The sequence below is a fragment of the Lysinibacillus sp. OF-1 genome (assembly GCF_028356935.1).
GTDB classification, from domain to species: Bacteria; Bacillota; Bacilli; order Bacillales_A; family Planococcaceae; genus Lysinibacillus; species Lysinibacillus fusiformis_D.
The window spans coordinates 3,690,298-3,747,968 of sequence record NZ_CP102798.1 but is presented as its reverse complement, the minus strand read 5'-3'; the positions used below and the strand labels follow the sequence as shown (position 1 = coordinate 3,747,968).

53 protein-coding genes and 1 riboswitch (2 of these 54 only partly in view) are annotated in these 57,671 nt (G+C 37.9%); of the genes, 43 read left to right on the top strand and 10 right to left on the bottom strand.

All coding sequences use genetic code 11. The features are described from left to right. The 3 genes from NV349_RS18405 to ald form a co-directional block, all read left to right on the top strand. Positions 1–355, top strand: the 3' portion of a protein-coding gene (locus NV349_RS18405; protein ID WP_036122895.1) for a TetR/AcrR family transcriptional regulator. 254 nt of this gene lie to the left of the window's left edge; only the last 355 of its 609 coding nucleotides appear in the window; its start codon lies beyond the left edge, outside the window; it ends in the stop codon at positions 353–355. 158 nt (positions 356–513) lie between these two features. Further along, positions 514–1,800, top strand: a complete 1,287-nt coding sequence (gene kynU, locus NV349_RS18400) for a kynureninase (protein ID WP_271910832.1) — start codon at positions 514–516, stop codon at positions 1,798–1,800. A gap of 15 nt (positions 1,801–1,815) precedes the next feature. Next, the gene (gene ald / locus NV349_RS18395; protein ID WP_271910830.1) at positions 1,816–2,943 is read left to right on the top strand and encodes an alanine dehydrogenase; all 1,128 of its coding nucleotides are present in this window, start codon (positions 1,816–1,818) and stop codon (positions 2,941–2,943) included. A gap of 314 nt (positions 2,944–3,257) precedes the next feature. Here the strand turns inward: ald and NV349_RS18390 are convergent, their stop codons facing one another. Beyond that, on the bottom strand, positions 3,258–4,694 hold the full coding sequence (locus NV349_RS18390) for an amino acid permease (RefSeq protein ID WP_036122875.1): 1,437 nt from the start codon (positions 4,692–4,694) through the stop codon (positions 3,258–3,260). Positions 4,695–5,408: 714 nt separating this feature from the next. On the opposite strand from NV349_RS18390, the gene NV349_RS18385 reads away from it, so the two are divergent. After that, positions 5,409–5,906, top strand: coding sequence for a GNAT family N-acetyltransferase (locus NV349_RS18385; RefSeq protein WP_036122871.1), 498 nt, complete (start codon positions 5,409–5,411; stop codon positions 5,904–5,906). A gap of 47 nt (positions 5,907–5,953) precedes the next feature. On the opposite strand, the gene NV349_RS18380 is transcribed toward NV349_RS18385, so the two are convergent. Together NV349_RS18380 and NV349_RS18375 are read right to left on the bottom strand one after the other, a co-directional pair. Further along, positions 5,954–6,235, bottom strand: a complete 282-nt coding sequence (locus NV349_RS18380; protein WP_231745100.1) for a hypothetical protein — start codon at positions 6,233–6,235, stop codon at positions 5,954–5,956. A gap of 117 nt (positions 6,236–6,352) precedes the next feature. Continuing rightward, complete coding sequence (locus NV349_RS18375) at positions 6,353–6,508, bottom strand: YvrJ family protein (RefSeq protein ID WP_080717074.1); 156 nt, start codon at positions 6,506–6,508, stop codon at positions 6,353–6,355. A gap of 173 nt (positions 6,509–6,681) precedes the next feature. Here NV349_RS18375 and NV349_RS18370 point away from each other — a divergent pair, with 173 nt between their 5' ends. Further along, positions 6,682–7,233, top strand: a complete 552-nt coding sequence (locus tag NV349_RS18370) for a sigma-70 family RNA polymerase sigma factor (RefSeq protein ID WP_036122868.1) — start codon at positions 6,682–6,684, stop codon at positions 7,231–7,233. A 3-nt stretch (positions 7,234–7,236) separates the two neighbouring features. After that, the gene (locus NV349_RS18365) at positions 7,237–7,428 is read left to right on the top strand and encodes a hypothetical protein (RefSeq protein WP_058844808.1); all 192 of its coding nucleotides are present in this window, start codon (positions 7,237–7,239) and stop codon (positions 7,426–7,428) included. Between the two features lie 55 nt (positions 7,429–7,483). Here the strand turns inward: NV349_RS18365 and NV349_RS18360 are convergent, their stop codons facing one another. After that, positions 7,484–8,383 (bottom strand): 3-hydroxyacyl-CoA dehydrogenase, encoded by a 900-nt coding sequence (locus NV349_RS18360; protein ID WP_089934116.1) that lies wholly within the window; start codon positions 8,381–8,383, stop codon positions 7,484–7,486. A 221-nt stretch (positions 8,384–8,604) separates the two neighbouring features. Beyond that, on the bottom strand, positions 8,605–9,501 hold the full coding sequence (locus NV349_RS18355; RefSeq protein WP_271910826.1) for a copper oxidase: 897 nt from the start codon (positions 9,499–9,501) through the stop codon (positions 8,605–8,607). A gap of 342 nt (positions 9,502–9,843) precedes the next feature. On the opposite strand from NV349_RS18355, the gene NV349_RS18350 reads away from it, so the two are divergent. After that, positions 9,844–10,905 (top strand): S-layer homology domain-containing protein, encoded by a 1,062-nt coding sequence (locus NV349_RS18350; protein ID WP_036122855.1) that lies wholly within the window; start codon positions 9,844–9,846, stop codon positions 10,903–10,905. Between the two features lie 38 nt (positions 10,906–10,943). On the opposite strand, the gene NV349_RS18345 is transcribed toward NV349_RS18350, so the two are convergent. After that, on the bottom strand, positions 10,944–11,630 hold the full coding sequence (locus tag NV349_RS18345; RefSeq protein WP_230593770.1) for a ZIP family metal transporter: 687 nt from the start codon (positions 11,628–11,630) through the stop codon (positions 10,944–10,946). Between the two features lie 234 nt (positions 11,631–11,864). Between NV349_RS18345 and NV349_RS18340 the strand changes: the two genes are divergently transcribed. Both NV349_RS18340 and NV349_RS18335 read left to right on the top strand, forming a co-directional pair. Further along, on the top strand, positions 11,865–13,553 hold the full coding sequence (locus NV349_RS18340) for an FAD-dependent oxidoreductase (RefSeq protein ID WP_271910824.1): 1,689 nt from the start codon (positions 11,865–11,867) through the stop codon (positions 13,551–13,553). Between the two features lie 136 nt (positions 13,554–13,689). Beyond that, positions 13,690–15,300 (top strand): GNAT family N-acetyltransferase, encoded by a 1,611-nt coding sequence (locus NV349_RS18335; RefSeq protein WP_271910823.1) that lies wholly within the window; start codon positions 13,690–13,692, stop codon positions 15,298–15,300. Between the two features lie 38 nt (positions 15,301–15,338). Here the strand turns inward: NV349_RS18335 and NV349_RS18330 are convergent, their stop codons facing one another. Beyond that, positions 15,339–15,962: a 3-ketosteroid-delta-1-dehydrogenase gene (locus NV349_RS18330; protein ID WP_271910822.1), complete on the bottom strand. Its 624-nt coding sequence runs from the start codon at positions 15,960–15,962 to the stop codon at positions 15,339–15,341. 212 nt (positions 15,963–16,174) lie between these two features. Here NV349_RS18330 and NV349_RS18325 point away from each other — a divergent pair, with 212 nt between their 5' ends. From NV349_RS18325 to NV349_RS18285, 9 genes are all read left to right on the top strand, one after another. After that, positions 16,175–17,776, top strand: a complete 1,602-nt coding sequence (locus tag NV349_RS18325) for a Na/Pi cotransporter family protein (protein ID WP_271913621.1) — start codon at positions 16,175–16,177, stop codon at positions 17,774–17,776. A 33-nt stretch (positions 17,777–17,809) separates the two neighbouring features. Further along, positions 17,810–18,259, top strand: a complete 450-nt coding sequence (locus NV349_RS18320; RefSeq protein WP_271910821.1) for an SACOL1771 family peroxiredoxin — start codon at positions 17,810–17,812, stop codon at positions 18,257–18,259. 141 nt (positions 18,260–18,400) lie between these two features. Continuing rightward, positions 18,401–19,036 (top strand): sugar transferase, encoded by a 636-nt coding sequence (locus NV349_RS18315; RefSeq protein ID WP_036119603.1) that lies wholly within the window; start codon positions 18,401–18,403, stop codon positions 19,034–19,036. Positions 19,037–19,047: 11 nt separating this feature from the next. After that, positions 19,048–20,178: a glycosyltransferase family 4 protein gene (locus tag NV349_RS18310; RefSeq protein WP_170829883.1), complete on the top strand. Its 1,131-nt coding sequence runs from the start codon at positions 19,048–19,050 to the stop codon at positions 20,176–20,178. A 1-nt stretch (position 20,179) separates the two neighbouring features. Then, positions 20,180–21,853 (top strand): GNAT family N-acetyltransferase, encoded by a 1,674-nt coding sequence (locus NV349_RS18305; RefSeq protein WP_271910820.1) that lies wholly within the window; start codon positions 20,180–20,182, stop codon positions 21,851–21,853. After that, the gene (locus NV349_RS18300; protein ID WP_271910819.1) at positions 21,834–22,580 is read left to right on the top strand and encodes a hypothetical protein; all 747 of its coding nucleotides are present in this window, start codon (positions 21,834–21,836) and stop codon (positions 22,578–22,580) included. Before NV349_RS18305 ends, NV349_RS18300 begins: the two co-directional genes overlap by 20 nt. Positions 22,581–22,584: 4 nt before the next feature. Then, positions 22,585–23,577: a polysaccharide deacetylase family protein gene (locus NV349_RS18295; protein WP_036119612.1), complete on the top strand. Its 993-nt coding sequence runs from the start codon at positions 22,585–22,587 to the stop codon at positions 23,575–23,577. Positions 23,578–23,996: 419 nt separating this feature from the next. Continuing rightward, positions 23,997–24,989: an agmatinase family protein gene (locus tag NV349_RS18290; RefSeq protein ID WP_334312329.1), complete on the top strand. Its 993-nt coding sequence runs from the start codon at positions 23,997–23,999 to the stop codon at positions 24,987–24,989. A 114-nt stretch (positions 24,990–25,103) separates the two neighbouring features. Beyond that, positions 25,104–25,991, top strand: a complete 888-nt coding sequence (locus NV349_RS18285) for a 5'-3' exonuclease (RefSeq protein ID WP_271910815.1) — start codon at positions 25,104–25,106, stop codon at positions 25,989–25,991. 86 nt (positions 25,992–26,077) lie between these two features. Here NV349_RS18285 and NV349_RS18280 read toward each other — a convergent pair whose 3' ends face one another. Together NV349_RS18280 and NV349_RS18275 are read right to left on the bottom strand one after the other, a co-directional pair. Next, the gene (locus NV349_RS18280; RefSeq protein WP_271913619.1) at positions 26,078–26,581 is read right to left on the bottom strand and encodes a C39 family peptidase; all 504 of its coding nucleotides are present in this window, start codon (positions 26,579–26,581) and stop codon (positions 26,078–26,080) included. Positions 26,582–26,640: 59 nt separating this feature from the next. Beyond that, complete coding sequence (locus NV349_RS18275) at positions 26,641–26,955, bottom strand: thioredoxin family protein (RefSeq protein WP_036119622.1); 315 nt, start codon at positions 26,953–26,955, stop codon at positions 26,641–26,643. Between the two features lie 376 nt (positions 26,956–27,331). Here NV349_RS18275 and NV349_RS18270 point away from each other — a divergent pair, with 376 nt between their 5' ends. From NV349_RS18270 to NV349_RS18200, 15 genes are all read left to right on the top strand, one after another. Continuing rightward, positions 27,332–29,716 (top strand): 3-hydroxyacyl-CoA dehydrogenase/enoyl-CoA hydratase family protein, encoded by a 2,385-nt coding sequence (locus tag NV349_RS18270; protein ID WP_271910814.1) that lies wholly within the window; start codon positions 27,332–27,334, stop codon positions 29,714–29,716. A gap of 49 nt (positions 29,717–29,765) precedes the next feature. Beyond that, the gene (locus NV349_RS18265) at positions 29,766–30,938 is read left to right on the top strand and encodes an acetyl-CoA C-acetyltransferase (RefSeq protein ID WP_036119628.1); all 1,173 of its coding nucleotides are present in this window, start codon (positions 29,766–29,768) and stop codon (positions 30,936–30,938) included. 126 nt (positions 30,939–31,064) lie between these two features. Beyond that, positions 31,065–32,849, top strand: a complete 1,785-nt coding sequence (locus NV349_RS18260) for an acyl-CoA dehydrogenase FadE (protein ID WP_036119631.1) — start codon at positions 31,065–31,067, stop codon at positions 32,847–32,849. A gap of 231 nt (positions 32,850–33,080) precedes the next feature. Continuing rightward, positions 33,081–33,437, top strand: a complete 357-nt coding sequence (locus NV349_RS18255) for an arsenate reductase family protein (RefSeq protein ID WP_271910813.1) — start codon at positions 33,081–33,083, stop codon at positions 33,435–33,437. A 206-nt stretch (positions 33,438–33,643) separates the two neighbouring features. Beyond that, positions 33,644–34,024: a glycine cleavage system protein GcvH gene (gcvH, locus tag NV349_RS18250; RefSeq protein ID WP_036119635.1), complete on the top strand. Its 381-nt coding sequence runs from the start codon at positions 33,644–33,646 to the stop codon at positions 34,022–34,024. A 90-nt stretch (positions 34,025–34,114) separates the two neighbouring features. Continuing rightward, on the top strand, positions 34,115–34,456 hold the full coding sequence (locus tag NV349_RS18245) for a toprim domain-containing protein (protein WP_036119638.1): 342 nt from the start codon (positions 34,115–34,117) through the stop codon (positions 34,454–34,456). Positions 34,457–34,470: 14 nt separating this feature from the next. Beyond that, the gene (locus tag NV349_RS18240; RefSeq protein WP_271910810.1) at positions 34,471–34,782 is read left to right on the top strand and encodes a thioredoxin family protein; all 312 of its coding nucleotides are present in this window, start codon (positions 34,471–34,473) and stop codon (positions 34,780–34,782) included. A 56-nt stretch (positions 34,783–34,838) separates the two neighbouring features. Then, a riboswitch (SAM riboswitch) is annotated at positions 34,839–34,942 on the top strand. 83 nt (positions 34,943–35,025) lie between these two features. After that, positions 35,026–36,054, top strand: a complete 1,029-nt coding sequence (locus tag NV349_RS18235) for a methionine ABC transporter ATP-binding protein (RefSeq protein WP_036119655.1) — start codon at positions 35,026–35,028, stop codon at positions 36,052–36,054. After that, the gene (locus NV349_RS18230; RefSeq protein WP_036119643.1) at positions 36,044–36,712 is read left to right on the top strand and encodes a methionine ABC transporter permease; all 669 of its coding nucleotides are present in this window, start codon (positions 36,044–36,046) and stop codon (positions 36,710–36,712) included. Before NV349_RS18235 ends, NV349_RS18230 begins: the two co-directional genes overlap by 11 nt. Before the next feature lie 70 nt (positions 36,713–36,782). Beyond that, positions 36,783–37,631 (top strand): MetQ/NlpA family ABC transporter substrate-binding protein, encoded by an 849-nt coding sequence (locus NV349_RS18225; protein ID WP_271910808.1) that lies wholly within the window; start codon positions 36,783–36,785, stop codon positions 37,629–37,631. A gap of 521 nt (positions 37,632–38,152) precedes the next feature. Beyond that, positions 38,153–39,478, top strand: coding sequence for a nucleotide sugar dehydrogenase (locus NV349_RS18220; RefSeq protein ID WP_058844825.1), 1,326 nt, complete (start codon positions 38,153–38,155; stop codon positions 39,476–39,478). Positions 39,479–39,494: 16 nt separating this feature from the next. Continuing rightward, complete coding sequence (locus NV349_RS18215; RefSeq protein ID WP_271910805.1) at positions 39,495–40,925, top strand: polysaccharide deacetylase family protein; 1,431 nt, start codon at positions 39,495–39,497, stop codon at positions 40,923–40,925. Then, a complete protein-coding gene (locus tag NV349_RS18210; RefSeq protein WP_271910803.1) occupies positions 40,922–42,793 on the top strand; it encodes a glycosyltransferase family 2 protein in 1,872 nt (623 codons plus the stop codon). The genes NV349_RS18215 and NV349_RS18210 overlap by 4 nt, the downstream gene beginning before the upstream one ends. After that, entirely contained in the window at positions 42,790–44,541 is a 1,752-nt protein-coding gene (locus NV349_RS18205; RefSeq protein ID WP_271910802.1) for a polysaccharide deacetylase family protein, read from the top strand. Before NV349_RS18210 ends, NV349_RS18205 begins: the two co-directional genes overlap by 4 nt. A gap of 22 nt (positions 44,542–44,563) precedes the next feature. Next, positions 44,564–45,610, top strand: coding sequence for a glycosyl hydrolase family 18 protein (locus tag NV349_RS18200; RefSeq protein ID WP_271910800.1), 1,047 nt, complete (start codon positions 44,564–44,566; stop codon positions 45,608–45,610). Positions 45,611–46,119: 509 nt separating this feature from the next. Here the strand turns inward: NV349_RS18200 and NV349_RS18195 are convergent. Beyond that, entirely contained in the window at positions 46,120–47,022 is a 903-nt protein-coding gene (locus NV349_RS18195; protein ID WP_271910799.1) for a glutamate biosynthesis transcriptional regulator GltC, read from the bottom strand. Between the two features lie 526 nt (positions 47,023–47,548). On the opposite strand from NV349_RS18195, the gene sufC reads away from it, so the two are divergent. From sufC to NV349_RS18145, 10 genes are all read left to right on the top strand, one after another. Then, on the top strand, positions 47,549–48,328 hold the full coding sequence (gene sufC / locus NV349_RS18190) for a Fe-S cluster assembly ATPase SufC (RefSeq protein WP_036119680.1): 780 nt from the start codon (positions 47,549–47,551) through the stop codon (positions 48,326–48,328). Between the two features lie 18 nt (positions 48,329–48,346). Then, positions 48,347–49,654, top strand: coding sequence for a Fe-S cluster assembly protein SufD (sufD, locus tag NV349_RS18185; protein ID WP_036119683.1), 1,308 nt, complete (start codon positions 48,347–48,349; stop codon positions 49,652–49,654). After that, on the top strand, positions 49,654–50,883 hold the full coding sequence (locus NV349_RS18180) for a cysteine desulfurase (protein WP_058844830.1): 1,230 nt from the start codon (positions 49,654–49,656) through the stop codon (positions 50,881–50,883). The genes sufD and NV349_RS18180 overlap by 1 nt, the downstream gene beginning before the upstream one ends. Further along, positions 50,873–51,298: a Fe-S cluster assembly sulfur transfer protein SufU gene (gene sufU / locus NV349_RS18175; RefSeq protein WP_058844831.1), complete on the top strand. Its 426-nt coding sequence runs from the start codon at positions 50,873–50,875 to the stop codon at positions 51,296–51,298. The genes NV349_RS18180 and sufU overlap by 11 nt, the downstream gene beginning before the upstream one ends. A gap of 101 nt (positions 51,299–51,399) precedes the next feature. After that, complete coding sequence (gene sufB / locus NV349_RS18170; RefSeq protein WP_271910798.1) at positions 51,400–52,797, top strand: Fe-S cluster assembly protein SufB; 1,398 nt, start codon at positions 51,400–51,402, stop codon at positions 52,795–52,797. A gap of 259 nt (positions 52,798–53,056) precedes the next feature. Further along, the gene (locus NV349_RS18165; protein ID WP_058844832.1) at positions 53,057–54,052 is read left to right on the top strand and encodes an ABC transporter substrate-binding protein; all 996 of its coding nucleotides are present in this window, start codon (positions 53,057–53,059) and stop codon (positions 54,050–54,052) included. A 177-nt stretch (positions 54,053–54,229) separates the two neighbouring features. Further along, complete coding sequence (locus NV349_RS18160; RefSeq protein WP_058844833.1) at positions 54,230–55,087, top strand: DUF72 domain-containing protein; 858 nt, start codon at positions 54,230–54,232, stop codon at positions 55,085–55,087. Continuing rightward, positions 55,087–55,911, top strand: coding sequence for a sulfite exporter TauE/SafE family protein (locus tag NV349_RS18155; protein WP_058844834.1), 825 nt, complete (start codon positions 55,087–55,089; stop codon positions 55,909–55,911). Before NV349_RS18160 ends, NV349_RS18155 begins: the two co-directional genes overlap by 1 nt. 20 nt (positions 55,912–55,931) lie before the next feature. Further along, positions 55,932–57,299, top strand: a complete 1,368-nt coding sequence (locus NV349_RS18150; protein ID WP_058844835.1) for a bifunctional metallophosphatase/5'-nucleotidase — start codon at positions 55,932–55,934, stop codon at positions 57,297–57,299. Between the two features lie 33 nt (positions 57,300–57,332). Then, on the top strand, positions 57,333–57,671 hold the 5' portion of the coding sequence (locus NV349_RS18145; RefSeq protein ID WP_036119715.1) for an HD-GYP domain-containing protein. The gene runs 771 nt beyond the window's last position; the window shows 339 of its 1,110 coding nt (coding positions 1–339); the start codon lies at positions 57,333–57,335; its stop codon lies beyond the right edge, outside the window.

Sequence of the window (57,671 nt, the reverse complement as noted above, 5' to 3'; positions counted from 1 at the left end):
AAAGGAAGAAGCAAGAGAGCAAATTACATTCCAGGTAAAGGCATTCAATAAGCAAGGTATAGAAAACGAGAAGCTCATGAAGCTGGTTCTTGAGGCAATAGGGAGCTCAGAGGAAATTCGTCAAAAATGGTCTCTTGTTCAGCAACACTTTATTGATCATATTGAGAAAGATATTTTATATGTGCAAAATAATAATATTGCTTACGCCCATCTAAATGCCAAAGATGTTGCAAATATGTGGTATCACATTAATGAGAGTTTCCTTTGGCGTTGCTTGCAAGACCCAAATGTCTCAATCGAGCAAAACGTAGAATTAATGGTACATTTTTATATGAAAGGCCTCTATACTGATTAACCTCCCCCTGTTGGAGGTTTTTTCTGTTTTATGTATTAAAAATCAATTTTAAAACATAAAAATTCTTTTTTGAAAAATATTGACACTGTGTCACTTTTTGATAAGATGAATATAAGGTGGTTAAAGATGACCATCTACCATTATTTTAGAAAGGTGAGGTGTTTAATATGGAGTTTAATCCTACAAGAGAATACGCAGCTTTTTTAGACAAAAATGATGATTTAAAAGGATTTAGAGAACAATTTTATCTTCAGCCAGAGACCATTTATTTTGATGGGAATTCATTAGGGCTTTTATCAAAGAAAGCTGAGGCAAGTCTGTTGACGATTTTAGATTCTTGGAAACAGTACGGCATTGATGGATGGACGCAAGGGGAATATCCTTGGTTTTATTTATCTGAGCAAGTGGGTGCTCAGCTGGCCAAGATTGTAGGCGCGAAACCAGAGGAGGTCATTGCAACAGGTTCTACTACTGTGAATATGCATCAAATGATTGCAACATTTTATAAGCCAACAGGTAATAAAACAAAAATTGTTATTGACGAATTAAATTTCCCAACTGACTTATATGCAGTACAAAGTCAATTAGGTTTGCATTATGAAAATATTGAGGAGCATATTCAATATGTTCGTAGTAAGGACGGGCACTTTTATGCGCATGATGATATTGTATCTGCGATGACAGATGATGTGGCATTGATTATCCTTCCTGGTGTGTTATATCGAAGCGGCCAGATTCTTGATATGGAAGCGCTAACAAAGGAAGCGCATCAGCGTGGTATTCTAATTGGCTTTGATCTTTGTCATTCAGTGGGTTCTATAGAGCACTCACTACATGACTGGGATGTGGACTTTGCCTTCTGGTGTAATTATAAACATTTAAACGGAGGTCCTGGTGCTGTCGCTGGATTATTTGTCAATGAGAAGCATTTTAATACAAAGCCAGGCTTGGCAGGTTGGTTTAGCTCGGCTAAAGAAAAGCAATTTGATATGGAAACAAGCCTTATACAGGCACCAGATGCAGGTGCTTATCAAATGGGCTCACCACATTTATTAAACCTTGCGCCACTGCTAGGTGCGTTGGAACTCTTTAATGAAGCAGGCATTCAACGTATTCGTAAGAAATCAATTCAGCTAACAGAGTATTTCATTGCACTATACTATCAATATTTGGGCGAATATGGTTTCGAAGTTAATTGCCCAGTAATCAATGAGCAACGAGGTGGACATATCTTTTTAACACATACAGAAGCGGCTCGTATTTGTAAGGCATTAAAAGCGAAGGGAGTTATTCCTGATTTTAGAGCACCAAATGGTATTCGTATCGCACCTGTGGCACTTTATAACACCTTTGAAGAGGTGTATGAAGTCGTTCAAATACTAAAAACAATTATGGATGAAAAATTGTATGAGCAATTCAAAAATGAACGGGAAATCGTTGCATAATAAAGGAGTAATGGAATGATTATTGGTGTACCTAAAGAAATAAAAGTAATGGAAAACCGTGTTGCTTTAACGCCTGCAAGTGCAAGTGTTTTAATAGCTGCAGGTCATATAGTACTTGTTGAATCGAACGCAGGTCTTGGCTCGAATTTTACAGATGAGCACTATATGGAAGCTGGTGCAACCATCGTTCCAACGGCGAAGGACGTATGGGCTGCCGAAATGGTCCTAAAGGTAAAAGAGCCAATCGCTTCAGAATATGATTATTTTTACAAAGGACAAATCTTATTTACCTACTTACATTTAGCAGCAGATGAAGCATTAACGAAGGCACTTTTAGAAAAAGAAGTAGTAGCCATTGCTTATGAAACGGTCCAATTAGCCGATGGAAGCCTGCCACTTCTTGCTCCGATGTCAGAAGTGGCTGGTCGAATGGCTGCGCAAATCGGTGCACATTATTTAGAAAAAACAAATGGTGGTAAAGGTATTTTACTAAGCGGTGTGCCAGGTGTGGCAAAAGGTAATGTAACCATTATAGGTGGTGGCGTTGTCGGCTATAATGCAGCAAAAACTGCTGTAGGCTTAGGTGCAAATGTGACGATTTTAGATGTCAATCCCGCTCGACTTCGCCAGCTTGAAGAGATATTTGGGGATCGTATTCAAACGTTGCTATCCAATAGCTTCAACATTGCAGAACAATTGAAAACAGCAGATTTGGTTATTGGTGCAGTACTTATTCCTGGTGCCAAGGCGCCCCGACTTGTGACAGAGAAGATGGTGAAAGCCATGCAGCCAGCCTCTGTTATCGTAGATGTGGCCATTGATCAAGGCGGAATTGTGGAAACAGCAGACCGTGTAACAACACATGATAATCCAACATACGAAAAACACGGTGTTGTGCATTATGCAGTTGGTAATATGCCAGGTGCAGTGCCGAAAACATCGTCAATGGCTTTAACGAATGTGACATTACCATATGCTATACAAATTGCAGCAAAGGGCTATAAGGAAGCACTATTACAAAACGAATCATTGCGAAAAGGTTTGAATGTTTATCAAGGTATAATTACAATGCGTAAGGTTGCTGAAGCTTTACAGCTACCATGTGAAAGCGCAGAGAACCTATTAAAGGGGCAAATCGTGTAATCGTACTCGAAGAAATGAGATTGTATGTATGTAAAAAGAAATTGAAAAGGTCTGAGTTCAGTATAGTATAGGAACTCAGGCCTTTTATATAGTAGCATCTTTATCTGGCTGTTAGCTATGTGTACAATCAATAGATTTTTTGAACTGAATGGCTTTGCTTTCTAATAGTATTAAGATCAAGTTTACATCTGGTTTTCTAGGAACTATTTTTCCATTTTATTCATCTGAAAAATACCTCCAAGACGGATAGAGAATTTCCTATCCTTTATCAGTCTTGGAGGTATCTTATTAGTTTTAGCGCTTTAACAACTATGCTATATGGTTTCTACTTGCTCTTCCTCAAGATCATTTGTGATGACACGATTTTTTGCTATGTTTATTCGTTTCCAAATATAATAGCAGATGGAAATGAAGATAAGCCAAGGGAAGCCGACAAGTAATGTTGCTTTAAAATCAGGAGAGAACCATGTTGATAATACGACAGAAGCTAATAGAACGGCTCCTAAAATGGTTAAATAAGGATAACCAATCATACGTACAGGTAGTTTTTCTCCATCTATCGGTTTGTATTTTTTACGGAAAAATAGATGCGTAATGAAAATCATAAACCACGCAAACATAGCGCCAAAGCTTGAAATTGAAATCATAAGCGATAAAGCTGATTCTGGCTTGAAAATCGAAAATGCTGTAGCAATGATAATACCGATAACAGATGCGAGCAATGCCCTCGTCGGAACTTGTCTTTTGTTAAGCTTACCCAATTGCTTCGGAGCAAAGCCACCCCGTGAAAGTGAGAACATCATACGAGTAGAAATATAAAGCTGGCTATTCATAGCCGAAAGCGCTGCGATTAGAACAACAAAGTTCATCATGGATGCGCCACCAGGAATATTTAATATTTCCATTACTTTAACGAATGGGCTCTTGTCTGCACCTGCCATTCCCCAAGGGACAATCATCAGCATTAGTACAAGTGTTACAATATAAAATAAAATTAAACGAATCACAGCTGATTTTAATGCAATTGGGACAGCTTTCCTTGGGTTCTCTGCTTCCCCAGCACTTACAGCAATCATTTCAATACTTAGATAACTAAATAATGAAATAAATATACCCATCCACATTCCCCAAAAACCATGTGGGAAAAAGCCGCCATCATTGAAGTAGTTTTGGATGCCAATATTGGAGGAGCTATCTGCCCCGAAAATAACAATACTAGCTAAAATAATAAAGCCGACAATCGCAGTGATTTTAATAACGGAGAACCAATATTCTACAGCGCCAAATAATTTCACTGTGGTAGCGTTTACATAAAGCAGTATAGCAGCAAATAATATAATCCATACAGCATTGGGTACACTTGGGAACCAATACCGCATATAAAGGGCAACAGCGGTCACCTCTGTACCAATTGAACAGATTAATGAGAACCAATAGGAATACCGAATAGCAAATCCTGCCCAGGAATTTACGTATTTTTCAGCATAAGCACCAAATGATCCAGTTGTAGGGTGCGCAACCGTCATTTCTGCGAGACAACCCATTAGTAATAGTGCAATGAGAGCTCCTATAGCGTAACTCACAATAACACTTGGACCAGCTAGACCGATGGCTAAGCTACTGCCGAGAAATAACCCTGTCCCAATGGCACCTCCAATGGCAATCATCGTAATTTGATTTGTCTTTAATCCCTTGTTTAAACCTTGCTCACGTTCCATAATGTCTTCCATACTGTGGTTATGTTTAACCATTCTTTCATCCCCTTTGTGTAAATTTCATCTTTCATAGATCAACTTCTTTCTATCATTTCTAAAAAATCTGGTGAATCTATGCATATACTAAATTAAAAATGACACAGTGTCAATATAATATGTCGTAATTTTCTGAATATATATCTTTTTTTCTCTCTAATGTATGTAATTTGGTTTGTTTATTTTATCAACAACGGATTATAATCACTAAAAGTAAGGTGTTTCATATATAACTATCCTTTATGCTTAATAAAATCATTGCCGTAAATAATTGATACTATATCACTTATTTAGTAGAGGTTATGCTTGATAAGAAAACAAATCTCCTGAAAAATCCCTAGTGTTATACGAAAATGATGTCTTCCATAAATAACCAGCAACTGTATAGCTTGAAAATATGCATTGGGTTTGCTTAGCAAAATCCTTTAGGAATGCTTGCAAAACGATTGTTTCGTTAAGGTTGCTCTATGTCTTGATTACTTAGTACAAAGTGTATTTTTCTTGTACTGCTACTAGTGTTCACCGATAGACTGTTTACCTTTATGTATAAATAGATCAGACGGGAGCGAATGAGTTCGTTGTGCCTACAATGTAAGAGTGTGTTTCGTGATACTGCTAGACATCTATTTTAACCCCCTTCATTTTCCTGAAAAAATACATCAAATGCTATTCGCTATGGTCGATAAAAATGAAAAGTGTTATAGGAGGGGAAGAATGGAAATTAGGCTTTTAACAGCAGCAGATGCTGAGGTATATCGTCATTTGAGATTAGAGGGACTACAAATGAATCCGGAGGCATTTGGTTCTAGCTTTGAAGAGGAAAAGGATATGGGGCTTGCCTTATTTGCAAGTAGACTCGAGGGTCAGGAATCGTTTACATTCGGGGCATTTGAACAGAATGATTTGCTGGGCGTTGCGACATTGGTACAGGAAAATAAAATGAAGCTAAAGCATAAAGCGAACATTTTTGCCGTTTATGTTTCTCCAAAAAAGCGAGGGCTTGGCTTAGGTAAACATTTAATGTTAGCCGTCATTAATCAAGCAAAGGTATTAGCGGTCGTTGAGCAGATCAATTTAACGGTTGTGTCTTCCAATGATTCAGCAAAAGGGCTATATAAATCGCTAGGCTTTCAGGTGTTTGGAACAGAAAAGCGTGCGTTAAAAATAGGACAGCAATATGTTGATGAAGATTATATGGTGCTGTACATCTAGTAAAAAAAGAAATGCCTTTGAAGTCAGCCTTCAAAGGCTATAAATTTTTATGGTGAACTCCAATGGAACAATGAAAATAATGCAATGACTAAAGTAATACCAGCCATAACAAGTATAAGTAAAGTGCTAACAATGGGCACTTTCTTTTTAAGTAGCCATATACTCAACACAATAATAATAATTGATAAGGGGAGTGTTAGCCAAAATCCTAGATTACCTAAGTATTCGATTTGAATGGCGAATGAATCGTAAAAGTAATTATAGGAAATGCCAAGCATGATAAAAAGGGTCATGACAATATTCGGTGACAGCATGTTATTGTGATTCATAAAATCCCCTCCCATCTAAAAAGTATTTGTTCTTACACATATTGTATGAATTTGCACGGTTAAGTCACACGGCAGCATTCCTTTTAAAGAGTGCTGCCGTAAATTTTTTTAGGCTGATTATTGCTCCATTTTATCTAATAATCTCAAGATGACCGCTTCTAAAACCTCTATTTTCTTTTCGAATCGCACAAAGAGATAGATGGTAATGGCAATAGGGAAACCAGAGTTTCCAATTAAGCTAACCCATATTTGAATCGTTTCAGGTGTAATCATGACATCTTCCTCCTTCAATATTGTTGTGCCTTACAATGATTAAAGTGAATTGCTGCACCATAAAATCAATATAAATTAATCTTAAATAGAACATTTGTTCTGTTTTTGGTTTATAATAGAGAGAGGATATTCACTTTATTTAGCAAGAAGACGGATAGATAGGAGTGATAATAATGTGTAATGAGTATCAAAAAATAGAGGCGTTTTTTCGCAGGAATATAGAGCAGATTAAAAATCCAATTATTAGAAGTTTTTTAGCTGATGCTAAAAATCTTTATTTGGTTCAAAATGCCATTTTATATCCAACCGATTGTAATAGGAAAATGGTTGATGAAATTTTTCAAACTCACTATATAAGGGTTCGAAAAATAACATATGTCAGCAGTTTAATTTATTTCTTCAGCTTGGATTTTGATAAAAAAAGGAGAAGATTGCAAAACCGCTTCTTATTAATCGTAGATAATGACCTATTTGAGACTGAGTGTACTAGAGGAGACGTAAGAATTGAGGGAGGATTATTGGATATGGTTGAAAACGAACAGCTCTTTAAAGCTTTAAAAACATTAACGGGCAAGCAACTTCAAATTTTAGAGCTGATTTATGTCAAAGATTGTACGATTAAAGTAATAGCAGAAACATTACACACATCACCTCAAAATATATCCAATCTACATCGAAAGGCATTAAAGAAACTTCAGCAGATGCTTAAAAAAGGGGAGAGATAATCAATGGAAAACAACTACAATGAGGAGACGCTAATAATCATTGAGAACTTCATGCCAAAAATTAAGCAGTGTCTTCATCAAACAAGTTATCAGGACAGAGAGGATCTGGAACAGGAGATCAAATTAAAAATTATTGAAAAAATGGCGACAAAAGAATTTAAGGACACACCTGGATTTTGGGATTTCTTTACATGAAACAAAAGAAAAGAGCAATTTTCCTTTTTAATGGGATAATTGCTCTTTTGAAGCATTAACCTTTTAAGAAGTCTGGTTTAGCAAAGCTTGGGTTTGGATATGTGTAGAAGCCTTCGCCAGTTGCACGACCAAGTTTACCTTTTTCAATGTACTCTGTTTTTAATAGGTTAGCTAATTTTTTCATGTTTTCATCGTCAGTAGCACTTGCTTTCGCTTCCACAATGTTATAGGCTGTGTTAATGCCGACGATGTCTAGGATAGCAAATGGCCCAAGTGGAGCACCAGTACCAATCATCCATGTTTTATCAATCGTTTCTGGATCAGCTACTTCCTTTACAAGCAAAGATTCAGCTGCATCTAAAAATGGCACAAGCAATGAGTTTAAAATATAGCCAGGTTGTTCTTTATATAATGGTAGAGGTACCATGCCGATTGCACGTGCAAATTCTACAACCTCATCAAATACTGTCATATCTGTACCAGGATGTTTCATAATTTCAGCTGTATTGTTTTTCCAAATAGTATTTGCAAAGTGGAGAGCTAAAAATTTCTCAGGGCGTCCAGTTGCCTCAGCAAATTGACTAGGTAATAAAGTAGACGAGTTTGTTGCAAAGATTGTTTTTGCTGGTGCTACTTTGCCTAGATTTGTGTAAAACTCAGTTTTGATGCTCACAACCTCAGGAATTGCTTCAATTACAAGGTCTGCATTCGCAACAGCTTGAGCTAAGTCACTATTAAAAGTAAGACGTGCATAAGCAGCATCTACTTCTTCTTGTGTTGCACCTAGGTCTTGTTGATACAAGGGTTTTAAATTTGTAATGCGATCCTGTGCATTTCTTAGAGCCTCGTCATTAATGTCGTAAACGGTTACATTAAAACCTTTGAAAGCAGATTGGTAAGCAATTTGACTTCCTAATACACCGCTACCTGCAACCGTAATGTTTTGATAATTCATCGAAATTCCTCCTTTGAAATTGTTACATTAATATAATAGTGTGGATAGGTAGATAATCCTTCGTTACAATTCCATACTACTTCTAACCTTCAATAAAAATCAAATGATAGACTCTAATATTATAGAGATATAAAGATTTATGTGATGTTCCTTATCAAGTATGTACCCAATAATAAAGAAATATAACGTTAAAAAGAACAGCTTTTAAGCTGTCCTCCATGTTAAAGATAATTCACTGTAGTAAACATGCCCCCAATACCAGGTGCGCCATTGTTTGTAACATGATGGGGCATATGGCAATGGATGGGCCAGATACCAGGGTTATTAGCCGTAAAGCTTATATCCCATGTTTCACCAGAGGCAACAAGAATGGTGTTTTTAGCAATTTGTGTGTGGCTAGCGATAGGAAAACCATCTGCCCCAACGACATGGAATTGGTGACCGTGTAAATGGATGGGATGGTGATGCATTTGGATGTTGCCAAAACGAATTTTTACAGTATCACCCAAATGTACGGCTAATGGCTTTGTGAAAGGATAGCATTTGCCATTGATCGTGAAGAAATTAAATTCAGGCTTAATAAAGTTTAAAGGATACGTACCTTTTGTAAGCTTCCCCCAGGATAATTGATCGACAGCCCATTCTTGTAATAGGCATAGATAATCCTTGTGCTGAGAAATGTTTTGTAAGCATGGGTCTTCAACGATAAATCCGCCTAAAAGGCCAGCATTATCTTGCACAGCGACATTCACATGCGAATGATACATATATGTTCCGGGAGGGTTTTTAATTGTAAAATGATAATCGAAATAATGCCCTGGCTCGATAAAAGGTGACGGTTCAATGGGAGGAACACCATCCATTGTGTTCGGGACAAGTAAGCCGTGCCAATGTACACTAGTTTTTTCAGGTAGTCGATTAATGACACGAATACATATATGATCCCCCGGATAAACACGAATGGTTGGCCCAGGTGTGGAACCGTTGTAGCCCCACGCCTGAATGAAGATTCCATCGACAAGCTCCCACGTTATTTCTTCTGCAATCAAAGTGAAAAACTTCGTACCATTTACTTGCGTGACATAGGGTAAATCTTTAATACCAGGGGTGATAACCATTAAGAAGCCTCCTGTAAGCATGATTTTCTATTGTATGTTTGTCGTTGTTAAATTTAGGACATGTGAGGCGGATGGTTTCAATAGCATCTATGACTAGAAACACACATAAAAATCATGCTAGTAATTAATATAAGGCGGTAATATTATTAAATTTTTTTAGAAATAATAAAAAATTACCTTGTCGCTTAATTGAATACATGCCGAAATAAAAAGGGAAGTAGTAAAATTTTAGTATGTAATAAATAGGTCTTTCTTATAATTATTGAATTATTTACATATTTTTATAGATTTACTAAGTCCTGTTTTAGTACACTTGGTGTATGAATTGAAGGAGGAAGAACGATGAAAAAAGTAATGTTAGCTGGTGCACTAAGTATTGCATGTTTAACAGGAGGATTTGGTGGACAGGCACAGGCACAGGAAACTGTAAATGTGGCAAATATTATCCATCCAAAGCAGGCTGTTGCAGCTACTAGTCAATTACAGGCAATGTCCTATCAAGATATTTATAAAATGCTATTGCTATCTAAAATAGGCTTTGAGAATGATGAAGTCTCGATTGTTACAACGAAAAATAGTATTACAGTAAAAATTTCGTTAGAGTCGATTCTTCAATCCTACAAGGATGGTACAAACCTATATCCAGAGGGAGAAAAAGAATTTAAAGAAAACTACGAAGAGCTTAAAAAGTTATTCGGTAATGCGATTCAAATAAAAATTACGCAAACTGGCAATGGTTTTAAGAGTGAAGTTTATACAGCAGGGAAATGGGAAGCTGTTAGCACAGAGGATTTAAATGATATGGTTCAAGTATTTGCTCGTGCAGATGTTGAGTTAAAGCCAGGTGGTTATTTTAAGGATGCCATTGGTCATTGGGCTGAGAGCTATATCCAATTGCTATATCAAGCTGATATTATCACGGGTACATCTGCCACAACTTTTAATCCGAATGGACAAGTAACTAGAGGAGAATTAGCGGCCATTATTTTCCGAGCATCTGGCTTAAATGTAAATGAAGATTATGAGGGACCAGCTACTTATACGGACCTGAATGGATTCTGGGGTGCAAAGGAAGTAGCGATTCTAGAAGAGTATGGCTTAATTGATATTTTTAATGGTGAAAAATTTGAGCCGAAAAAGCCTGTTACACGCGAGGAAATGGCATACATTACTGCTAGATATTTAGAAAGTATGGAAGTTAATGTTTCACAAGTGAGCACAACTAATACTTTCACAGATAAAAATCAAATGCGTAAAGAAACAGTAGAAGCTATTGGTCTCTTACAGCATTTAGGAATTTTAAATGGCACGAATGGGAAGTTTAACCCGAAAGGAAATCTGACTCGTGCAGAGGTTTCTAAAATTTTAACGCTTACTTTAATGCTACTAAGTGAAGAAGAATAATGAAAAAGGATGTCTCTAATATTAGAGACACCCTTTTTTTACTCCACAAGTATATGGAAAATATAGCTGAGGAAATAGCCTAAAAAGAGGTAGATAAAAAATGATTTAAATGAGACTTTCTGTAGCTGATGCAAAATAAATTCAGAAATACTAGCCGTGGCAATTAATCCTATCGATATCCCCATTAAGACCCCTTGTGCTTTCTCCGGTAAAGACCAGTATTGTCCAAACCAAATAAAGATACTAAAGAAAATAGAGAAGATAAAGAAATAAATGAAAAGTCTCCATAGCTTTTCCCCCTGAGAAATAAGTGCGGTTGAAAGAGCAAAGCCTTCTGGAACATGATGAAGAATAATAGAGGCTGTGAGCGAAATACTTAAGGCAGCATTTCCAAGTAAGTTTCCAACAGTGAGACTAATAGGGATTGTATGGATAATCATAGCAAGAGTTAGGAGAGAAACCGATGGATTTTGTGTATGTGAAGCATGAAATAGGGTGTCTAGTAGTTGAAAGATGAAATAACCGATAAAAATGCCTAGTATAATACCGAATGATTGATAGATTTGAAATGAAGAAGGGATGATATCTAGCACAAGTATGCCTACTAGAAAGCCCCCACATAATAATGATAATCCCTGTGTCGTATGCTGAAATAGCTTAGAGAAAATCCAGGCAATCGCACCCCCAATGCTCACACTGAAAAATAGAAATCCGCCAAGTATCATTGCACTCACCTGTAAAGTTCCTCCGCCCTATCATAAACTTGAATGTCATTTTTCCAAATATATGCTAATTGGACATGAATATGCTTGCAAGAATGTATCTAGAAAGCGGTGGATAATTTCATAATGTAGGAAAATAGCGAATTCATTCAATTGACTGAATATTAGTTTAATTTTATACTTTTTAATAGAAAGACCAGATTCATCGATTAAGCTCATATAGGGAGGAATGGTTGAATGAAATGGGATGCAAGTTATGATGTAGTTGTAGTAGGATCAGGTGCAGCAGGATTGACAGCAGGTTTAACAGCAAAATTACAAGGATTGAAATCATTAGTGATTGAAAAAACAGATCGCTACGGCGGTGCTTCTGCTATTTCAGGCGGTGCCTTATGGATTCCGAATAATCATGTCATTAAAGGCGCAGGTGTTCCAGATACACATGAGCTTGCACGCCAATATTTAGATTCAACAATCGGTGATCGTGTGCCAGAAGCGTTAAAGGAAGCTTATATTACGAGAGGACCTGAAATGTTACGCTTTTTATACAATAAAACTAAGCATATGCGCTTCCAGTATGCAAAAGGCTACTCGGATTATTATCCTGAAAAACCCGGTGGCTTGTCACAGGGACGTTCCATTGAACCACTGATTTTCGATTTAACGAAAATGGGTTCTTTAGCGAATACTATGCGTCGGGCAACACTATCAACAAAAGGCTTTACGATGAATAGTTACGAGTTTCATAAGGTGAATATGATTACACGAACGTTGCAAGGAAAAACGACTGCACTGAAATTAGGGGCGCGTTTAGTAAAATCAAAGGTGACAAAGAGTGACCCAGTAGCTTTAGGCGAGGCTTTAGTGGCACGTTTGCGGCTCTCTCTTGCGGAGGCAAATGGCGAGCTTTGGCTATCAACTGCCTTTAAAGATTTCATTATGGACAAGGGACGAGTGATTGGCATCGTTGTGGAACGTGATGGGCAAGAGCAGCGCATTGAGGCAAAGAAGGGTGTTGTTCTTTCATCAGGTGGCTTTTCACATAATCAGGCACTCCGCGAAAAGTATTTACCTAGCCCAACGAATGCTGCGTGGACTTCTTCACCAGAAGGGCAGACAGGCGACATCATTGAACCTGGCGTGAAAATTGGCGCTACGTTAGATTTAATGGATAAAGTGTGGGGAGCGCCTTCTGTTATTGATCCGCAAGGGCAACCATTCTTCCTAGTGGCAGATCGCGGTGTACCGAATATGATGGTAGTGGATAGCACAGGGCAACGTTTTGTTAATGAAGCGGCACCCTATCATGAATTTGTAGAGAGGATGTACAAGCATCAAGAAGCAACAGAGCAGGCTGTTCCTTCCTGGATATTGATTGATGCCTCTGCTAAAAGCCGTTATATTTTTACAGGGTTGTTTCCAGGACAAGCCTTCCCGAAAAGTTGGTATGATCATGGCATCGTGAAAAGTGCGGAGACGATTGAAGAGCTTGCCAGAGAAATGGATGTGCCAGCTGAGAGACTAGTAGCGACGGTAGATCGTTTTAATGACTTTGCACGGAACGGTCATGATGATGATTTTTATCGAGGAGATAGCGCCTATGATAATTACTATGGGGACCCGACATTACCAAATCCAAATTTGGCAGAGATAAAGAAAGCCCCGTTCTATGCATTGCGTTTATATCCAGGAGATATTGGTACAAAAGGCGGTTTAGTTGTGGACGAATATGCTCGGGTGATTAAGAAAGATGGTGAACCAATCGAAGGTTTATATGCTTCTGGCAATTGTTCAGCGTCTATTATGGGAGAAACATATCCCGGACCAGGAGCGACCATTGGACCTGGTATGACTTTAAGCTATGTGGCGACAACATATATGGCCAAGGGAGTAGCAAAAGAAGAGGCATCACTTGTAAATGTATAAATTGGACGGAACCCTTCCAGCACGCTGATGAGGAAGGGTTTTTACATTGGGGAAATGTTCTAACACTTTCTTGCTAGGAATATAGTGGCTACTAAATGTATGGCGATGAAAACGGAAAAAGGAGCGATTTAGTACGTTGCTAGCTTATAGACTCATCACGGACATTGAAACATTAGAGCCCTATAGAAGTACTTGGTCAGGAATACTTGAACGAGAGCATAATAATAATCCTTTTATTGAATACGAATGGATCTCAACGTGGTGGACAACACTAGGGGCTCATGACAATGTAGAGATTTATGTAGTCGAAAATGAAGGCATGGCCATTGCTTTTTTTCCGTTCATTCATTCTATGAGGTATGGAATCCATCATTTTAGCTTTATAGGACAAGGATTTGCGACCTATATGGAAGTCATAGCAGAAAAGCGATGGCTAGAGCAGGCAATTGCTTATTTAATAAAGGAGTTTAGCCAAAAATATAAGCGTTATTTGTTAGTATTTCATGGCTTGTTAGAAAGTAAAATTACCTCGCAAGCGCTTGAAAAGTATGCCATAGAATACCAGATGCCTTATTCTATATTTCGAACAGTAACATCCTATATAGATTTTCAATCGATCTCATTGGATGAGTTTTTGAAAAAGCACCGGAAAAAATTCAAAGGCTTGAAGCGTCGTGAACATAAATTAAGGTCACTTGGTCAAGTAGTCTTTCAAAGTGTGAAGCACAATCATATACAGGATATGTTTACGTTATTTACAAGAAGATGGCAAAAGAAAATTGATAAAAGTGGTTTTACAGCAAAGCAAACTCGCTTATTTTATGAACGATTAGCCAAAACGAACAGCAAGGTATTACGAGTAGAAGTAGATCATTTGCAATTTGAAGGGCAGTGGATTGCTTTTACCATTGATCTATGCTGTAGAGAGCGTAACTTCTGTCAGGCAATGGGACATGAGCCTGATTTCAATCTATTTGGTCCTGGTCGCATCATAGAAAAAGAAAATATGTTAAAAGCCCATGACTCTGGCTATCGTTATTATGACTTAGGAAGTGGCTATGAGCCATATAAGTTTGAATGGTATACACATATTGATTTCACAAGGAAGTTTGTCATGAGTACAAAAGGGGTCAAAGAGCGTGTTATTCGAACATGGATGGTATTTCGTGATCGCCTGAAAGGTCTATTAACGAATAATCATCAACTAGTGAAATTGAAGAGAGATCGACTAGGGGAACTGCGTTATTTTGTGAAGAATGCCAGTGCAAAAAATTGGTTAAAGGCTTTAACAAGCAGACTCCAACGAATTCTAGCCATTCATATATTAGACGTTTATATCGCAGAGCAAAATCAAGCAAAAGAATTAGTAAACTTTCAAGAGATAACAATGAAGGATATCATGACGCTGAATGAGCGAGCACATTATGTTGCTAGTTTCTATAAGGGCTATCGGCTGTTTGGGGAAAACAATCAAGTTTTATATAGGAGACACGATAAAATAGCAATTGAAGAAATGCTTGACTATTCTTATGAGCTGCCAGAAAATATGTCCTTTATCAGGGAATATGATAGCCAGCGACTAGCTGACATTGTGGCTGATGTGCAGCGTGAAGGGAGATCGGTTTGTACAATCGCTTCATGGTATGATGGACACAGGCGGCGCAAGCTTCAGTATGCTGGGTTCCATAAGGTAGCCAAAATTCACATTGTGAAGTTGTTCAAATGGCGAAAAATATATCAATTCTAAAAAATAACACCCTCAGCAAAAAAGCTGAGGGTGTTTCATTAAAAATGGATACCAGGTTTATCGATTAGTTTACAGCCTGTACCATATTTTGCTTTTAACGCACCTTTGAAATGAGTGTGCTCAAGTTCAGGGAATGTTTGCTTCCAAAGCTCAAAGACATTATGACTGGATGCTTTGCCATCCTTCGTTAGTCGTGCAATATGGAAGCCGTATTCGTCATTACAACGAGCTAAAGGACGATTTTCACGGACCGTTAAAATGCGACCACTCACAGTCATTTCATATAGCCCTTCATAGCCAGCAATAGCACGGCTTTCTTCTGTTCCTTCAGCTACAGTTTCTTCCTTTTCTATCGCTGGTGCTCCTTTTTCTTCTGTTGCTGCCTGTTGATTAGAAGTTTGCGTTTCCTCATTACCGCTTGCTGCTGGAAGTTGTTCAACAATGACAAAATCTTTATTAGAAGCTTTATCGCTCATTGTCGCCATAACGTTCATAATAGAACCAACATAACGTAAAGGTTTATCTCGACCTTCTTCAAAGACAAAAATATTATATTCGGTTTTATTGATCTTTTTCATAATAATATTGCCTGTTGTAATTGTAAAACCGATAAACTTATTCTTTTTTAGTGCTTGTATTGCTTCTTGCTTTGTTAAAATCATTTGAAAATCTCCTAAATAATTATTTATTCTATTCTACCATAAAAATTATCATCTTGTTTTTCGTAAAATTATGGATTATTTTGTTCGTTAAAGGAAAACATCCCTATTTTCTCAAATTCAATAATGGTACGATGAAGAAATAAAACGTCTCCAAAGAGGAGTCGAGCATCAATAGAGATTATTTAGTAGGGAGTGTTGATAGGTTGATCAATGTGCTAGGGGGCATCGGTTTATTTTTACTTGGGATGACGATGTTAACTAACGGTTTGAAGGAATTGGCAGGAGATGCCTTGAAAAAATGGCTAAATCGTTTTACAGGTGGGACCATTAGCTCGGTATTATCAGGAACATTGATGACGATGCTAGTGCAATCCTCCACTGCCACTACCTTGATTACCATTGGTTTTGTCAGTGCGGGTCTCCTCACGTTTGTCCAATCAATTGGTGTCATTGTTGGCGCCAATATTGGGAGTACAAGTACTGGTTGGATTATTTCACTAATCGGCTTCAAAATTAATATGCAGACAATGTCACTGCCTTTCATTGCCCTTGGTGTGTTTGTGCAATTGCTTGCTCCTCGTGATTACAAAGCAGTTGGTGGGCTAGTTACTGGCTTTGGATTATTATTCTTAGGTATTGATGTCCTGCAGGGAGGAATGGCAGCTGTACAGGATAAAATTCCATTCGATGCATTTAGTGCAAATTCTATTAGTGGAATACTAATTTTAATTGTTTTAGGTCTTATTATGACAGTTATTATGCAGGCTTCTAGTGCCGCAATCGCCGCCACTTTAACAGCTTTATATGCAGGCGCTATTGATTTTGAACAGGCAGCTTATTTAGTTATTGGCCAAAATATTGGTACGACTGCTACAGCATTATTTGCTGCAATTGGTGCATCAACAGCTGCTAAACGAACAGCCGTGACACATGTATTGTTCAACGTAGTAACGGCTATTCTAGTAACATTTGGTGCAACGTTTATGTTCACTCTAACCGAATTTGTCACGAAATCCATCAATGGTAGCTTCGATGAAACATTAGGCATTGCTGTTTTCCATACATTATTTAGTGTCATCGGAGCCATTCTTTTTGTGCCTTTTGTACGCCCTTTCGCAAAGGCTATTGAAAAAATGATTCCTGAAAAAGGAAATCATTTAACACGGAATTTAGATGATAGTGTAGCTAAATTACCAGGGGTAGCTGTAGAAGTATCCTTCAATACGTTACAGGACATTACCAAGGAATTGACGACTGTCATTGTTATCCTTATACAAGGGAAAAAACGAACAGCCGAAATAGACAGTCAATTAGCTCAAATTGATGAGGCGATTGAAAAAACACGTTTATTTATGGATGCTATACAATCTTCTTCGCAAAAGGAACGTTCTAAGCATATAGCACTTTTACATGCTTTAGATCATTTGTACCGTCTATCTAAGGCATTACGTGAGCAGAACCCTAATGCCTTCCAATTACAGGTGACGTTAACTCAAAAATGGTTAGAGGTATTGGAAAAAGTTCTATTGATTATCGATGAGGATGAGCGTTTACCTGAGATTGCAACTCTGCTTGAGGTTACATCCTCCGAAATGGCGGCAGTTCGACGTGACAAACGAAATGCGTACTTCGAGCATACTGTTGAAAATGTGGTAGAGTTAGAGACAGCCGTATCGAAAGTGGAGGCTTTACTGTGGCTTGATCGCCTTATTTATCACTATTGGCGTACAACGGCTCGCCTTGCTGAGTATCAAACCGTAACTAAAAAAGGTCGTCATGTTGAGGCAGAAAAAAACACAGCAATAGTTGAATAAAAGGAATACTCATCTCCAGAAGGAGGATATAGAATGGTTCAGCATCAATTTACAATGGATTTAACATGGGCAGAGGGAAGAGATGGTACAGGGAACATCAAAGCAAGCAATTTGCAAACAGAAATTTCTATTCCTCAGGAAATGAATGGACCTGGCATTGGGACAAATCCTGATGAAATGCTGTTAGGGGCAGCGGCAACGTGTTATTTAATTACATTAGCAGCCCTCCTTGAAAGATCAGAAATTGAGGTGCAGCAATTATCCATGCAAGCGCATGGGTTTGTCAGTGTAGAAAATGGTGTATTTACTTATGAGAAAATTGTGCATAACCCAAGGATTGTTGTCCAAGCATTATCAGAACAACTTGCAAAAAGAGTGGAACGTTTAGCACAAAAGGCGGAACAAACGTGTATGATTAGTAAAGCGTTAAAAGGTAACGTTATGATTGAATGTGATGTTCAAATTTTGGAAGCAAGCATATAATAAGGCAAAAAGAGTTATTCAGCATAGGTCGCTGATATAACTCTTTTTTTTATAAAAGGAGGCACTTTTTTTTAATAGTTCTAGAAATGTTCAAAATGAATATATAGTGATAAGTGCTAAAAAAATGCAAAGGATGATGTATTGCACGTTCAGACAGCTCAGAATCTCACATTCTATGGTCAGTACGGCAAAAGAATATTTGATATAGTTGGAGCATTATTTTTACTTTTCATGACAATCCCTCTTATGCTAATAGTATTCCTCATTTTACTCATGACGACAGGTCGCCCTATTTTCTTTAAACAAATAAGAACTGGCCTCGATCATCACCGCTTTGTGATTTGGAAGCTACGAACCATGTGTATTCAAGCAATTCCAGTGAATATGCCTGCTATTTGTGCTGACGGTATCCCTGATGATTATTATTTTAAAACAGAGCAAGATACACGGATTACAAAAGTGGGTGCTATCCTTCGAAAGCTCAGTATTGATGAAATTCCACAACTTTTAAATGTGTTAAAGGGTGAGATGAGCATTGTCGGACCACGCCCAGAGGTTCCCACCATTACAAATGCGTATAACCCGCTACAGGCCAGGCGTCTGAAGGTAAAACCCGGCTTAACGGGTCTTGCCCAAATTAACGGTAGGTCGAATATTTCACATGGGCAAAAAATTTCTTATGATGTTGAATACGTTGAAAATTATTCCTTTTGGATGGATGTTCAAATTGTGTTGAAGACACTTTATGTCGTAGTAGCAAGAACAGGTGCCTATTAAAGAAATAAGGAGTGGCTAGACTGAAGATTGTTCAGCTTATTACACGAATGGATAAAGTGGGAGGAGCACAAAAGCATGTGGAGGCACTTGCTATCCAGCTCAAACAAGATGGGCATGAAGTCACTGTCGTGACAGGTTCCTATCAGCCCTCATTATGGTGCTTACAAGAACAACAAATTCCAGTGATCACCATCCCTACCTTGCAAAGAAATATTCATGTAACGAAAGACTTTCAAACATTTTGGCAATTAAGAGCAATCTTCAAACGAATACAACCTGATGTTGTAGCCACCCATTCATCTAAGGCAGGTGTAATAGGTCGTGTCGTTGGCAGTTTACTACGTATCCCAACTGTTTTTACTGCACATAGCTGGAGTTTTACAGAAGGTGTTCCCCGCAAGAAAAAGCTACTCTATCATCGGGTGGAAAAATCGGTTCAGCCATTCACAACAAAAATAATTACAGTATCTGAATATGATCGGGAACTAGCCCTCTTGGAAAAGGTTGCGCCCGCTCATAAATTGCTGACCATCCATAATGGAATTGATCGAATTGAGAGAAGCAAGGCAACTGAAAAGACATTCGTGGAGCAGCCAATCATTATCATGGTTGCTCGTTTTGAAGTGCCAAAAAGACAGGATATTTTACTAAAGGCATTAGCAGAGCTCACAGATCTATCTTGGCATCTTCAATTAATTGGGGATGGCTCTTTACGTCCAGCTCTTGAGGGTTTCGTTGTTCAGCATGGTTTAACGAATCGTGTAACCTTTTTAGGCAATCAATTAGACGTTCATTCATATCTAGAGAAGAGCCATGTATTTGTATTGTTGTCAGATTGGGAAGGCTTGCCGATTTCTATCATTGAAGCAATGCGTGTAGGTCTTCCAATTATTGCAACAAATGTAGGTGGTGTGAACGAACTTATTGCAGATAAGGATAATGGATTTTTAGTAGGGCGAGAAGAATATGAATTATTGAAGAAGAGGCTTCGTACATTGTTAATGGATACTATTTTAAGGCAACAAATGGGGAATGCAAGTGAACGTCGTTACTTGCAGGATTTCACGTTTATCCCCATGTATCAAAAAACAGTAACAGTGTATCAACAGGCTGTTTCAGAACTTGTGAAGAAAGGGGATTAAATTGCAATTAATTCGCATTAGAACAGATGATGAGCTTATGTGGTACAAGGAAATTTGGGATGCCATTTTAGAAGCAGAGGACAATGATAACCCGTTTATAGAATTTGCTTGGTTTTATAATTGGTGGCAAATTGTAGGGCGTAAAGAACGAGTTGAGCTTTACGCCATTGAACATGACGGGACAATCATTGCGTTTTTCCCCTTTAAGGTATCTGTTCGATGGGGGATAAGAGTGTATGCCTTTGCAGGTGAAAATATTGCTAACTATACAGGGGTTGTTGCCAAACATCAATGGTTACCACAAGCAACGACCTTCGTATTTGATGAACTGATTAAGAAGCATCGGCATATTGTTTTTTCACTGCATGGCTTATTAGAAAGTAAAGTGTCTACAAAAGTCGTGGAGCAATACTTTGTAGAGCGACAATTACGTACAAGTATTTTCCGTGTTGTGACACCCTATCTCGCCTTTTCAGAAGTAGATTTTCAGCATCATTTCCAGCAACGGCGAAAAATGCATGGTGTTGATCGTCGCGAACGAAAGCTCCGAAATTTAGGCTCCTTAACAAGGCGTGAGCCATCACAGGACGAGCTTTGGCAAATGTTTCGGTTGTTTGATAGACGCTGGGCAAAGAAGCTAGATACAAGTGATTTTACAAAGGGCAAGAAAAGAGATTTTTTTGAGCGTCTTACAATGCTAAAAGGAGAGGCATTACAGGTGGAGGTCGATGCACTTGTTTTTGAAAACCAGTGGATTGCTTTCACCTATGGTCTTGGCTGTCGTGGTCGTTATGTAACTTATGCTCTGGCACATGAGCCAACCTTCAATTTATTTGGTGCTGGTCGTATAGTCAATCAGGAAACCATTCAGCGAACGTTTGCAGCAAACTATAACTTATTTGATATGAGCATTGGCTATGAGCCTTATAAATTTGATTGGCGTTCTAGCATTGATTTTACGAGGCATATGCTTGCTAGCAGTGGTACGAAACGTACAAATCTATTGGCAGGTTTTTTGACGCTAAAGGAACGGCTCAAAGAACACGTAAAGGGCAATCAACGAATTGTGGACTGGAAGCGTAATACACTGGGCTATTTACGTTATTTAGTAAAGTATGGAAAGATAAAAGATTGGCTAGAATATGGACAACAATTCGTAGAAAAATGTATTCGTTTGAAACAAGTGGAGCTGTATGAATTATCCCCATTAGAGGACGTATCGCCACAGCAGCCTGTAGGTAATTTATTTGAAGAAATGTCCATTCAGGAAGCGATGCAGCTTGATCAGGAAGAAGTCATTGCTCTTTATTATAAGGGCTATAAGATCTATAAAGACTCCTTTGCGGAAACGAATAAGCCAGCCTTTGCGTTACATGCCTCCAATTGGCGTGTAGATTCAATGAAAATTGTAGAAGCCTTACCGAAGGAAACCTATTTTTTAGCCTATGATGTTTTCAAACAAATCGATATTATTACAGCGTATTTCCGAAAAATAAAACCAGCACAAACATTGTGGGTAACAGCAAGCTTTTGGCAATGGCGGAAACGTAAACGTTTAGTACAGCTAGGCTATAAACCTATTTCTCGAATGAAACATTATAAAATCGCTCGTTTTGAGCGACAGCGTGTAGAAAAATATACAGAGAGTGGGGGCGATGTTCATTCTGTCCATTAAAAGTAAGCGATGGAATATCGCAATGCAGCATTTTTATTTTTTAGAAAAACCAGCGAATTTTCGAAAATCAATGAAAGTCGTAGGGTATACACATTCATTGGTACCTAGTCGAAAGCTTGTAAAAAGTGAAACGATTCACATTCATTTGCAAGAACATGAGCTATCATTGTATTTAGCGCTTTCTGAAGGCAATCGCAAAATTTTACGACGTGCCCAAAAGGAATCTTATCAAGTCATTTTGTATAAAGAGCCATCCCTGGAGAACTTACGAGCCTTTCAGCAATTTTATAATCATTTTGCAAAAAGAAAAAAGCTTGAAGCGATTGGCAAGTCGCAAATGGAAACTATTATGCTCCTCAACGAACAGGGGGCATTATTATTATCTGAGATCCAAAGTATTTGTGGACAAACATTGTGCTATCGATTAGATATTGTACATGAGAAAAAAGCGATGTCCTATTATGTGGCAACTTGTCATGCATCAGCTATGTCTGCTCATTTAAAACGCCCAATCCGTTATGCTAATCGTTTTTTAATCTGGCATAACCTACTGCATCTAAAAGCACAAGGGTTTGTTTTATATGATATGGGTGAGTTAACGGACAATCGAAATGTACGAGCCTTTAAATTAAGCTTTGGAGGCAAGCTTGTCCATGTTTACTCAGGCTATATTACTCAATCCAAAATACGTGCACTGTTACTAGGTGTGCAAAAATGGAGGAAGTAGTTACATGAATGGTGGGGGTCTCGTTATTTCATTAGATTTTGAGCTGAATTGGGGTGTCCATGATGTATTTCGATATGGACAATATAATAAGAACCTTTATGGTGTACGGAAAGCCCTGCCCAGGATACTAGCGTTATTTGAGCAATATGACATACATGCGACTTGGGCTACAGTCGGATTATTGTTTGCAGAATCAAAGGCAGAAATGGCTCATTATTTACGAGGTATCCCTGTGAAATATGATAACATGCGCTTTGCGGCGCATAGCCAGCTAGCAAAAGTAGGCGAAAATGAACAAGAGGATCTCTTGCATTTTGGGAAATCATTAATTGAGGAGATTAAACGTACACCACATCAGGAAATAGGAAGTCATACCTTTTCTCATTTCTATTGCTTAGAGAATGGTCAAACAGAAGCAGCCTTTTGCGCAGACTTACATGCGACAAAAACGATTAGTGAGGGGTATGTTGCTCCGATGAAATCCATAGTCTTTCCCCGTAATCAAGTAAACAAAGATTATTTAGCAGCATGTTTAGAAGCGGGCTATGTTTGCTACAGAGGTACCGAAAATCATGTTCTGTATGATGCCCAAAAGTTTACGAAAAAGGGGAGACTTTTGGGTGCCAAAAAGTGGCTAGATAGCTATTGGAATCTAACTGGTCATCATATGGCTACACTGGAGGATATGCAAGAGGACCAACTAATTAATATTCGATCAAGTGCCTTTTTAAGACCTTATTGTAGTCCGTTACGTGTATTCGAGGGTTTAAAAGTAAATCGCATAAAGGAAGGCATGCTCGAAGCTGCTCAGGCACAAGCATTTTATCATTTATGGTGGCATCCTCATAATTTTGGCAAACATCTTGATAAAAATTTAGCTATGCTAGAAGAGCTATTAAGTTATTTTCAGACCTTGCGCAGTCAATACGATTTTCAAAGTTACTCCATGTATGAAGTAGCAGAACTTTGTGAAAGCCGTTCTAAACAGCAGAAGTAGAGGATTCGAATGCTTTTATTAAAAGTGGAGAATTTTTGGAAACAGGGTTGGGGGTTCACATCTTCTTTACCACGGTGGCTTGCTCATGAAAGTGGTCCAATAGCTCTCGAGGTGAGAAAGCCGCTTATAAAGAAGAGCAAGCGTTCTAAAATAGTGGTAACTCTCGTGAAAGACACCAACTCAGGACGAAAAACAAATATTTATTCCTATAAAATGGGCAGAGCAAACTGATTTCTAGTTTGCTCTTTTGTTGTATAAGGAGAAAATTTAAAAGAAAAGAGGAAAAAAGAAAAACAGTGACGAAGTTGAATGTACGAATGGTACTATTACTATAGAGGATATATGTTAAGACTTTTTAGGGAGAGCATAAGTTCGTATAGGTCAATTTAACTTGAATAGAAAAGATATAAAGGTGGTAGATGAATATGTTTATACAACCAGAATGCCAATGGAAGCAAGAAAATGGATCAGCGATGCATCAGTGGATAAAGCAGCAGCTAAATCCGAACCCGAATGATGTGGATATTGTCGTATATGGTGCTCTTTTATCGTATGCCAGTGGAGCCTCAACAAAAGCGCAATACCCAACAGCATTTCGGAAAGCTTGGCCAAGCTTTCAATCGTATAATTTAGATGAGCAGATAAATTTACGTGCGCTATCAGTCGTTGATATAGGAGATGTGGCGATTCATGAACAAGATAGAATGCTTTCAGAATCGGCCATCGAGGCGGCAGCGGAAAATTTAAGTATCGCCTTTCAAAAAAGCTTTACTTGTTTGATTGGAGGCGATCATGCCATTACAGCATGCTCACTAAAAGGCATAAAGAATGCTTTTCCACAAGATCGGATTGGCATTATTCAAATTGATACGCATCTAGATGCAAGAAATCAAGAGGAGGTTGGTTTAGCGCAAGATTCGCCAATCCATCAGTTAATGGCAGCAGGGGTTGTGGAGGGGAAACATGTGTATAATGTCGGTCTGCATGGCTTTTTTAATTCTCCTGAAATGATTCATTATGCAAGAGAGCAAGGGATTCATATGATTACGTTAAAGCAAATGCGACGTGATGGTATTCAGCTCACAATCCGCGAAATGCTACGTCAGCTTATGTATGAGGTAGATCGCATTTATGTTTCCGTTGATTTAGATGCTCTTGATATTATGTTTGCGCGCGATGTTCCGGCAGCAACACCAGGTGGTTTAACGGCCTATGAATTGTTTGATATTCTTAAACTAATTGGTGAAAATGAAGGGGTTCGTCATATTGATTTTGTTTACGCCGACCCGAAGGAAGGAGTGCTGCGTCCAGAAACTGTTAAGATTGGAGTGACAGCTTTTTTACAATGGTTAACAGGGATTCAACTGGATCACCGCAATCGCATCTCGAAAAAAGGGAAGGTTATGTTGTAAAGTAAGCGTATTTCCGTGTATTAACAATGCTGATTATTGAAAGTTTGCTATAATGTTTAAGTAGAAAACAATAATAGATACAAACTTTGTATTGTAATAGAGAGGAAATATAGCATGACAACAAAACCAAAACTATTGATTATTGACGGGATGGCACTGTTATTCCGGTCATTTTTCGCTTCCGCTGCAATGGGGCATTTTATTCGTCTGGCAGATGGAACACCGACTAATGGAGCCCAAGGATTTGTGCGACATGTGTTAACGGCACAATCGATCATGAAGCCAACGCATATGGCTGTTTGCTGGGATATGGGGGCACATACATTCCGCAATGATTTATATGATGGCTATAAAGCGAATCGCCCAGCACCACCAGAGGAAATGCTCCCTCAATTTGATATGGCGAAAAATTTATCACAGCAAATTGGCTGGCAAAATTTCGGAGTGAAGGGCATGGAGGCTGATGATTTAATTGGCTCGATGATTACCAAATGGCAGGAACAGGCAGATATTACTGTCATTAGTGGTGATAAAGACTTGCTTCAGCTTTTAAGACCATCTACAGAAATTGCTTTTATGAAAAAAGGCTACACAGAATACGATATTTATACACATGCTCGCTTTAAAGAAGAATATAGTATTGAACCAACACAGTTTGCACAGGTTAAAGCCTTTATGGGTGATACAAGTGATGGCTATCCAGGTGTGAAGGGGATTGGTCCTAAGCAAGCACTAACGTTAATCCAAACATATGGCTCGATTGACAAAATTTTAGCGTCGCTCGGTGAATTAAAGCCAGGGCAACGGACAAAAATTCAAGAGAATTTGAACATGCTGAAATTATCCCATGAGCTTGCAACAATTCAAACGAATGTTCCAATTGATGCCGATTTTACAAGCCTTATGTTACCAAACTATGAACCGCAAATTTTTAAAGAGATAGAAGAGAGTGGCTACACGCTAATTGCAAAGCATGCACGCTCATTATATTCCCTTATTTAATGGATCATCACAGAGTATAGCAATATGCTCTGTTTTTTTATGAGAAATGAGTGGAGAGAGCAAATAAGGACGTTTCATTATTTGCCCTACTGAGGTGTTATTTTAACGAACGATAATACTTTGTCATTGTCTTTGTAGAGAGCCTGCCGAATTTGACTGTCACGTTGTGGCCCACCATTATCATGAAATATTAACGATAACGTATCATTTTTTATGGTATAGCCAATAAGCGGTACCCAATGGTAGGCAAAGGTTGATTTTTTATTCTGCCACTGTAGGCTAAAATAGCGGTCAAAACGCATAGCAACAGGGCGACCTGCGTCAATTTCTTGTAAAGCTTCTTTTAGTGAACAAGTTCGAATATCCCAGGTGGGTTGCAGTTCGCGGAGGTTGTGAATCAGTCGCCATTTAAACAAACCAATTTTTGTGCCACCAAGCTGTCGATAAAGCTTATTAATAGAAGGAGCTGAACTGTTCAAATAGTTTAAAATGACGTAAATCGTAGTGGGCCCACAGGCAGAATTTCGATAGCTTGGTGCAATGGATGCATCATATTGTGATGTTCCATATAAAGCCAATTGTTGGTGCATCATGTTTCCCTTCCAAAAAGAGCTGCATTTCAAGAAGAAATGCAGCTCTTTATTCATTATTATTGTGCAGCTAAAAATTCTGTTACTTGCTGAGGTGTTTTGGCATTGGCACTGTGTAAGTGTGCAAGTTTTTCACCGTTTTGGAAAATCAATAAGCTTGGGATTCCCATAACATCATATTTGTCAGCGATTTCTGGAAGCTCATCACGATTTAGCTCATACCAATCATATTGGTTGTACTCTTCAATGATTGGATCGATGAACATATTCATGCGTGTGCAATCTGGGCACCAGCCAGCGTAAAATTTCACTAGCACCTTTTGGTCACCAGCGATTAGTTCATTAAATTGTTCTGCAGTAGTAATTGTTTTCATCAGTATTCACTCTCCTTGCTTTTCATTCTACACATTTTTCTCTCAACCTGAAAGTTTTCTGTTTGGCTGTTTTGAGCGCTACATATTGTCTGCTTTTAGCTCGTAAAGAACAAAAAAAGATGTATATTGCAAAAATAATTCTTGAAAAAAGATTGCTAAATTAGACAAAATAATCTACACTAAAAACAGAAAAGTAGTTTTATCTTCATTCATTAAGAGTTGTAATGAGAACGGAGATAAACCTTAGTAGTGCTTGGTTGAATGGAGTGATTCTCATCCAACAACAAGACAAAAATCCACTAAGGTACACTTGATATTTTTTTGGCCAAAAAATGAATGGCTATTCATTCAATGGGAGAATAAGGGGGAATTGCTTGTGACTTACAACATTAAAAAAGCAGCTGTTCTAGGTTCTGGGGTGATGGGCTCTGGAATTGCAGCACATTTAGCAAACATCGGTATACCAACATTACTATTGGATATCGCACCGAAGGAACTGACGCAAGAGGAAGAAGCAAAGGGTCTTTCTTTAGCGCATCCAGCTGTAAGAAATCGTATTGTAAACGGAGCTTTGCAAAAGTTATTAAAGCAAAAGCCAGCACCACTTACTTCTAAGAAAAATTTATCACTACTAACGGTTGGCAACTTTGAAGATGATCTAGGGAAACTAAAAGATGTAGATTGGATTATCGAAGTTGTTGTGGAAAATTTACCAATTAAACAAAGTCTCTATGAAAAAATTGATGCTGTTCGTACACCGGGAACAATCATTAGCTCAAACACATCTGGTATTAGTATTGATGCTATGGCAGAGGGACGTTCAGATGATTTTAAAAAGCATTTCCTTGGCACACACTTTTTCAACCCACCTCGCTATTTAAAATTACTAGAGGTGATTCCTGCTAATACAACTGCTCCTGAAGTAGTTAGTTTCATGAAAACATTTGGGGAAGATGTGCTTGGTAAAGGTGTTGTACTGGCGAAGGACACACCAAACTTTATTGCAAACCGCATTGGAACATATGGTTTACTGATCACATTACAGGAAATGTTAAAAGGTGGTTATTCAGTTGGTGAAGTAGACTCTGTAACAGGTCCACTTATTGGTCGTCCAAAATCTGCAACTTTCCGTACACTAGACGTTGTTGGTTTAGATACATTTATTCATGTAGCAAAAAATGTTTACGACCAAACAATAGGTGAGGAACAGCAAGTATTTGCAGTACCTGAGTTTTTACAAAAAATGGTTGAAAACGGCTGGTTAGGTGCAAAATCGGGTCAAGGTTTCTTCTTAAAACAAGGAAAAGAGATACTTGAGATTGATCCAACAACATTATCGTATAGTCCAGCGAAAAAGTTAAAAACAGCTTCTATTGAAATGGCGAAACAAACACGTGGGTTAGCTAATAAAGTGAAGGCATTAACCTATGCAAAGGATCGTACAGGTGAGTTATTGTGGGGGATCTTTGCTCCAACATTAATTTACTCAGCACAGCTACACGGTGAAATTGCAGATGATGTTGTAGCCATTGATAATGCTATGAAATGGGGCTTCGGCTGGCAACAAGGACCATTTGAAATTTGGGATGCTATTGGTGTACAAGAATCTGTAGCAAAAATGGAGGCTGAAGGTCGAGAAGTCCCTGCATTTGTCAAAGAGATGTTAGCGAATGGCTTTGAGACATTTTATTCTGAATTAGATGGCGATGTAGCTTACTATGATGGTTCGCAATATGTGAAAGTTCCAGTCAATGAAAAAGAGATTAACTTAAAACGCTATAAGAAAAAGCATGGTGTTATTAAATCAAACACAGGTGCTAGTTTAATAGATTTAGGTGATGGAGTTGCACTGCTTGAGTTCCATTCACAATCGAACGCAATCGGTTTAGATATTATCCAAATGATTAACTTTGCGGTTGATGAAGTAGAGGCTAACTATAAGGGCTTAGTAATCGGCAATCAAGGGAAAAACTTCTGTGTAGGTGCAAATCTAGGGATGATTTTAGTAGAAGCACAGGATGATAATATTTTTGAGCTAGATTTCGTGATTAAGGCATTCCAAGATGCTATGCAAAAAATCAAATATTCACGTAAGCCTGTTGTGGCAGCACCTTTTGCCATGACATTGGGTGGAGGAGCAGAGGTTTGCTTACCAGCTGCACATATTCAAGCAACGATGGAAACGTATATGGGCTTAGTGGAAGTTGGCGTTGGTTTAATTCCAGGCGGTGGTGGTAATAAAGCGCTTTATCAAAAATTCCTAAAGGGCTTACCGAACGGCGTAGATGTAGACTATCAACATATTGCTAATAAAGTATTTGAAACAATTGCAATGGCGAAGGTTTCAACTTCTGGTGAGGAAGCACGTGAAAATAACTTCTTAAACTTTGCAGATGGTATTTCTGTTAACCCAGACCATCAACTATATGATGCGAAGCAAGCTGCATTAGCGCTTTACGAAGCGGGCTATCAACCACCTGTTCCAACAAAAGTGCCAGTGGTCGGTGCATCAGGCTACGGAACATTACTCATCGGTGCGCAAGGCATGTTTGAGTCAGGCTTTATTAGCGAACATGATTTAAAAATTGCTAAAAAATTAGCTTATGTCATTGCGGGTGGTAAGGTTCCGTACGGTACATTAGTTGACGAACAGTATCTATTGAACTTAGAGCGTGAGGCTTTCCTTAGCCTTGTTGCTGATCCACTTTCTCAGCAAAGAATGCAACACATGCTGTTAAAAGGTAAACCACTTCGTAACTAATTGACAAAATAGATCAATCTTGCACATGAAACAAAGGGGGATTAATACGATGCGTGAAGCCGTTATTGTAGCAGGAGCACGAACTCCAATTGGAAAAGCAAAAAAAGGTTCTTTAGCAACAGTAAGACCAGATGATTTTGGTGCTGTTGTAGTCAAAGAAACATTGAAAAGAGCGGGCTATGAAGGACCGATTGATGATTTAATTTTAGGCTGTGCGATGCCTGAAGCAGAGCAAGGGATGAATGTAGCACGTAGTATTGGGGCACTAGCAGGATTACCAGATACAACTCCTGCGCTAACGATTAATAGATTTTGTTCATCAGGTTTACAGGCAATTGCGTATGCAGCAGAGCGAATTATGCTAGGTCATTCAAAGGTGATTCTAGCTGGCGGTGTCGAGTCTATGAGTATGGTGCCGATGGTGGGGAATACACCACGCTTAAATCCGACATTAGCTGAAACGGCTCCGCAATATTATATGGGTATGGGACATACGGCTGAGGAAGTGGCTCGCCAGTACAATGTTAGTCGTGAAGATCAAGATGCTTTTGCAGTTCGCTCGCATGTTCTTGCTGAAAAGGCGATTAAAGAAGGCAAATTCAATGATGAAATTGTACCAATCGAAGTGGAACAGCATTACGTAGACGATCACAATAAACCACAAGTAAAAAAATTTACATTTAGTATGGATGAAGGTGTACGACCAGGTACATCAGTTGAAGGCTTAGCAAAATTGCGTCCAGCTTTCCATGTAAAGGGCAGTGTAACGGCTGGTAATGCCTCTCAAACTTCTGATGGTGCAGCAGCTGTACTAGTGATGGATCGTGAGGAGGCCGAACAGCAAGGACTGACACCAATGGCAAAATTCCTAGGCTTTGCAGTTGGTGGTGTGCCTCCTGAAGTAATGGGAATTGGTCCGATTGTGGCAGTACCTAAAGCGTTAGAAATTGCAGGTTTATCCATAGATGACATTGATTTATGGGAAATCAATGAAGCATTTGCTTCTCAATCATTACAGGTAGTACGTCATTTAGGCATCGACCAAGAAAAAGTCAATGTCAATGGTGGAGCAATTGCATTAGGTCACCCTCTAGGTGCTACAGGAGCTATTTTAACGTTAAAGCTTATTCATGAATTGAAGCGTCAAGGGAAGAAATATGGCGTGGTGACAATGTGTATTGGCGGCGGCATGGGTGCTGCTGGTGTATTTGAAATTTTATAAAATTTTCTAGATCAGCTTGAGGTGTACGGTTTACGGTTGCCTCCGAACATGTTCACATCAAGCTTTTCTATACATGTTCATTTGGGGATTAAACAATCAAAATAGATATATTGGGAGGAATTTATCATGACTGAAAAAACAACTGATTTCATTAAAGGCGGCGGATTTCTAATTGAAGATGTGGAATTAAATCGTGTATTTACACCAGAAGATTTCACTGACGAGCATAAGATGATTGCTAAAACAACAGAGGAATATGTAGCAAATGAAGTTTTACCAGTAGTTGAAAATTTAGAGCACCATGAATTTGAGCATTCAGTGCGTCTCCTAAAAAGTGCAGGCGAATTAGGTTTGCTTGGAGCAGATGTGCCAGAAGAATATGAAGGGCTTGGACTAGACAAAGTTTCTTCAGCTTTAATTGCTGAGAAAATGTCTGTTGCAGGTGGTTTTTCCATCACACATGGTGCACATGTTGGGATTGGTTCACTACCAATCGTTCTATTTGGTAATGAAGATCAAAAGAAAAAATATTTACCTAAGCTTGCTTCAGGTGAATTAATCGCAGCATATGCATTAACAGAGCCAGGCTCAGGTTCAGATGCTCTAGGGGCAAAAACGACTGCGAAATTAAATGAGGCAGGCACACATTATATTTTAAATGGTGAGAAGCAATGGATTACAAATGCAGGCTTTGCTGACGTATTTGTTGTTTATGCAAAAATTGATGGTGATAAATTCTCTGCCTTTATCGTAGAACGTGCCTACAATGGCGTTTCAGTAGGCCCAGAAGAGAAGAAAATGGGGATTAAATCATCGTCAACTCGTACATTAGTATTAGAAGATGCGGAAGTACCTGTAGAAAATCTATTAGGTGAAATTGGTCGTGGGCATGTCATTGCCTTCAACATTTTAAATATTGGTCGTTATAAGCTTGGTGTGGGCACAATTGGTGGCTCTAAACGTGCATTGGAGTTAGCTATCCAGTATACAAACCAACGTCAGCAATTTAAAACAAAGCTTTCTGATTTCAATCTAACAAAAGAGAAATTGTCAACAATGGCTTCTCAATTGTACGCGTCCGAATCATTAAACTATCGTACTGTTGGTCTATTTGAGGATCGTTTAAGCCAGTTAAGCCTTGAAGAGCAAAAGCAAGGAAAAGTAATTGCAGGTGCTATTGCTGAGTATGCAATTGAATGCTCTATTGCGAAAGTATTTGGGTCGGAAACATTAGATTATATTGCAGATGAAGCCGTACAATTACATGGCGGTTATGGCTTTATGGCTGAATATGAGGTAGAGCGTATTTACCGTGATTCTCGTATTAATCGAATTTTTGAAGGTACAAATGAAATTAACCGCATGATTGTCCCTGGCACATTTATGAAAAAGGCGCTAAAAGGCGAGCTTCCTTTATTACAAGTTGCTCAAAATTTACAGCAAGAGCTGCTAATGTTAATGCCAGAAGACATCGGTACAGAGCCACTAGCACAAGAAAAATATTTAGTGAAAAATGCTAAGAAGATTGCTGTATTAGCTGCAGGCTTAGCAGCACAACGCTTTGGTGCGAAGCTTGATCAGGAGCAAGAGGTATTAGTGAATATTGCCAATATCGCTAACCAATTATTTGCAATGGAGTCAGCTGTCTTACGTACAGAAAAGGCAATTGCTCGTGATGGCGCTGAAAAAGCACAGCAGAAATTGCTATACACGCAAATCTTCTGCCAAGAAGCATTCACAGAAATCGAAAAGGAAGCAAAAGACACAATTCTTGCTTCAGCAGATGGCGATGCAGCACGTATGACATTATCTGCACTTCGTAAATTAACACGCAATAATCCTTATAACTTAATTGCGAAGAAACGTGAAGCTTCTGTTAAACTAATCGAAGCTGAAAAATATATTGTTTAATAGCATACACTTTCACTTAGCTATCTGTAAGAGGATAGCTAGGTTTTTTTATGAGAGATGGATAGAAGCTTGAAACTGACGGATAGAACAGCTAGATTGACGGATAAAATGGAGAAAGTGATGAATAGAACAGCAAAACGGATGGTTAGGCTTACGAAAATGAGAGAAGTTCCACCATTCGAAACAATTATGATGGTATACTACAGAAAAAGACAGTAGAGGAGCATTTTAATGACGATTCAATTTATCCATTATCCGAAATGTACGACATGTAAAAAAGCACAAAAGTGGTTAAATGATCATGAGGTTTCCTATGAAGAGGTACACATTGTAGAGCAATCGCCAACAAAGGATGAAATAAAAGCCATTTGGCAAGCCAGTGGACTGCCTTTGAAGAAATTTTTTAATACATCGGGTATGAAATATCGTGAGCTTGGTTTAAAGGACAAGCTAGCGGAAATGACTGAAGATGAGCAGCTGGGGCTACTTGCTTCTGATGGGATGTTAATCAAACGTCCAATCGTAACGGATGGCCAAAAAGTAACGCTAGGGTTTAAAGAATCAGATTTTGAGCAAACTTGGAAATAGCCGTATTTAAACAGGATCGAACGACTCTTCTAACCGAGATAAAGTCACCGGCAGATGTCACAAATTTTTAACAGAGATGTATTTCAAGTAACTTGAAAAAATTGTGGACTGCAATTAAGCTGGCACGTAATTGAATCTTGTTTTTATAGGAGAAGTATGGCACACTGAAAGTGAATATATTACATATTTATGGAGGGGTTTTTTGCATGAGCACACCTAAAGACTTACGTTATTCTGAAGAACATGAATGGGTAAAAACAGAAGATGGAAAAGTACGTATTGGTATTACTCACTTCGCACAATCTGAATTAGGAGATATCGTTTTCGTTGAGCTTCCACAAGTTGGCGACGAAATCAAAACAGATGATCCATTCGGTAGCGTAGAATCAGTTAAAACTGTTTCTGAATTGTATGCACCAATCTCAGGTACTGTAGTTGAAGTAAATGCAGATTTAGAAGATAGCCCAGAATTCGTTAATGAATCACCATATGAAAAAGCATGGATGATCGTTGTGGAGCCTGCTGATGCATCAGAAGTTGAAAAACTAATGACAGCAGAGCAATACGAAGAAATGATCGCTGAATAAGACAAGCTATAATCGAAAAACGTCGGAAACTACCGGCGTTTTTTGTTATATAATGACTTATAATGGGGATGTCTAAATGGAGGTGGCGTAATGTTCGAGGGAAAATGCTTAATAGTAGAAGGACGCTCAGATAAGCTACAAATTGAGCCAATTTTAAATGAGAATGTTACAATACTATGTACGAATGGTACAATTGGTGTGCATCAATTAGAAGAGCTGCTCGATCCCTATGAGAGCTGTGAGCTATTTACTTTTTTTGATGCAGATACTTCAGGCGATAAGCTACGTGCATTAATGGACAGACATTATCCAGAGGCAGAGCATTTACGTACAATGCCAACCTATAAGGAAGTAGAGACGACACCAAGAAAAGTGTTAGCGATGATATTACTGCGTGCACATTTTTCAATCCATAATGAATATATTTTGTAAGGTTGCGTGAGGAAATGGAAGAATGGTCAAAAGAGCAGTGGGAAACGGCTAAACAGTCTGGACAGAAAGCTGCATTTTATTTATATACACCGATGTGTGGAACGTGTGCAGTGGCATCTAAAATGATGGCCATTATTGAACAATTACTGCCACAGCTACCAATAGGTAAAGCGAATATAAATTTTTTAGAGTATGTTGCTGTTGAGCACCAAATTGAAAGTGTTCCGTGTTTACTTGTTAGTGATGGCGGAAAAGTGACAGATAAGATTTATGCTTTTCAATCCGTACCATTTTTATACGAATTGTTAAAAAAATCAATTGACTGAACTTTACTAGCGTGGTAAAGTATCAAATATATTACTAAAACATTAAATATATCGAACTCTTATAAAGAGTGGCGGAGGGAAGTGCCCTATGAAGCCCGGCAACCATCACAAAGTGAAAAGGTGCCAAATCACTCAAAGATTTTTCTTTGAAAGATGAGAGAACGGTTTAACGTTATTATACGTGACCCCTTCTACTTGTCTGTGAGTGAAGGGGTTTTCTATATGAGAAAAGGAGTATTCGCTATGATCCAGCTTCAAAATATTACGAAGAAGTACAAAACAGCAAATGGCGAATTAACGGCAGTCAAAGACGTCAACCTTACCATTAATAAAGGTGAAATTTTTGGCATTATCGGCTATAGTGGCGCTGGTAAGAGTACCATGATTCGTTTATTAAACGGTTTAGAGAAACCGACAACAGGAACAGTAACGGTGAACAGTCAAGAATTTTCATCGATTAAAGGGCAAAAGCTTAGAGCAGCTAGACAAAAGGTAAGTATGATTTTCCAACATTTCAATTTACTTTGGTCTAGAACAGTTGCCGAAAATATTGCATTTCCTCTAGAAATAGCAGGTGTTTCAAAGGCTCAACGTGAAGCACGAGTGAAGGAATTAATTGCACTTGTTGGTCTAGAGGGACGTGACAGGGCATATCCATCCCAGCTTTCTGGTGGACAAAAGCAGCGTGTAGGGATTGCCCGTGCATTAGCGAATAATCCAGAGGTTTTACTATGTGATGAGGCGACTTCCGCACTCGATCCTGAAACGACGGATGCCATTCTTGATTTACTCGTTGATATCAATGAACGTTTAGGCTTAACAATCGTTTTGATTACCCATGAAATGCATGTCATCCGCAAAATTTGTCATCGTGTAGCGGTCATGGAGGCAGGCGAAATAGTGGAACGTGGTGAGGTATTGCAAGTTTTCCAAGCACCACAAGCGGCTATTACTAAAAAATTCGTATCTCAGATTACGGATACAAAGGAAACACAGGATACGGTGGCACAAATCAAAACAAATTATCCAACTGGACAACTTGTCAAACTGATTTTTGTTGGTGAAAAGACCGAGCAGCCGGTTATCTCACATCTTGTGAAACAATTTGATGTAGAAGTAAGCATTGTTCATGGTAATATTTCGCAAACGAAAAACGGTGCATACGGTACACTGATTGTGCAAATTGATGGCTCGAAAACAAATGTGGCTGAAGCCCTTCGTTATTTAAATACAGTCGAAGTACAAACGGAGGTGATCGCAAATGCTAACTAATCTTTTTCCAAACGTAGACTGGGAAAATATGTGGCAAGCTATGTATGAAACATTGTACATGACGGCAATTTCTACAGTTGTCACATTTATTCTTGGGTTAGTCATTGGGATCGTTCTATTTTTAACAAGCCCTAATCAGCTATGGGCTAATAAAATGGTTAACTTTTTAACGGGTTCAATCGTTAATATTTTCCGCTCCATCCCATTTATCGTGTTAATTATTTTATTAATTCCATTTACGAAATTCTTACTTGGTACGATTCGGGGAGCAAATGCGGCATTACCTGCTCTAATTATCGGTGCAGCCCCGTTCTACGCTCGTATGGTATTGATTGCGTTACGTGAAATAGATAAAGGTGTCATTGAAGCAGCCCGTTCAATGGGGGCAAAAACATCCACAATTATTTGGAAAGTACTGATCCCTGAATCTTTACCAGCACTAATTTCAGGAATTACTGTAACGGCTGTTGCCCTCGTTGGTTATACTGCAATGGCAGGGATTATCGGTGCAGGTGGTCTTGGTAACTTAGCTTTCCTAGACGGCTTCCAACGAAATCGCCAAGATGTGACATTAATGGCAACTATTTTGATCTTAGTAGTTGTATTTATCATTCAATGGATTGGTGATCTCATAACGGTGAAGATCGATAAACGTTAGTAAGACTAAAAGAGGTTAATCCGGTTCTAACCGCTAACATATTTGAAACAAATAAAAGGGAGTGTCATAAATGAAAAAGTTATTAGCAGGATTATTTTTATCTATACTTGTACTAGCATTAGCAGCTTGTGGTACAGATAAAAAAGAAGATGCCAATTCAGCATCTGATCAAACAGATAGTAAAGACAATGTAACATTAAAAGTAGGTGCTTCTAATACACCACACGCAGTTATCCTAGATAAAGCAAAATCAATTTTAGCTAAAGAAGGCATCGACCTTGAAATTGAAACTTATACAGATTATGTTCTTCCAAACCAAGATCTAGATTCAAAAATACTTGATGCAAACTATTTCCAACATATTCCATACTTAGAGCTGCAAATTAAAGATAATGGCTATGATTTCGTGAATGCTGGTGGCGTTCATATTGAACCAATCGGTATTTACTCAAAAAAATATAAAACTTTAGAAGATCTGCCTGAAGGCGCAACAATCTTACTTTCTAACTCAGTATCAGACCACGGTCGTATGCTATCATTACTGGAAGCTAAAGGCTTAATTAAATTAAAAGAAGGTATTGATAAAACGGCAGCAGAAATAAAGGATATTGAAGAAAATCCTAAAAACTTTAAATTCGATGCGAATACTGCACCAGAAATGCTTGTACAAATGTATGAAAATGATGAGGGCGATGCAGTACTTATCAACTCTAACTTTGCGATCGATAATGGTTTAAATCCAATCGAAGATGCTATTTCTCTTGAAGACAAAGAATCTCCATATGTGAATATTATCGCAGTACGTGCAGGCGACGAAACAAGACCAGAAATTAAAAAATTATTAGAAGTATTAACTTCTAAAGAAATCCAAGACTTCATTTTAGAAGAATGGAAAGGTGCAGTAGTACCAGTACAATAATTAAAAGGGTAAGTGAGTGATCTAACTCACTTACTTTTTTATTAGCCCCCTCAAGTATCGCTCATTAATGATACTTGAGGGGGCTATTTTTATTGCAATTATTAAAAAATGTTGATTTACCAATAATTAACATAATTTAGTGTTGATTTTTTTAGAGTTAGAAAGTAATTCTGAAATTATTTGTTAAATAGGATGAACATTATTGCACAAATATTATTAAATTACATAAAATGTAGGTGTTTATGAGTATATTTTATGATTGTTTAGAAATTGTTTAGTTATAATTAGTACTATATAAATGTTGATGAAGTTTTTTTGAGTTAAATTTATTTTTTTAATCTATTTTGACTAGAAAAATCATACGTAAGTATGTAGCGATGAAAGGAGTCTGTACAGTACGATGATGAGAAGTGACAAATTACTTTGCAGAATGCTTGCCATGAATAACTATGGTCAAACGAAGCTGTAACGAAAAGAACGATGACAATGGACTACTAGATTAGATAAAGGAGTAATTTTTTATGACAATTGAAACGACATCATTAAGCAAAGCTTTATCAAAAAAAATCCACACAAAAAAAGCTACAATTGGGGTTATTGGGCTTGGCTATGTAGGGTTACCATTTGCAGTGGAAATGGTTCAAAGTGGGTTTCAGGTAATAGGCTTTGATAAAAACCAAGATAAAATCATGCAGTTACAAAATGGTCATAGTTATATCGCTGATCTACCTAAAGAAAATATACAGCAAATGCTAAAGAGTAATCAATTTGAGCCAACGAATGATTTTTCTAAGCTTTCACAAGTGGATGTCGTTATGATTTGTGTGCCTACACCTACTACTGCAGAAGGAACTCCCGATATTTCATATATAAAAGAAGCAACACATACCATCGGACAATATATCAAGACGAATGGGTTAGTTATTCTTGAAAGCACAACGTATCCTGGGACAACAGAAGAAATTGTCCAGCCTATTTTAGAAAACTATGGTTTTGTGATTGGTCAAAATTTATTTTTAGCCTATTCACCAGAACGTGTGGATCCAGGAAATATCAACTTTTCCGTATCAAATACGCCTAAAGTGGTTGGTGGAATAACCGCAGCATGCTTAGAAGTATCAAAGATCTTTTATGAAACAGTCATTCATACCAATGTTTGTCCTGTTTCAAGCCCAAGAGTGGCTGAGATGGAGAAATTGCTGGAAAATACATTTCGTCAAATTAATATTGCCCTTGTCAACGAGTTAAGTCAGATTTGCTACAAAATGGATATCGATATTTGGGAAGTCATTCATGCAGCTTCTACAAAGCCATATGGTTTTATGCCATTTACACCTGGACCAGGAGTAGGAGGGCATTGTATTCCAGTCGATCCTAAATACTTATTGTGGGCAGGACAACAACACGGGATCTCGGCAACGCTAATTGAAGCGGCAGATAAAGTCAATGATTCCATGCCTCATTTTGTTGTGAACAGATTAGAAAACTACTTACGTCTACAAAGTAAAGAGCTGTGTAAGGCAAACATTGTTGTCATTGGCGTTACTTATAAGCCCAATATAAATGATTCACGTGAATCTCCAGCACTTCGTGTTATTCAACAACTACTAGATAATCAGTGTCAGTTAAAGATTATCGATCCTTTTATTGAAACCTTTTCTGTAGAGCAAGCTCTTGTTAAGACGGACCTACTAACAGTAGAAATAATCCAACAGGCAGACGCAGTATTAATTTTAACGAATCATTCAGATATTGATTACTCTTTAATTGACCAACAGGCTTCTTTAATTTTTGATACACGAAATACCCATTTTCTGTTTAAAAATAAAAATTATTACAAATTATAAGGAGAATTCATGGGAAATGAAACAACTTAAACTATGTGGTCTGCTCATTCTACTGTTGTTAGCAGGCTGTCAATCTACTCCTAAAGAAACGATTCACCCAGTTGATTCTACCATAGACGTCAAAAAATCTGATGGTACTATGAGTGACTTAATCAGTCATGCCAATATAGTTGTGCCAAAGGTTGCCTTAACATTTAATGGCTTCGCAGATAATGAAACGATGGAGTTATTACTGACAAAATTAGATGAATCGAATATGAAAGCAACCTTTTTTCTAGAGGGGATGCGTGTTGCTCAGGAGCCAGAGCTTGTTAAAGAAATATTAAAAAGGGGACATGAGGTGCAAAATGGTACATTGACATTTCCAGATGTATCAACTTTAGATTATGACCAAACGTATGAAGAAATCGTTTTAACCAATCAAATTTTTAAAGAGCATTTAGGTTATACACCACAATTTGTTCGCAGTCGCTCAGGTGATGTTACCGATAATATGCGCTTAGCAGCAGCAGCACTAAATATGAAGGCCGTTATTGGATTATCTATTAATCCACTTGATCGAAAAATGCAAAGTGCTCAGGAATTGACCGACTATATCGGCCAATATATTGATAGGGGCTCTATTATTCATCTCAACACATACATTAACCCTGCTATTATAGATGCCATTCCTTTATTAGCCCAATTAGCGAACGAACGGGAGTATACCTTTACTACTTTAAGTGATTTATTAGATGAGCGCTATTTAACAAAGTCTGTAGAAGAGATAGCTGGTTATGATGCTGTTAGCCCCAATTTAAATTATGAGCAGGTCAAGCCGAATTTATATTATCGGAAAGAGACGACTAAAAAGGAGATTGCCATTACTTTTGATGACTGGGCACATGAAAAAAGAGTAAAAGAAGTGTTGGATATTTTACGTAAATATGAAATCAAAAGCACCTTTTTCTTAATCGGTAGTGGCGTGGAGAAAAATCCACAATTAGCAAAGATGATTGTAGAGGAAGGTCATGAGGTAGCTAGTCACTCCTATTACCATCTAGATGTTACGAAAATGACACCCGAAGATTTACAGGACGATTTAGTAAAAGCACATAGGGCTTTGACCTATGCGCTACAAGAGCCACCTCTACTCTATTTTAGACCAGCACAAGGCATAATGGATGAGCGAACAGCCAAAATCATCACTGCTGCGGGCATTAAAACGATTGCTATGTATGATATAGCTTCTTTTGATTGGAATTTAGAGTATACAGCACAAGACATTTATGATCGAGTGATGTCTAGGGTCGGGCCAGGAAAGGTCATTGTCATGCACATTTTAGATGGAACTAATACGGTAGAAGCACTGCCACTCATCATTGAAAAGCTGCAACAAGATGGTTACAGCTTTAGTAAAATGTCGACGTGGATTGAAGAAGATTCAAATAGGGATGTGAATGAATGATGAAAACGAAAAAAGAGGTTTTAACCATACCACGCTCTGATCGTCGGATTTTATCAAATATTCCTGATCCCGAAAATGTACGGAGCCTTGTCAATCGGCGTGGAGCATCCTACCAGAAAGATAAAATTGATCCTGCCGATGTGAATGAAATTTATCGGCTCCAACAACTAAGCTTGCGCTATGAAACTCATTTTGAGGTGCAAATTAAACGAGCACGACGTCAAGTGAGTTCAGACAAATACTATGCGGAGGATATTTCAGTAACAGGTATCCTTGTTTACACGAATCAGCCCCATCATTTACTCATCGATGAAATTTTAACAATGAATTTTACAATACCAGGTGGAGCGATGCCTGAGGGCTATGAAGCTAAAGTAAAGTTAAAGGCTAAGGTTAAACGTTTTTTTACGAAAGAGATAGATGGACAAATCCGGTATTACGTTGCCTGTGAATTTTTACAGCCTTTGAATGAATATATGACAAAAAAACGTTGGGGCATTTCTATTTTTATGGCCAGTTTATTTTTATTGGTTGTATCACTTATTGTCATGTTAATGCGAGCCGAAAGTGTGATTTACTTTAGGTTTAATAAATTTTTATATTTATATAGTATTATTGCGGCTACGTTTCTACTAAGTAGATATATATTTGGTATTTTCTATAAGAATGTACCAATCAATCCGAAGTTTGAACCAGGTGTATCGATTATTATCCCCGTGTTTAATGAGGAAGAATGGATTCATCGCACAATTTCAAGCTGTATCAATCAATATTATCCAGTAGATAAATTAGAAGTCATTGTTGTGGATGATTGTTCAACAGATCGTACAGAAGAAAAGGCAAAGGACATGATTGACCTTATTCATCAAGAGGGCGAGCGTTTTAGGACAAATGATCGCTTACAGTTTTATAAGCTGCCACAAAATGGAGGGAAACGGGAAGCGTTAGTAGCTGGTGTTCATCAAGCAAAGCATGATTTAGTTGTTTTTGTGGATTCAGATAGCTTTTTAGAGCCACATGCAATCCGCAATTTAGTACAGCCATTTCAAGATCCTAAAATGGGTGGTGTAGCTGGCCGAACTGAGGTTGAAAATAAATTTACGAATGCTCTAACGAAATTACAAACGGTCCGTTATTATATCGCCTTCCGCATTATGAAAGCGGCTGAATCATGGTTTGATACGGTTACTTGCTTATCTGGGCCATTAGCATGTTATCGAAAAGAGCTTATTTTAAAAAATGAAAAGGCCTGGCTCAATCAAAAATTTCTTGGTCAGCCAGCGACATTTGGTGATGATCGCAGTATGACTAACTATATTTTGAAAACGCATCGAACAGGTTATCAGGACAATGCCATTTGCTCAACGATCGTACCCTCTGACACAAAAGTTTTTTTATCACAGCAAATGAGATGGAAACGCTCTTGGCTAAGAGAATCATTACGAGCATTTTTATTTATGTGGAAAAAAGAACCGTTTATGTTCCTTTTCTTCATTATTGGTTTAATTGTGCCGATTGCTGCACCAATTGTCGTTGTTTATAACTTAATTTATGTACCACTGATGTATGGTATTTTTCCAACCACTTTTTTAATTGGCTTACTACTAATGGCCATGCTAATGAGTTTGGCTCATTTATTCTTTAGAAAAAGTAAATTATGGGGATTTGGCTTTATCTTTGTTCTCTATTATGAATTTATTTTGCTTTGGCAGATGCCAGTTGCTTGGGTGACGTTTTGGAAATCTACATGGGGGACAAGGGAGACACCTCAGGACATTCTCGCGAAAGAAAAGAAAATGGAAAAGCAAAAATTACGAAAATCCCGATTTTCGATGTTAAAAATTAGAAAAATGGGTGAGAAGGAATGAATGAGAGAAATATAGAACTCCAGCCAGCAAAAAAAAATCGTCGAAAAATCATCCGTTCAATCGTGCAATTAATCATTGTAGTTTTGTTAGCTGTTATTTTAATAAAAGCTGTATTTTTAACAGAGAAACGAACAGCTGAAACGGTACCATTAAACAATAAAGAGGGCTTTATTGCCCTTTCCTATTTCGGTGTGAGTAGAAATGATTCACCTAAATATGTGTCCAAAAAGAATTTAGAAGAACAATTAACATTGCTAGAAAAGCAAGGTTATCAAACCATTACGCAACAGGATATTTTAGATTTTTATCAAAAAGATAAACCATTGCCAGAAAAAGCATTGTATTTATCGTTTGAGGATGGACGAACAGACTCCAGTATTTTTGCTCAAAATATTATGGAAAAATTAAATTATAAGGCGACGATGTTTACGTATGCTAATAAAATGGATACGCGAGACAATAAATTTTTAAAGCCTAAAGATTTAAAGCTAATGGAACGAAGCGGTTATTGGGAGCTAGGATCTAATGGATATAGGCTAACCTATATTAATATTTTTAATGATAAGGGACAGTCTCTTGGTGTGATTGATGAAAATAATGTACCAAATAAAACAACGATAGAATACTATAACCACTATTTAATGGACTTTATTCGAAATCAATATATGATTCCAAGTGAAACACGATTAGAGATGGAAAAACGCATTCGCAAGGATTACACATTGATGGAGGAAATTTATCAACAGGAGTTTGGCGAAGTGCCGAAAGCCTATGCAATTATGCATGCCAATTCACTGTATAACAATATGGACCCACTTGTTCAGCATGTCAATGATAAGGAAATTAAAGACAAGTTTCGTATGCACTTCAATTTAGAGTTAGGTGCCTATAATGATCGAGAGGCAGATTTGTATAATTTAAATCGCTTGCAAGTCTCCCCCTATTGGTCAACCAATCATGTCATGATGAAAATCCGTCAAGCTAGTAAACAAAATGTTGAATTCAAAATAGGGGATCTTTCATTAGCACAGAAGTGGGATGTAATGAACGGTGCTGCTGAATTTGAAAATAATGAAGTTACGTTAACATCAGCACCATCAAGTGAAGGGAGAATTCTCTTTAAGGAAGCCTTACCCGAAAACTATCAGGCGCATTTTACTTTTAAGGGAAATGTTGTGGGTCAGCAAACCTTCTATATTAATTACGATGAAAAAACGAATAGCTATTTGCGAGTTGCATTAGTAGATAATGAGATTGTGATTAGCGAAAAATTACCAGGAGCAGGAATTGTTGAAAAGCAGCGTTTTCAGTTAAATGAAATAAAATGGAATGAAGAGGAATATGCCTTTAACAAAGCGACCGTTTATTCCTATCAAGATACACAAAATGGGTCACGGATTAATGACAAAGAATACCCAAGAAACTTAACGAAAAAAAGAGTATTTAACATTACCGTGAATAAGGATAAAATAGAAATAGATGTTGATAATGTATTATCCGAGACCGTTCAAATAAATCCATTGTTACAAGGGTCACAAATTGGATTTGGTGCATTGTACAGTAAAAAGGATACTTCACATGAACAGTATGCAGATGATATTTACGATACATTGATAGAGGATATATTAATTACAGACAGTAAAGATCAAACCATATTTACGAACCAATATACGAATTTTGAGAAGGTGAAGCATAAAACCATCACCATGTTTAATCATGTTGTGGATTTCTTTATTGAAACCTTCTAAATCGGGGTGAAATTTGATTCAAGTGAAGAACTTTGTATTGTTTATATGTATAGCACTACTATTTATCACTGCTTGTAGTAATAGTAAAGAGCCACCAGCTGAAGCAAAGGTAGGAATAAAGGACAAGGAGAAGCTTCGATTGTCCATCTGGTTACCAGAATGGCAAAATAAATCTGCGATGGAGGATGTGAAAAATTCTCTAGATGGATTACAAGATATACGGGTTTTCGGTGCTTATTTTAATAGCAAAGATGAACTATTATTAACTGAAAATGCGATTGACATGCTACAACAAACGCAGCAACAATTTAATGATTCCCATCCTGTAATCCTAACGCTTATCAATGATTATGTAACAGATAATGCCCCTTCTGTTCAAAAGGACAGTACGCTTTTGCATAGACTCGTGCAGGATTCTTCTGCGAGGCAAAAGCATATCAATAATATTTTGCAAGTAGTCGATCAATACCAAGTGAGTGGCATTGAGATTGATTATGAAAAGGTAGCACAGAAAGACCTTCGAAACTACATTCTTTTTTTAAAAGAGCTGTACAAAGCTCTTTCAAAAAAGGATGTGATATTACATGTCGTTCTAGAGCCAAGTTTTCCATTTAATATGAAATTGCCAAATGGACCAATCTATACTGTCATGGCCTATAATGTTCATGGCTATCATAGTGGTCCAGGTGCGAAGGCCACTTACTCTTTTCTCAATGATTTAGTGAGAAAAGTGAAGAAGTCCAATCAGGATTTAGCGATTGCCTTTGCTACAGGAGGCTTTGATTGGGTAGCCGAAGGTCAAATTGTTGCTTTAACAGAGCTTGAGGCTGAACAACTATTAGCAGAAACGAATGCAGTGAAGCAGCGTGATAAGGGGAGTGGGGCCGTTTATTTTACGTATGTAGATCATGACAATGTCAGTCATGAGGTTTGGTATGCAGATCAAGAAACACTTGAGAAATGGGTAAACTATATACAAAAAAGAAGCTATCATGACGTGGTGCTATGGCGTGCTGGAGGCTTAGGTGCAAGAACTTTACAATGGATCAGTGAGCAATCAATTGAATAGCATTCATGCAAAAAAATCGCCTTTTCAGGCGATTTTTTTCATAGTATTGAAAGTGAAAGGTGAAAAGGGCTTTTCGTTTTAGGAAACTTGCTTTCCGCTTGTTGTGCAGAATAAAAGCAGTTGCCCCCTGTCACGCTATCCTACGGGAGTCAAGTAGTCTGCCACTCTCATCTGCAAAGTGATAAAGGTTGCACAAATAAAATGATGGTGTTCATTACTCATTTAATCGATGGCTGTTGGGACCAATACTTCTTCACATTGAAAATAATAGCCTATCCTTTCTCTAATAATAGGCTATGTTCCTTAAGTTAGTAAGAAAGACAAAATGCAGTATGGTTGATTAGAGTAGAGCCAGCGTCACTCCTAGGGATTAGCGTCACAGCGGAGACCTGGAGCGAACGCGGTGAGTGAAGCGGCTCATCGGATGCCCCTTGGAAAGGATGCTGGCGGAACGGAAATCAACCTCTCGCCTTGTCAAAAAGTCTTTCTCTGCTATTGACATCGCCTTTTTATTGGAATTGGGAAAGACGAGAAAAGAAATGTTTCACAAAATCTAAAAAGATTGCTTCAGATGGTGCGATTTCTCGATTTACGGGTGAGATAATGCCAACAGTTCTAGGTATTGTGGGTGATTCAATTGGAACCTTGACGGTAAATCGAGCGGCTGAATCATATAAGGAGCTTTCAGGTAATAGACTAACACCTATACCAGCAGCTACTAAACCTTTCAGTGCATCCAAATCCTCACCTTCTGAAATAACATTTGGTAAGAAGCCTGCAGCACGGCAAGCATCCATAGCTACTTTATGTAATATATAGCCATCTGGAAATAAGACAAATAAATCGTTTTTCAACTCTGCTAGCTGAATACTTTCCCTTTTAGCTAATGGGTGATTAGCGGGTAGTAGTGCGGCGATGTTCTCAGTGAACAGAATTATGGACTGAATGGATTCGTCCTTAGGGGGCAATGGTCCCAAAAAGGCTAGGTTTAACTCCCGGTTTTTGACCGCATCAATTAAAAATCGATAAGATCCTTGACGTAGTTGGAATTGTAAATCGGGGTATTCTCGTTTAAAGGCGGATATAACAGTAGGCAGAACATAGCTAGCCAAACTTGTTGGAAAGCCAATTTTAATAGAACCTTTGGCAGGATCCAAATATTCTTCTACTTGCTTTGCCGCAAAATCAATGGCCTTTAAGGCTGTAATGGTATGCTCAAGAAATGTTTTCCCAATGGGAGTTAATTTCACATTTCGACCAACGCGCTCGAACAACGGCGTGCCTAATTCATCTTCAAGGTTTGCGATTTGCCGACTGATGGCAGATTGGGCTACATGAAGATGCTCCGCGGCCTCTGAAATATGCTCCCGTTCAGCAACCTTTACAAAATAGCGTAATTGACGTAACTCCACAAACATTCACCTCTATTAATCTAAAAATAAGATTGATTTTACCTTAATTATATATTATTTAAGATGAAAAATGATTGTAAATGTCAAAATAATAATTAGAATATTATGTTATCTTGAGAGATGGATTTGGTTATTGAAGTCTAGAAGAAACTTTGCTTAAAATATCTTGTTTTTAATTGATTCCATTTTAATGAAATAGGTTATAGTATAGTTATGGTTGTTTATGCAAATTTGTCATAAAACCGCTACAATTAACACTTTCCAAGGGGTTTTCACTATGTAGCTAGATGAAATCTATTCTCAATTAGGGATATTTCATTGAAAATGAAGAAAGTCTATTCTCATTGTCTAGCTGAACTAGTAATAATCTGAAAATGCTTATAAATCCTTTGTTTTTCAATATTTTATTTGAGAAATGGGAAAGTAATTGAAATGGTTTGCATAGAGAACGATTTTCAGTTAAGATTAGAATGATAATAATTAAGGAATGGTTGACCCATTCACTGAACACTATGGAGGTATTTTCATGTCAACTTTAGTTATTAAAGATCTTCACGTTGCGATCGACGGGAAAGAGATTTTAAAAGGCGTAAATCTTACAATTAATACAAATGAAATTCACGCAATCATGGGGCCAAACGGAACTGGTAAATCGACACTAGCTTCTGCAATTATGGGTCATCCTAAATATGAAGTCACTTCAGGTACTGTAGAGCTTGATGGCGAAGATGTACTTGAAATGGAAGTGGACGAGCGTGCTCAAGCTGGTTTATTCCTAGCAATGCAATATCCATCAGAAATTGCTGGTGTAACAAATGCTGATTTCTTACGTTCGGCGATTAATGCACGTCGTGAAGAAGGCGATGAAATTTCATTAATGAAATTTATTCGTGAATTAGATAAAAATATGGATTTCCTAGAAATGCATGAAGATATGGCTCAACGTTATTTAAATGAAGGTTTCTCTGGCGGTGAGAAAAAACGTAATGAGATTCTTCAATTAATGATGATTAAACCAACATTTGCAATTTTAGACGAAATTGACTCTGGACTTGATATTGATGCATTAAAAGTAGTATCAAAAGGCATTAACGCAATGCGCGGTGAAGGCTTTGGCTGCTTAATGATCACACACTATCAACGTCTATTAAACTACATTACTCCAGATCATGTACACGTAATGATGCAAGGACGTGTTGTAAAATCTGGTGGTGCAGAGCTTGCACAACGCTTAGAAGCAGAAGGCTATGATTGGATTAAAAAAGAATTAGGTATCGAAGAAGAAGCAGAAGAACAAGAAGCATAAGAAGGAGGACGAACTAGCATGACAGTGGAACTTAACTTGCCTGTAACAGTACAGGACGTGCGCTCGTTCTCAGAAGCAAATGGTGAACCAACTTGGTTTACAGAACTTCGCGCGGCAGCACTAGACAAAGTAACTGGTTTAGATTTGCCAAAACCAGATAGAACTAATATTACAAAATGGGATTTCATGGAATTCCCGCAATTGGCGGTTCATAGTGAGGCATTCTCTTCATTGGATGCTCTACCTGAAGAAGCAAAAGGGTTAATTGACCTTGAATCACAAGAAAACCTATATATCCAACGTAATAATACACCAGCGTACATTAAGACATCGCAAGAACTTATTGATAAAGGTGTTATTTTTACTGATATTTTCACAGCAGTCCGTGAACATGGTGAACTTGTTCAAAAATACTTTATGACAGAAGCTGTTAAAGTGGAGGAGCATAAGTTAACAGCACTTCATACAGCGCTTGTTAATGGTGGTGTGTTTGTATACGTACCAAAGAACGTAATCATTGAGCAACCACTTCAAGTTGTTTTCCTAAACGACAATGCAGAAGCTTCATTATACAACCACGTTTTAGTAGTAGCGGAAGCTAATTCTGCTGTAACTTATGTAGAAACATATATTTCAACAATTGAAGAGGCAAAAGGTCAAGCAAATATTATTGCAGAAGTCGTTGTCCAAGATAATGCACAAGTAACATATGGTGCAGTAGATGTACTTGCAAAAGGCTTTACGACATACGTAAATCGTCGTGCACGTTTAGCACGTGATGCAAAAGTTGACTGGGCTCTTGGTTTGATGAATGACTCAGATACAATCTCTGAAAACATTACACATTTAATTGGTGACGGTTCTCATGCAGATACAAAAACAGTAGTAGTTGGTCGTGGAGAACAAAAACTTAACTTCACTACGGAGGTTCGTCACTGGGGTAAAAACTCTAACGGGCATATCTTAAAGCATGGTGTAATGAAAGATGCAGCTCAATCAATCTTTAACGGTATTGGCTATATCGAGCATGGTGCGACAAAAGCAGATGCACAACAGGAATCACGTGTATTAATGCTGTCAGAAAAAGCTCGTGGGGATGCAAACCCAATTTTATTAATTGATGAAGATGATGTAACAGCAGGACACGCAGCGTCTGTTGGTCGAGTAGATCCATTACAGCTTTATTATTTAATGAGCCGTGGTATCTCAAAAGCAGAGGCAGAGCGCCTTGTTATCCATGGATTCCTTGCGCCAGTTGTTACGCAATTACCAATTGAGGGCGTTCAAAAGCAACTGACGGAGGTTATTGAAAGGAAAGTTCGCTAATGATGAATAAAGACATTAAAAGCTATTTCCCAATTTTAAATCAGGATGTCAACGGTCATAGACTTGTTTATCTTGATAGTGCTGCAACGTCTCAAAAACCTGTTCAAGTGATTGAAGCTATTAAAGCATATTATGAATTTGATAATTCTAATGTTCACCGTGGCGTGCATACATTAGGAAATCGTGCAACAGATAAATATGAAGGTGCACGTGAAAAAGTTCGTAAGTTTATCAATGCACAATCAACGCAGGAAATTATATTTACACGTGGCACAACAACGGCTTTAAATACGGTGGCGTCAAGTTATGGGCGTGCTAATGTCGTGGAGGGTGATGAAATTGTTATTACCCATATGGAGCACCACTCCAATATTATTCCTTGGCAACAGCTGGCTAAAGAGAAAAATGCAACATTGAAATACATTGAGCTAGAAGCGGATGGTACTATTAGTCTGGAAAAAGTTCGTGCAACAGTCACACCTAAAACAAAAATCGTTTCCGTATCTATGGCGTCAAACGTCCTTGGAACAATAAATCCAATTAAAGAAATTGCTCAAATTGCACATGCTAATGGTGCGGTTATGGTAGCCGATGGTGCACAAGCTGCCCCACATATGAAAATCGATGTGCAAGATTTGGATGTGGATTTCCTCGGATTCTCAGGGCATAAAATGTGCGGACCAACTGGAATAGGTGTACTATATGGTAAAAAGGAACACCTTGAAAAGATGGAGCCAATTGAGTTTGGTGGCGAAATGATTGATTTTGTCGGGCTTTATGATTCAACGTGGAAGGAATTACCGTGGAAATTTGAAGGTGGAACGCCTATTATTGCAGGTGCAATAGGTTTAGGTGCCGCTATTGATTTCTTAACTGACATTGGGCTAGATAATATTGCAGCACATGAGCATAAGCTTGTAGGCTACGCAATGGATCAGCTTGAGACAATTGACGGTTTGAAAATTTTCGGCCCACGTGATCCAATGAAGCGTTGTGGATTGGTGACATTTAACTTAGATGATGTACATCCACATGATGTTGCAACGGTGCTTGACATGAATGGGATTGCTGTTCGTGCAGGACATCATTGTGCACAGCCACTAATGAAATGTCTTCAGCAAGTAGCAACAGCGCGTGCAAGCTTCTATCTGTACAATACAGAGGAGGATATTGACCGTTTAGTTGCAGGGTTACGTTCTGCGAAGGAGTATTTTGGAGATGTCTTTTAATAATTTAGATCAACTATATCGTTCGGTCATTATGGATCACTATAAAAATCCTCGTAATAAAGGATCTTTACAAGAGGATGCTGTAACGATTGATATGAACAATCCAACATGTGGCGACCGCATTCACTTAACATTAAAAGTGACTGACGGTATCGTAGAGGATGCAAAATTTGACGGCGAAGGCTGCTCTATTTCCATGTCCTCTGCATCGATGATGACACAGCTCATCAAAGGGAAAAAGGTTGAAGAAGCAATAGAGCTTTCAGATATTTTTTCTAAGATGATGATGGGGGAAGAGTATAGCGATAAATACGACCTTGAGGATGTAGAAGCACTGCAAGGTGTTTCACAATTTCCTGCACGAATTAAATGTGCGACATTAGCTTGGAAAGCAATGGAAAAAGGCGTGAAATAAATCTTACATCCTTGTTGCTTGGATGAAAGCGACATGGCTTTCATCCAAGACAAGGGTTGAATACCTGGAGAAAATACATCTCAGTGAACGGAGGAGAAACGATGGCTAAAAAAATGCCTGATATCGGCGATTACAAATACGGATTCCATGACAAGGACGTATCAATTTTCCGTTCAAAACGTGGTTTAACTGAAGAAATCGTCCGTGAAATTTCAAATATGAAACAAGAGCCAGAGTGGATGCTTGAGTACCGCTTAAAAGCACTTGAAACATTTTATACAAAACCAATGCCACAATGGGGTGGAGATCTTGGAGATTTAGATTTTGATGAAATTACGTACTATGTAAAACCATCAGAAGCTACACAACGATCATGGGATGAAGTACCTGAGGAAATCAAAGCTACATTTGATAAATTAGGTATTCCAGAAGCAGAACAAAAATATCTTGCTGGTGTATCAGCACAATATGAGTCTGAGGTAGTTTATCATAACATGAAAAAGGATCTTGAGGATCTTGGTATTGTGTTCAAAGATACTGACTCAGCTTTACGTGAAAACGAAGATATTTTCAAACAATATTGGGGCAAAGTGATTCCTTACACGGACAATAAATTTGCTGCATTAAACTCAGCTGTATGGTCAGGTGGATCATTTATTTATGTACCACCAGGTGTAAAAGTAGAAACACCATTACAAGCTTACTTCCGTATTAACTCTGAAAACATGGGTCAATTCGAACGTACATTAATTATCGTGGACGAGGGTGCACACGTACATTATGTTGAAGGTTGTACAGCGCCTGTTTATACAACAAACTCTTTACACTCTGCAGTTGTAGAAATTGTTGTACGTAAAGATGCTTATTGCCGTTATACAACGATTCAAAACTGGGCGAATAACGTTTACAATCTTGTAACGAAACGTACAGTTGTTGAAGAAAACGGTACAATGGAATGGATTGATGGTAACATCGGTTCTAAGTTAACAATGAAATACCCAGCATGTATCCTTAAAGGTGAAGGTGCTCGTGGTATGACATTATCCATTGCATTAGCAGGTAAAGGACAGCACCAACATGCTGGCGCAAAAATGATCCATATGGCACCAAACACATCTTCAACAATCGTATCGAAATCGATTGCTAAACAAGGTGGTAAGGTAACTTATATGGGACAAGTTCGTTTTGGTCCTAAAGCTAGTGGTGCACGTGCGAACATCGAATGTGACACACTAATCATGGACAATCAATCGACTTCTGATACAATTCCGTACAACGAGATCTTAAATGATAATGTTTCTTTAGAGCATGAAGCAAAAGTTTCAAAAGTATCTGAAGAGCAATTATTCTACTTAATGTCTCGCGGAATTTCTGAAGAAGAAGCGACAGAAATGATTGTAATGGGCTTCATCGAGCCATTCACAAAAGAACTACCAATGGAATACGCAGTAGAAATGAACCGTCTGATTAAATTCGAGATGGAAGGGTCTATCGGGTAATTAACTTACCACCCCTAGTCACAGTAAAACTTGTGACTAGGGGCTTTTTTATGATCTGATATATCAGATCATAAATGGATTTTTGTAATATATTAAAATAATACTGGATTTTTGGATGAATACATACTAAAATGATAATGAGAATCAATATCAATTGAAAAGTAGGAGCTGATAAAATAATTTCATGTTCAATGCTTCAATATGCCAGATGACATAGCTGTTTGTCATAACGATAACAATTTAAAGGAGATTATTGTCAATGAAAAAGAAGTTTCTATTTATTAGTGTCATCGCATTATTTATGCTGATCCTAGCTGCATGTAGTGAGAAAAAGACTACGGAAGAGGAAACATCCACAGATACGCCAAAAGAAGAAGCAACGCAAACAAAAGATGAATCTACAAATGAAGATGGTACGAGAACAATTGAATATCTTGGTGAAAGCTATGAAGTACCAGAAAAGGTCGAAAGAATTGTTGTAACAGGTGCTATGGAAGCGATGGAGGATATGGTTGTTCTTGATGTTCATCCAGTAGGAGCTATTGCTATTGGTGGCAAGTTCCCTGAGCTATATGCTTCTGTAACAGACAAAGCAGAATCAATTGGTGAGAAAATCAAACCAAATTTTGAAAAAATATTAGAATTAGATCCTGATGTCATTTTAGGTTCAACAAAGTTCCCAGAAGAAGTACAAAGTAAATTAGAGAAAATCGCTCCTACTATTTTAGTGTCGCATATATCGACAAACTGGGAGTCTAATTTAAACTTATTAGCTGAATTAACAGGTAAGCAAGCAGATGCAGAGAAAATCTTAGCTACATATAAGGCAGATATTGAAGCTGCTAAAACGACGTTAACTGAGAAACTACAAGATAAAAAAGTAGCTGCTGTTCGTATTCGTGGTGGACAGGCTTATGTTTATCCAAAAGAAGTATTTTTAAATGCTGTTCTTTATGGAGAACTCGGTTTAGCAGTGCCTGATGAAGTTGCGAAAGCAAAAGCACAAGAAGCCATTTCTGTGGAACAACTGGCAGATATGAACCCTGATTATTTATTTGTACAGTTTTCAACAGATGAAAATGCGGATGCACCAAATGCTTTAGAAGACTTTAAAAACAATCCAATCATCCAAAATATTAATGCCTTTAAAAATGACCAAGTGTTTGTCAATGTACTTGATCCATTAATGGAAGGTGGCCCAGCTTATAGCCGAATTAAGTTTTTAGAGGCTATCCAACAAAATCTTGTGAAATAATAGGTAGCCCAATTAAGTAGCATGAGTTCAAGGGTATATGGACTCATGCTTTTTCTTTTGCATATAAGAGACAAACCTTCATTTTGAATGTACAAAAGAATGCGATATTTTTTACATGATGTTTATTTCTAGTATCATACTGTGTGCTATGATTATGTACATAGAGGAGGGTGTCACATGATTGTAGTTGGATTAACCGGTTGGGGCGATCACCCTTCACTTTCTAGTGGAGTGACTACCTCAAAAGATAAATTATTTGATTATACAGGTCATTTTTTAACGGTCGAAGTCGATACGTCTTTTTACGCCATCCCGTCCAAGGAGCATGTTCGTAAATGGTGTGAGGATACACCCGAAAATTTTCGTTTTGTTGTAAAGGCGTACCAAGGTATGACTGGCCATTTGCGTGGTGATATACCTTTTGAAACAAAAAATGATATGTTCAATGCTTTTATCGAATGTGCGAATGAATTTAAACGTTATGGAAAGCTAGCAATGGTATTAGCACAATTTCCACCGTGGTTTGATTGCCAGGCAAAAAATGTACAATATTTATTGTATATACGGCAGCAGCTCAAGGATTTTGAAGTAGCTATTGAGTTTCGAAATCAAACATGGTATGCAGAAAATGTCGTACAGCAGACGATGGATTTTTTACGTGAACATCAATTTATTCATACGATTTGTGATGAACCACAGGCTGGTGTAGGTTCAGTCCCCTTCTATCCTGTAGTGACGGCGAGTAAAGCACTTATCCGTATCCATGGTCGCAATATCCATGGATGGCGCAACACAGGGAATGCTGAAAATTGGCGTAAAGTTCGCTTTTTATATGATTATAATAAAGAAGAATTACAACAGCTTGGGCATAGCATGCAAAAGCTTGAAAAAGAGGTCAATGAACTCTTCGTATTATTTAATAATAATTCAGGTAATCATGCAGCGAAAAATGCAAAGGAGCTACAAGACATGTTGAATATTAAAGATGTTGGACTAGCGCCTAAACAATTAAACATGTTTGAAGGGGAACTATAATGGAATTTATTTTATTAGTTATCATTGCACTATTGGCGGGTCTAATTGGCTCATTGGTTGGGCTAGGTGGTGGTATCGTTTTAGTACCAGCAACCTTATATATTGGTTTAAATCTAGGAATGATTCCAGATATTACGCCTCAAAAAGTAGTGGGTTTATCAGTTGTTATGATGATCTTTACAGGGCTAGCCTCCACATTAAGCTATATGAAATCCAAAACGGTGGATTATAAAAGTGGCTTTATATTTTTTCTTGGAAGTATTCCAGGAACGATTCTTGGAGCTTGGGTCAATAAAGGATTAGACTTACCATCCTTCAATTTATATTTTGGTATTCTGCTTATTATTTTATCAATCATTTTGCTTGTCCGTGACAAGTTGAAGCCAGTAAAATGGTTTGTGAAAAATGGTACGCAACAAGAATTTACAGACTCTGAGGGCAATACCTTTATATATGGCTATCCTATTTGGTTTGCCTTTATATTAACATTTGGTATTGGCTTTGCTTCTGGGCTGTTCGGCATTGGTGGTGGCTCGATGATTGTACCAGCAATGATTATTTTGTTTTTATTTCCACCACATGTCGCAGTGGCAACATCGATGTTTATGGTGTTTTTAACGTCCATTGTAAATTCCTCAAGCCATATTTACTTCGGACATGTGCCGTGGCTCTATACAATCCCTGTTATTCCAGGGGCCTATATTGGGGCAAAATTGGGGGCGGCATTAAATAAAAGAATTAAATCAGATACGCTTGTACTCGCCCTAAGGATTATTTTATTATTATTAGGAATTCGTTCCATTATAGAAGGCATATTAGCTTAATTTGAAATGAGGTGGCTTTAATGCTTGAAAAAATCCATATTTTTCACACAAATGATTTGCATAGTCATTTTAAGTATTGGCCACGTATGCAAAGCTATGTGAAAGAGATGCGTAACAATCTAGCGGCAATAGGGGAAACAAGCTATTTATTTGATGTTGGAGATCACTTAGACCGTTCTAATATTTATACAGAGGCGACGGTTGGGAGAGGCAATGTACAATTACTTAATGAGGCAGGTTATGATGTAGTGACAATCGGTAACAACGAAGGCATTACATTGTCACATGAAGAGCTCTTCCATTTATATGATGATGCCAATTTTGAAGTTGTGGTGGCGAATGTCTATGCCTCTCAAGGGGAAAAGCCATCTTGGATGAAGCCCTATGTTATTTTAACAACAGAAACAGGTACAAAAATAGGTGTAATTGCTGCTACAGCCATGTTTGAAGTGTATTATCAAGAATTAAATTGGCATATGGACGATGCCCGCAGTACATTGCTACGTCTAGCACATCAACTACGTAAAGAGGTTGACATTGTTGTGTGCTTGTCACATTTAGGCATTACAGAGGATGAGCTCTTAGCGGAAGAATGTCCCGAAATTGATGTGATATTCGGGTCCCATACACATCATGTTTTGCCAACTGGCAAACATATCAATGGTGTTTTACTGACAGGTGGAGGGAAATTTGGCCAATATACAGGTCATCTTGTCATAGAATATGATAAAAAAATGAGGAAAATTGTTGAAAAAGAGGATACTTTAATTCATAATAAGGATTTGCCAATTGTTAATAATGAACAGAAAATGGTACAGTTTTGGGAGGATGAAGGTAACAGAATACTGGATACACCAGTCTTTACAACAAATAAATCCTATAACAAGGAATGGTTCCATTACTCACAGCTATCAGATTTATTTGCACATGCCATTTTGGAAAAAAGCGGTGCCGACTGTGCATTGTTCAATGCAGGTATCTTTTTAGATGGTTTACCGAAGGGCACTGTAACTGCGCTAGATTTGCATCGAATTTTTCCACATCCTATTAATTTATGTACAATTGAATTATCCGTTGCAGAAATGAAAGAAATTTATATGCAATCCAAAAATGAAGAGTGGCCCTATATCGAATTAAAAGGTTTAGGGTTTAGAGGCGTTATTTTTGGGAAAATGTTGACATACGGATTTTCAATGAATGACAATCGCCAATTATTGATTAATGGCAAGCTAGCGGATCACGATCATATTTATAAACTTGTGACGTTAGATTTATTTACATTTGGTTATTTTTATCCAAGCTTTAAATATGCGAAGAAACAATATATTTTACCTGAATTTTTACGAAACATTATGATAGATTATGGTCAAAGATTCTTTAAACAATAGAGAGAGTTTAAAGAATGGATTGGGGAAGAAATCATGCGATTAATTTCAATCGATGTATTAAAAGAAGGAATGGTATTAGGTAGAACCATTTGGAATGAGGCAGGTCATCCACTTTTAAAGAAAGATGTTGTTATTAATGACCGGATTATTCAACGACTTCAACAGTTAAATATGCATTATCTATATATTAACGATGATATTTCTGAAGGTATAGAAGTAGAAGAGACCGTTCCACCTGCTATGCGAAATAAAGTGATTACAACTATAAAGGATTCATTCCAATCCATTGATGGTTGTAATCCCGTAAATGCCTCTTATATATTAGATCAGCAATCAAAGACAATTGTCTCAATTGTAGATGAACTACTTTCT

Bases quoted from the DNA above. Each gene is read 5' to 3' on its own strand.
- NV349_RS18330 (WP_271910822.1), bottom strand. From the start codon at position 15,962: ATGATTTTAACAAAGCAAGAAGCAATACAAGCACTAAAAAAGAATAAG.
- NV349_RS18350 (WP_036122855.1), top strand. From the start codon at position 9,844: ATGAAAAAAGTAATGTTAGCTGGTGCACTAAGTATTGCATGTTTAACA.
- NV349_RS18150 (WP_058844835.1), top strand. From the start codon at position 55,932: ATGCTTGAAAAAATCCATATTTTTCACACAAATGATTTGCATAGTCAT.
- NV349_RS18155 (WP_058844834.1), top strand. From the start codon at position 55,087: ATGGAATTTATTTTATTAGTTATCATTGCACTATTGGCGGGTCTAATT.
- NV349_RS18370 (WP_036122868.1), top strand. From the start codon at position 6,682: ATGTGTAATGAGTATCAAAAAATAGAGGCGTTTTTTCGCAGGAATATA.
- NV349_RS18245 (WP_036119638.1), top strand. From the start codon at position 34,115: ATGTTCGAGGGAAAATGCTTAATAGTAGAAGGACGCTCAGATAAGCTA.
- NV349_RS18265 (WP_036119628.1), top strand. From the start codon at position 29,766: ATGCGTGAAGCCGTTATTGTAGCAGGAGCACGAACTCCAATTGGAAAA.
- NV349_RS18380 (WP_231745100.1), bottom strand. From the start codon at position 6,235: ATGAATCACAATAACATGCTGTCACCGAATATTGTCATGACCCTTTTT.
- NV349_RS18225 (WP_271910808.1), top strand. From the start codon at position 36,783: ATGAAAAAGTTATTAGCAGGATTATTTTTATCTATACTTGTACTAGCA.
- NV349_RS18210 (WP_271910803.1), top strand. From the start codon at position 40,922: ATGATGAAAACGAAAAAAGAGGTTTTAACCATACCACGCTCTGATCGT.
- NV349_RS18235 (WP_036119655.1), top strand. From the start codon at position 35,026: ATGATCCAGCTTCAAAATATTACGAAGAAGTACAAAACAGCAAATGGC.
- NV349_RS18375 (WP_080717074.1), bottom strand. From the start codon at position 6,508: ATGATTACACCTGAAACGATTCAAATATGGGTTAGCTTAATTGGAAAC.
- NV349_RS18240 (WP_271910810.1), top strand. From the start codon at position 34,471: ATGGAAGAATGGTCAAAAGAGCAGTGGGAAACGGCTAAACAGTCTGGA.
- sufB (WP_271910798.1), top strand. From the start codon at position 51,400: ATGGCTAAAAAAATGCCTGATATCGGCGATTACAAATACGGATTCCAT.
- NV349_RS18220 (WP_058844825.1), top strand. From the start codon at position 38,153: ATGACAATTGAAACGACATCATTAAGCAAAGCTTTATCAAAAAAAATC.
- NV349_RS18180 (WP_058844830.1), top strand. From the start codon at position 49,654: ATGATGAATAAAGACATTAAAAGCTATTTCCCAATTTTAAATCAGGAT.
- NV349_RS18205 (WP_271910802.1), top strand. From the start codon at position 42,790: ATGAATGAGAGAAATATAGAACTCCAGCCAGCAAAAAAAAATCGTCGA.
- NV349_RS18320 (WP_271910821.1), top strand. From the start codon at position 17,810: ATGGTTCAGCATCAATTTACAATGGATTTAACATGGGCAGAGGGAAGA.
- NV349_RS18355 (WP_271910826.1), bottom strand. From the start codon at position 9,501: ATGGTTATCACCCCTGGTATTAAAGATTTACCCTATGTCACGCAAGTA.
- sufC (WP_036119680.1), top strand. From the start codon at position 47,549: ATGTCAACTTTAGTTATTAAAGATCTTCACGTTGCGATCGACGGGAAA.
- NV349_RS18230 (WP_036119643.1), top strand. From the start codon at position 36,044: ATGCTAACTAATCTTTTTCCAAACGTAGACTGGGAAAATATGTGGCAA.
- NV349_RS18340 (WP_271910824.1), top strand. From the start codon at position 11,865: ATGAAATGGGATGCAAGTTATGATGTAGTTGTAGTAGGATCAGGTGCA.
- NV349_RS18390 (WP_036122875.1), bottom strand. From the start codon at position 4,694: ATGGTTAAACATAACCACAGTATGGAAGACATTATGGAACGTGAGCAA.
- NV349_RS18345 (WP_230593770.1), bottom strand. From the start codon at position 11,630: ATGATACTTGGCGGATTTCTATTTTTCAGTGTGAGCATTGGGGGTGCG.
- NV349_RS18285 (WP_271910815.1), top strand. From the start codon at position 25,104: ATGACAACAAAACCAAAACTATTGATTATTGACGGGATGGCACTGTTA.
- NV349_RS18215 (WP_271910805.1), top strand. From the start codon at position 39,495: ATGAAACAACTTAAACTATGTGGTCTGCTCATTCTACTGTTGTTAGCA.
- NV349_RS18300 (WP_271910819.1), top strand. From the start codon at position 21,834: ATGTTCATTCTGTCCATTAAAAGTAAGCGATGGAATATCGCAATGCAG.
- NV349_RS18165 (WP_058844832.1), top strand. From the start codon at position 53,057: ATGAAAAAGAAGTTTCTATTTATTAGTGTCATCGCATTATTTATGCTG.
- NV349_RS18260 (WP_036119631.1), top strand. From the start codon at position 31,065: ATGACTGAAAAAACAACTGATTTCATTAAAGGCGGCGGATTTCTAATT.
- gcvH (WP_036119635.1), top strand. From the start codon at position 33,644: ATGAGCACACCTAAAGACTTACGTTATTCTGAAGAACATGAATGGGTA.
- ald (WP_271910830.1), top strand. From the start codon at position 1,816: ATGATTATTGGTGTACCTAAAGAAATAAAAGTAATGGAAAACCGTGTT.
- NV349_RS18385 (WP_036122871.1), top strand. From the start codon at position 5,409: ATGGAAATTAGGCTTTTAACAGCAGCAGATGCTGAGGTATATCGTCAT.
- NV349_RS18275 (WP_036119622.1), bottom strand. From the start codon at position 26,955: ATGAAAACAATTACTACTGCAGAACAATTTAATGAACTAATCGCTGGT.
- NV349_RS18160 (WP_058844833.1), top strand. From the start codon at position 54,230: ATGATTGTAGTTGGATTAACCGGTTGGGGCGATCACCCTTCACTTTCT.
- NV349_RS18280 (WP_271913619.1), bottom strand. From the start codon at position 26,581: ATGCACCAACAATTGGCTTTATATGGAACATCACAATATGATGCATCC.
- NV349_RS18365 (WP_058844808.1), top strand. From the start codon at position 7,237: ATGGAAAACAACTACAATGAGGAGACGCTAATAATCATTGAGAACTTC.
- sufU (WP_058844831.1), top strand. From the start codon at position 50,873: ATGTCTTTTAATAATTTAGATCAACTATATCGTTCGGTCATTATGGAT.
- sufD (WP_036119683.1), top strand. From the start codon at position 48,347: ATGACAGTGGAACTTAACTTGCCTGTAACAGTACAGGACGTGCGCTCG.
- NV349_RS18295 (WP_036119612.1), top strand. From the start codon at position 22,585: ATGAATGGTGGGGGTCTCGTTATTTCATTAGATTTTGAGCTGAATTGG.
- NV349_RS18290 (WP_334312329.1), top strand. From the start codon at position 23,997: ATGAATATGTTTATACAACCAGAATGCCAATGGAAGCAAGAAAATGGA.
- NV349_RS18360 (WP_089934116.1), bottom strand. From the start codon at position 8,383: ATGAATTATCAAAACATTACGGTTGCAGGTAGCGGTGTATTAGGAAGT.
- NV349_RS18255 (WP_271910813.1), top strand. From the start codon at position 33,081: ATGACGATTCAATTTATCCATTATCCGAAATGTACGACATGTAAAAAA.